Genomic DNA, 55,827 nt, shown 5'->3' with positions numbered 1-55,827 from the left:
GGCCAAGGCGCAGGCCGAGCTGAAGGCCTTCGGCCCGACCCCGACCACGCCCCTGCCCTTCCCCTCGATCGTCGTCGCGAGCCGCGACGATCCATGGATCGACATCGACCGCGCGCACAGTCTGGCCGTGTCCTGGGGCAGCCACTTCGTCGATGCCGGCGAACAGGGCCATCTCAATGCCGCAAGCGGCATCGGCTGGTGGAACGAAGGGCAGGAATTGCTCGAGCGCGTCATCGCGGCCGGCAGCGACCGCAAAGGCAAGCCGCGCGCGCCGGGCGATGCACGGTCGATCCTGGCGATCAACGCGACCGATGCCGCGCAGGAGCATTATCTGGGCCGGTGAGATGCTGCCAGTTTGTCGCGAATGACCAGAGCTGATTGCTGGGCATCGAACATTAATGCTTCGATGCGTTCCAGCTTTGACCAATAGTCATGCCAAAGTTCTTCACCAATCAGGTCGATCAGGCTGACGCGTTCAAGCTGAGCCCATCGTTCAAAACGTTCTAACGCTTCTACTTTCAGCGTAAGATCCGGGATGCCTCGGGTGGCTGGCGATCCCTTGGCGGATCCTAACATCCATGTTCGCCAGTCATGACCGCTCTTGGACTGATTACAGGGTCCACATGCAGGGACCAGATTCCTGGCTTCGTTGAAGTAGCCCGAGGGACGCCTTCTCTGGACAAGAGATTTCAGATGGTCCCAGTCCGTTGCCCTCGATCCGCAATAGACGCAGCGGATGTTCGATTCTTCCATACCGAAGACGGCGAGCGCCTCGCGCCGCATCTCGGACGACGGTTCGATACTCGGAATAATCGCCTGCACGAAGCAATTGGTGACCGACGAAATCCGGCTTGTGATCTTCAGCGGCTTACGAAACTTCAAGCTCGCGCGCCCTCCACGACCGCGCTTGAATTGTGCCGCAATGCTTTCAGCACGGTCTCGACGATCGCATCGGCATCCAGCCCCGCCTCGGCATATTGTTTGTCGGGCTTGTCCTGGTCCTGGAAAATATCCGGCAGGCGCATGGTGCGGATCTTGAGGCCGGTATCAACCAATCCGGTGTCGCTCGCCAGGGTCAGCACATGCGCGCCGAGCCCGCCAACCGCGCCTTCCTCGATCGTCACTGCCACCTCATGCGTGGTCAGCAGCTTGCGGATCAGCGCCTCGTCAAGCGGCTTGGCGAAGCGCAGATCCGCCACCGTCGTGCTCAGCCCCTTCGCATCGAGCGCATCGGCCGCCTTGAGCGCCTCGGCGAGGCGCGTGCCGAGCGAGAGGATCGCGACCTTCTTGCCCTCGCGCACGATGCGGCCCTTGCCGATCTCGAGCAGCTCCGGAACCGCGGGCAGCGCCACGCCGGTGCCGTTGCCGCGCGGATACCGTACCGCGATCGGGCCGCTGTCGTGCATCGCGCAGGTATAGGTCATATGGACCAGTTCGGCCTCGTCCGCTGCCGCCATCACCACGAAATTGGGCAGCGTCGCGAGATAGGTCACGTCGAAGCTGCCGGCATGGGTCGCGCCATCGGCGCCGACCAGCCCGGCGCGGTCAATCGCGAAACGCACCGGCAGATTCTGGATCGCCACGTCATGCACGACCTGGTCATAGGCGCGCTGCAGGAAAGTCGAGTAGATCGCGCAGAACGGCCTCATGCCCTGCGCCGCAAGGCCGGCCGCGAAGGTCACCGCATGCTGTTCGGCGATGCCGACATCGAAGAAGCGTTCGGGATAGGCCTTGGCGAACTTGTCGAGCCCGGTCCCTGACGGCATCGCTGCGGTGATCGCGCAGATCCGGTGGTCCTTCGCGGCCACCGCGACCAGCGCGTCGCCGAAGACATTCTGATAGGCGGGCGGCCCCGGCGGGGCCTTGTCCTGCGTGCCGGTGATCACGTCGAACTTCTGCACGCCATGATATTTGTCCGCCGACGCTTCGGCCGGGGCATAGCCCTTGCCCTTCTTGGTCACGACATGGACCAGGATCGGACCTTCCGCCGCGTCGCGGACATTTTCCAGCACCGGGATAAGATGGTCGAGATTATGGCCGTCGATCGGCCCGACATAGTAAAAGCCGAGTTCCTCGAACAAGGTCCCGCCGGTAGCCATGCCGCGCGCGAATTCCTCTGCCTTTTCCGCCGCCTGATGGACGCGGCGCGACAGTTTGCGGGTCAGCTTCTTGGCGAGGCTGCGCAGGCCGAGATACTCGCTCGACGACACCATCCGCGCGAGATAGGCCGACAGGCCGCCGACCGGCGGCGCGATTGACATGTCATTGTCGTTGAGGATGACGATCAGCCGATTGCCGGCGCGCGCCGCATTGTTCATCGCCTCATAGGCCATGCCCGCCGACATCGCGCCGTCGCCGATCACGGCGATGCCCTTGCCGGGCCTGCCCGACAGCTGATTGGCCACGGCAAAGCCGATCGAAGCGGAAATCGAGGTCGAGCTGTGCGCCGCACCGAACGGGTCGTATTCGCTCTCGCTGCGCTTGGTGAAGCCGGACAGGCCACCGCCCATGCGCAGGGTACGGATACGGTCGCGCCGTCCGGTCAGAATCTTGTGCGGATAGCATTGGTGCCCGACATCCCACACCAGCCGGTCGCCGGGGGTGTCGAAGACATAATGGATCGCGACGGTCAGCTCGACCACGCCGAGTCCGGAGCCGAGATGCCCGCCGGTGGTGCCAACCGCCGAAATGGTCTCCGCGCGCAGCTCATCGGCAAGTTGCCGAAGCTGGGTCATCGGGAGCTTGCGAAGATCCGCTGGGCTATGAACCGTGTCGAGCAACGGCGTTTCTGGAACGTCAGACATGATGCGAGCTTAGACGAGCGGGCAACTCGTGTCGATTGCCGCGGATCAACCTGCACGGCTTCTTGACGCGGCCTGCATGACCCTACGACATAGGGCCATGACCAGCTTTTCCCCCAGCTTTTCCCCCCACTTTTCCCACCGCATCGCCACGCAGGACGACATCCCGGCCATCAAGGCGTTGATGGACCGGGCGATCGACTCGCTGCAAAGCGCCTTTCTTTCGCCCGAAGAAGTTGTCGCGAGCCGGCTGAGCATGGGCCTGGACACGCAATTGATCGCCGACGGCACCTATTTCCTGATCGAGGAGGGAGACCGCCTCGCCGGCTGCGGCGGCTGGAGCCACCGCGCGACTCTCTATGGCGGCAACCACAGCACCGAATTGCGCGACGACCGGCTGCTCGATCCGGCAACCGAGCCGGCGCGGATTCGCGCAATGTATACCGATCCGGATTTCGTGCGCCGCGGCGTCGGCCGGCTGATCCTGTCACTGTCCGAGGCGGCGGCCCGCGCGGCCGGTTTCAACCGCGCCGAGATGATGGCAACGCTGTCGGGCGAACCACTTTACCTGGCGTGCGGATATCGGCCGATCGAGCGGGTGATGAAGATGTCCGCGGCGGGGCCGCCGGTGCCCGGCGTCCGGATGGGGAAGAGCCTTTAAGGGACATAACTTGAGGGACGGAGGTTAAACAGAACCACAACATGCTGTTTAAAAGCCAGATTCTCGATGGCATCAAGGCAGGCAGGATCACGCTCGCCTTTCGGCGCTGGACCAAACCCACGGTGCGCGCCGGCGGCTCGTTGCGAACGGCCGTCGGCGTCCTGGCGATCGAGGATATCAGGGCAATCGAGTTCGCAGAAATTTCGGACGATGAGGCTCGGCGGGCTGGATTCGACTCATGCGAGACGCTGATGACCGATCTCGCCAAGGCGCGGGACGGCACACTCTACCGGATCGAATTCCGTCTGTCCGGTCCAGACCCGCGCGAGGCTCTCCGCCAGGATGATCAACTTGACGATCATGGCGTGGCCGCATTGCAGGCGCGACTTGCCCTGCTCGACCGATCCGGTGCGTGGACGGCACAGGCGCTCCACCTGATCAGCGAGTGTGACGGGCGGACCGCCGGTGAAATCGCCGATCGCCTCGGCATGGAAAAGCTGGCGCTGAAACGGAAGATCAGATTGCTGAAGGAGCTTGGCCTGACGGAAAGCCTGCAAAGCGGCTATCGGCTCTCCGATCGCGGCCGGGTGGTTTATCAGCGACTTTTCCCGATATCGGGAAATGGCGGCGGACAATGACAGGTTTCCTGCTCGACAATCGCTTTTCTCCCGTCACCAACTCCATCGGCTTCCTGAAATGCGATCCGGATCGCGCCGCGCGCGCCTATATGGATTGGCAGGCCGGGATTCAGGCAAAGCGCGGCGTGCGGCTGGCACAGGAACCAGTCAGCGGACCACTGCTCAACGCGCTCAGATCATTGCTCCCGCTGACCAGTGTAGAGACGAGACGCTTCCTGTTTCTGCCGACCCGCTCCCCCTGGACTGCCTTCCTCGACAATGGACATGACGGAACGGATGTTTTCGCGCCGATTTCATTTCTGGCGCAGCAGCTTGGTTGTGAAGGCATTCGGGCGACGGCCACTCCTCATGCGCCGGAAGACAGGCTATTCGGGGCGACCATTTTGGAAATCTACGGGCCGCACAAGACCGAGTTCCTGAACTATATCCGCTCGGTGGCGTCGACCTGTGACGGATATGGATGGAGTTTCAGCGCGGCCGGGACGGTTCAACCGTTTGAGGATCCGGCACGCTATGCGCAGCGCAAGATCCAGAGCCGTTTTACGCTCGAGATGCTGAATGCGTATCTGAATGCGATGGGCATCGATGCGTTCGACATGGATTTTTATCTGCCGGACAATCGGGCCGCGATCCGCATCGAAAAGATCGGTCCCAGCGCGCCAGCCATGCGCGAAGTTCCGACGGGTTTCTGACCGGGCCGGCCTGTTCCGTCAGCACAGGTTAATCCTAACTATCTGATATTAAACAATAATACCTCACAATCCGCCACCAGGCCCGTGGCCTGGGATATACGACATTCGGTGTCCCATATCTCCATCCTCCCGTCGAAACGACGACCCAAAATATAGGACATTCGGTGTCCCATATCTCCATCCCCGCATCGAAATGACGGCTCAAAATATAGGACATTCGGTGTCCCATATCTCCCGCCGGTCATCCCCGCAGCCTTGTCGCCCGCGGCGATTCAAGCACCGCGCAGGATCGGCCATGCCGTCCCCTGCCGGAATGATGCTGGCGCGCTCTTTCTTATTGTCGGAAAAAAAAGGATCGCCATGGCACCAGCAGCGTCGCGCATGACCCCCGTCGATACATGCCAGCCGCTACATCAAGCGTCTGATATAATGCGAAGCTCTAACTTAGTTTGGCGTATCGCACTCGGCGCAGGTGCCACGCACCTCGATCACCGGACGCACCGGCGAAAAACCCGTCGCGGCTGCGGCGGAGCGGACGCCCTTGGTGATATGGTCGTCATCGATATGCACCGTCTGCCCGCAACTGTCACAGACCAGGAAGATGCAGTCGTGCAGGCAATCCGGATGCGCGTTGGCGACATAGGCATTGGCGCTTTCGACCCGGCGCGCCAGGTTCGACGCGACGAACAGGTCGAGGATGCGATAGACGCTGTTGGCGGCAACCCGGCGCCCTTCCGCCTTCGACACCGCCTCGGCGATGTCATAGGCCGATGCCGGCTTGTCGAAACTCGCCAGCGCCTTGAAGATCTGCTCGCGCATCGCGGTCCATTGCTCGCCCGATTTCTCGAGCGTCGCCTGTGCTGCCTTGGCGAGATCGGCGCCTTGCGGTTCGTGATGGTGGTGATGGGCGGCCATGGGGATGAATCTAGGCGCTGTCGCGCCGATCGGCAAGGTCGCGCTCAGTTGACCGCACGGCGGTTGAGATCGTGGCCGAGCGCGAGAATGCCGACACCGACCAGCGTCCAGATCGTTTCACTGCCGCTGCCGTCATGCGGCAAGCTCATGGCGCCCGCCATGATGCCAAGGCCCATCGATCCGACCGCTGCCGGCATCATATAGCCATGCGTGATAATGCCGCGGCCCAGTGCAATGATGCCGAAACCGATCGCGATGGTCAGGCCGACTTCATGGAAGATCGGTGCGAGCAGCACTCCGCCCGCCGTCGACAGCAGCGCGAACAGAATCGCACTGGTCAGGCAATGCACCATGCACAGCCCGGACAGACCAATCGCCAGGCGATCGGCATGCGACTCGATCCAGCCGAGATACCGAGGATAGACTTGTTCCGACATCGTGGAGCCTAAGTGGCACAGAAAGGCAGGAGTTACAATATATCATCGACGATTTTCGTTCCGAAACGGACATTAACGATGCCCCCCGGAACGATGGGCTGCTCGGCAATCGACGCGCGACCGGTTTCGCGCTAGGCGCACCGCATGTTGCAAGCGTCATCGACCCTTTACCCCGCGCGTCCCCGCACCTTGTCGATCTGGCTGTTCGCGGTCGCCGCGCTGATCGTGCTGATGGTGATGGTCGGCGGCATTACCCGACTGACTGAGTCGGGCCTGTCGATCACGCAGTGGAAGCCGATCAGCGGCATCATTCCGCCGCTGACTCAGGAACAATGGCTGGCCGAGTTCGCCAATTATCAGCGCATCCCGGAATATCAGCTGCTCAACAAGGGCATGACGCTCGCCGGGTTCAAGGCGATCTTCTTCTGGGAATATCTCCATCGCCTGCTCGGCCGCGTGATCGGCATGGCCTTCGCGCTGCCGCTGATCTGGTTCGCGGTGCGCAAGCGCATCCCGGCCGGCTATGGCTGGCGCCTGACCGCTTTGCTCGCGCTGGGCGGGTTGCAGGGCGCGATCGGTTGGTGGATGGTCGCCTCGGGCCTGTCGGTGCGCACTGATGTCAGCCATATCCGCCTTGCAGTGCATCTGGTGACCGCCCTGGTGATCCTGTCGGGCATTATCTGGACCGCGATGGATCTCCGCGCCGTCGCCCGGCACCGGCTGAGCACACCGGCGCGTTTCACGCCGATCGCCATGGCAGCGCTGTTGCTGCTGTTCGTCCAGATCATATTCGGTGCGTTCACTGCCGGTCTCGACGCCGGCTATGCCTTTGCGAGTTGGCCATTGATGGGTGACACGCTGTTTCCGGCCAATGTGCCGATGACGACGCCAGCCTGGACCAATGCAGTCGACAATCCGGTCGTGGTGCAGTTCATCCATCGCTGGCTCGCCTTTGTCGCTGCCGCCGGCCTGCTGACGCTGGCGTGGCGCGCTGCGAGTGCCGGGGCACGATGCTCGGCCTATGCCGTCATCGCGCTAGTCATCTTTCAGATCCTGCTGGGCATCTTCACATTGCTCAGCGGCGTGCAGATCGACATCGCCGTCGCGCATCAGGTCAATGCCGCCTTGCTGCTGATCGCCGCCACCTCTGCGACGCATGCCACCGGCAAACGCGCGCTTTGATTTAGTTAAAGACGGTGCCGGCCCGCTCCCCCACCCGACCACCCATCCAGCATGATCCTGTGGGTGGCCGGGTGGGGGAGCGGGCCGGCACCGTCTTTAAAAGCAGCACGGTATCCTGATACCCGTCAGGAAACCCGCAGATTGCTTGACTTTCGCAAGCCCTGCGATCATTAGCCGCCCCAATCGCGCCGTCCACCGTTGGGCGGCGCGTTCCGTTTCAACGATAAAGGTCCTGGCCCCATGAAGGCGCTGATGAAGACCACCAAGTCGGCCAAGCCGCACGAAGTGGAAAAGAAGTGGCATATCGTCGATGCCGACGGCCTGGTGGTCGGTCGCGCAGCGTCGATTATCGCCAATGTCCTGCGCGGCAAGCACAAGCCGAGCTTCACCCCGCACGTCGATTGCGGTGACAATGTCATCGTCATCAACGCCGACAAGATCCGCTTCACGGGCAACAAGCTCAAGGACAAGATCTATTACCGCCACACCGGTTATGCCGGCGGCATCAAGGGCGTCGCCGCGGGCAAGATCCTCGAGGGTCGTTTCCCTGAGCGGATCATCGAAAAGGCCGTTGAGCGCATGATCCCGCGCGGCCCGCTCGGCCGTCAGCAGATGCGCAACCTGCGCGTCTTCGCTGGTGCAGAGCATCCGCACGCAGCACAGAATCCCGAGGTTCTCGACATCGGCTCGATGAACCGCAAGAACAAGGTGGGCAACTGATGTCCGACAATCGCCAGTCACTTTCCGATCTCGCCGGCCTGACCAACCAGCCGGCACCTGTCGCGTCTTCGGCGCCGGTTCTTGCCGGTGACGAGTACGCACCGGCCGCTCCGGTCGTCGTGCGTGAGCCGATGCCGCTGCGCGAGCAGATCCTCGACAAGCAGGGCCGCGCCTATGCGACCGGTCGCCGCAAGGACGCCGTCGCACGCGTTTGGATCAAGCCGGGTTCGGGCAAGATCACCATCAACGGCCGTGACCAGGAAGTGTATTTCGCACGTCCGACCTTGCGTCTCGTGATCAACCAGCCGTTCGGCGTTGCCGAGCGTGACGGTGCCTATGACGTCGTCTGCACCGTCAAGGGCGGTGGCCTGTCGGGCCAGGCCGGCGCAGTCAAGCACGGCATCAGTCAGGCGCTGACCAAGTTCGAGCCGATCCTGCGTGCGCCGGTCAAGGCAGCGGGCTTCCTGACCCGCGACAGCCGCACGGTCGAGCGCAAGAAGTACGGCAAGGCGAAGGCCCGCCGCAGCTTCCAGTTCTCGAAGCGCTAAGCTTTCTCGTCATCAAACGCGAAGGGGCGGTCCGGCAACGGGCCGCCCTTTTTCGTTGCGCGGCAACCACACTGCGCTAGGCGTTCATATCCGGGGGGAACGCAGATGGGCGAGCAACAAAGATCAACGCCTGCACGGATCGGCGTCACGGCGCTGAACCTCATCGGGCCGGGACTTGGCCTCGTGCGGGTCGCGGGGCTCCGCGCTGCTATCTGGCTGATTGCAGGACCGACAGTGATCCTGTTGAGCGTCATCCTGCTCGGCAGGCTCGCGCCCAGGCCCAATTTCACCGCCTTCGTGATCGCCATGACGCTCGTCATCGTCGCCTCGATCGCGCTCTATATCTACGCGATCGTCCGCACATGGCGGGCGAGCCGATCCAAATCCGCATCTTCCTTCTGGTCACGCTGGTATGGCCTGGTTCTGATCGTACTGGTGACGATCGCCGCGGATAACCTGGCTGTCCAAGTCTATCATGGCATCTACCGGCCCTTCTACATCCTCGCCGAATCGATGTTGCCAACGCTCGCGGTCAACGACCGGATCTTCGTCGATATGCGCGGTGGACATGCTCCGGTCAGGGGCGATCTGATCCTGTTCAATGCGCCCGGCGGAGCCATGTATATCAAGCGGGTCGCCGCCCTGGCAGGCGACCGGATCGAAATGCGCGCCGGCGTCCCCATTGTGAACGGAAAACCGCCCTTTCTCAAGAATATGGGCGATACGGCGTATGAAAATGGTCCGGCACATATCCGCCAGGAGCAGTTGGCCGGAGAGACCGGGACGCACCTCATCTGGGACCTGGATGAGACCGCGATCGACTATATGCCCGAGCGTATTGTCCCTGCAGGCCATGTCTTCGTGCTCGGCGACAACCGGGACCGCTCCGCCGACAGTCGTCTCTCACGCACCGAACTCGGGGTCGAAATGCTGCCAGAGAGCGATATTACGGGGACACCCCTGTTCATCTATTGGAGCAACGATCGTGCAAAGATCGGCAAATCGCTCATCGCGCCGAACAAATAGCCCGGCAATGCCGCTTTTTCGGGCAGCCGGATTGGGTTAGGCTGGGGTATGGACAAAGCCGCAACGACCGTCGCCCCCGATACGACCACCGAGCGGATCCTCGCCTTTATCGAAAGCGTCGGCATCCCGATTGCGATCGCCCCGCTCGACGAGGAAACCTTCATGCCGGGCATGGCGATCCGCGATGGCGTACTGATCGTCGATCCCGCCCGGCTGACCTGGCCCGGCGACCTGCTGCACGAGGCCGGGCATATCGCGGTGACCGAGCCCGAAAAGCGGCCGATCCTGCATATGGTCAGCCCCGATCCGGGCGAGGAGATGTCGGCGATGCTGTGGTCCTATGCGGCGGCGCTGGCGATGGACATCGATCCCCGCTTGGTATTCCATGACGGCGGCTATCGCGGCGGCGGCAGTCATCTGGCCAACACCTATGCCGAAGGTAGCTATATCGGCCTGCCGATGCTGCAATATTACGGCCTGGCGTTCGATGCCCGCAAGGCCGCGGAACAGGACACGCTGCCTTTCCCCCATATGCAGCGCTGGCTGCGCTGAGAAAGGGCGCATCATGCCGTCGAATGTCTTGCAGATCACCCCGTTCATGCATGTACCGGATATCGACGCCGCAATCGCCTTCTTCACCGACATACTCGGTTTCACCTGCCCATACCGGATCGCGGATTATGGCTATGTCGAGCTGGAAGGGGCCGGCCTGCGCATGCTGCAGAACCATGGCGAGGACGGCGCACCGCCAGGCAATCGTCGCTGCTCCTATTATATCGACGTTCGCGATGTCGACGCGACCTATTTAGCACTGAAGCCGAAGCTCGATACGCTGCCGGCGGGCGACGTCTTCGGCCCGGTCGATCAGCATTATCACCAACGCGAACTCATGGTGCTCGCACCGGACGGCAATCTGATCGTGTTCGGGCAGGCGATCGCGCCTGGCAAGGACATCGCGCAGTCCGACTGATCTTGGGAAATGGCTGCGCTGTCAGTGAAGCAGCCTTGCTTCAGCGAACGGCCGGGTGGACGTCGCCACACGCTGTACTGGACCGCCAACGATATCGTCCAGCGCTTGCTCGAGGCGCGGGTAACGGAATCGGAAGCCGTGGAAGACCGCCTTAACCGGCAGTATTTTCTGTCCGCCGAGCAGCAGTTCATCGGCGAGATCACCGAGCACAAAACGGAGCGGCGCCGCAGGGAGCGGCAAAATCGCAGGACGATGGAGTGCTTGGGCGAGCAGTTTTACGAAGGCGCGGTTGCTCACCGGATTGGGCGCCGCCGCATTGAGCGCGCCATGGATTTCCTGATCGGCGGCCGCGGTGACGATCAGCCGCACCAGATCGTCGCGGTGGATCCAGCTCATCATCTGACGGCCATTGCCGACCGGGCCGCCCAGTCCTGCCTCGAAGATCGGCAATAGGCCGGCCAGCATCCCGCCGCTATTGCCGAGCACCAGCCCGGTGCGCAGCAGCACGGTGCGCACGCCAAGTGCCTCGGCGCGCCGCGCTGCGGCTTCCCACCGCGCGCAAAGTTGGGCGGCGAAGCCTCTGCCCTGTACCACGCTCTCGTCGATCGCGCCGCTATCGGCGATGCCGTAAAAGCCGATCGCGGAACCGCTGATCAAGACTTCGGGACGGTGTTCGAGCCGCGCCAGCAAAGCCAGCAATGCGCTGGTCACCTCAAGCCTGGAGCCGATCAGCAATTCCCGCCGCTTCACGGTCCAGCGCCCCGCCGCGATCGGCTCCCCGGCCAGGTTGATCGCCACATCGCAGCGGAAGTCGTCGGACAGCGCGCCAAGATCGGTGACAATCCGCACCGGCATCGCCAACCCGAGCGCACGGCGTGCGTCGCGGGTCAGCACGGTAACGTCATGCCCTGCCGCGACCAAAGCCGCGACCAGCCGCCGGCCGACAAAGCCGGTACCGCCGGTGACCAGCACTGCCTTGCGCGCGCCAAACGCCGCTGCCAGTTCGCCCGCCGGTGTTTCATCGAGGCGATGATTGCGCACTGCCGCAAACAGGTCGCGAATGCCGCACGCCATCACCCCGATCGCCGCGACTGTCAGCAGGAGCGAGACGATGCCATGCTCCCGCAAGACAAGCGTGATCGGCTCTCTTGCGCCCGCCAACAGCTCCGGCGCGAGCATCGCCAGCAGCACGCCGTAATTGAGCGTCAGCAAAGTGTGCGTCACGCGCTCGCTGGCGGGCAGCGCGCGGACCCGGTCTTCTTCGACGAAATCCCACAAGGTGATGCCGAGTTCGACCGATAGTGCGCCGATCAGCAGCACCGCCGCGACCCCATGCGGCTCGGTCCAGCCGAGCATCAGGAAGACCAGCGCATAGATCATGTTACGTGCGCCGTGCAGGTGCAACTCGGTCGCCTGGCCCGGCTTCCAGGCGAGACGCTGCGTCAGTTCATGGTGATAGACGGTATCGAACCCGCCCATTGCGACCTGCACCAACAGCAGCGCGACGAAGACGGGATCGTTCATTGTACTTCTCTCGGGCGATATTCGGTGAACTGGCAGGTCTGGCGCACCAGCGCCCCGAACCAGGGATGGTCGAGCGCCAGAGTGAAGGCGAACCAGCCATGATCGCAATCGATATGGCCGATCCGCAACCGCCCCGGCGCGAGCCATTTCGGCAAGCGCAACCGGAGCGGCCCGGCGCGCCAGAAATAGTGGTGGCTGTCGAAATAGAGCACTTCGGCCTCAACCTTGAGCACCAGCGCAATGCCGAACCCCATGCCAAGATACTCCTCGAGCCCGGTCGGCCCCGCGAACCGCTTGGAGCTGTGGATGATCTGCGGGAAACCACTGCGGCGGCAATATTGTCGAGTCCAGAACTGTCCCTTGCCCGCCGCATCCTCGGTCACGCAGACAGCGGCCGCGACGCCGATATCGGTGTTAAGTGGCAAAGGTGCACCCACCAGCCGGCAGAGATTGGCGAGAATGCGTCCGGCCAGATTCATGCGGCACTCGCTGACTTCTCCAACATAGTTGATCGTCTGCGTGGCCAGCGCCTTGCGCCCGAAGCGCGCGCGGACGCTTGGCGGCAGTGATGCCCAGGCGTGATCGCCGAGCATCTGGCGAAACCGCGGGTCGACCACGGTTGTGTTACGTGGCGCCGGATGGCGGAGGAGCGCCACTGCGGGGATGCCGGCCAGACTCGCCATACCTTCCTCCTGTTCCGATATTTCTGTTTTAACAGAAACTACAGATCGAAGAGAGAGTCAAGTGTGGAGCGATGTCAATTGCCATATCGTTTTCATTTGTCCGCAAACTGATTATAAATCGGATCGATTCTCGCCGGGGGCTTTGGCGAGAAGCATGAAGGGGGATTACATGAATAAGGTATTTGTGGCCGTTACGGCTGTGATCGTACTCGGCTGCGCGACATCGCCAGCGATGGCGAAGAAAAAAGACAAGATAAGCGCCGTTCCGGTCGAGGCTCCGTTCGAACCTCTCAAACCAGTACTAGCCTCGTTCCCGACCGGCGTGTCGCCCACCGCTCCGACAATTAGCGCGGACGGAGCATTGCTGCCGACCAATACCGAGATCGTGGTTCGGATGAATTCGGAGCTTAACTCGAAGCAAGCCAAGGAAGGCAGCGCGTTCACCACGACCGTCGCCTATGATGTGATGCTTGGCAACATGGTGGTTATTCCGCGGGGCGCGCCCGCCAGTGGTGTGGTGACCTGGCGAACCGGCAAGGGCGCATTCGGGAAGTCGGCCAAAATGACCTATGAGATTCGCAGCCTCGACCTTGGTGGCCAGCGCGTACCGCTGTCCGGCAAGTTCCGGCAGGAAGGCAAGGGCAATACCGGCGCGGCCGTCGGTGCCGTGGTTGCTGTCGGTGTGTTCGGCGCTTTCGTCACCGGTAAAAGCGCTATCGTCGAACAGGGTCGCGAACTGAAGGTCTACACAACCTCTGCCATTCCCGTCGCATTGCCGCAGGCGGCTCCTGCCATGGTTTCGGCACCCGCGGAGGCTCCGGTGGCTCCCGCCGCGGCACCTATCGCTCCGGCGACTCCCGTTCCCGCGACGACGCCGACGTCAACCCAATAATCGCTGCGAAAGGCGGGCGTCGCTCAAGAGCAAGACCGGCGCCCGTCTAGCAATGCATTAAGCCACCTTCTCCTTCGGCAGCACAGCATCCGGCTCCGGCCCCAGCGTGCGCAGCTTCACGTCGAACCGTCCGCCCTCCACCCGGATCTCGTTGAACGAGGGCGGCGTGTCGCGCAGCCGTTCCGACAGCGTGCCCGCGCCGATCATCCGCACCTTCCGCCCTTCGACCTCATGCGCGATATCAAACGGATCATGGACATGACCGGTGAGCACCGCGGCCACCCCCGCCCGTGCCAGCGCAGCGAACGCCGCTGCCCCGCCGCGCGTCGCTGACGTCGCGCTGGTGCGCGGTTCGATCAGCGGGTGATGGCACGCAACGAACACCAAAGTGCCTGCCTGTGCAGACTCGGCCAGCGCCAGCGCCTCCTGCAGCGACCGGCGGCTGACCAAGCCCTTCGACCAGTTGAGCCGCCACTGAAAGCGCGCGGTGGTTACCATTGGCACGATCATGATCCCGGGCAGGTCGAGCGGCTGCTCGATCATCCGCTCGACCGCTTGATAACGATCATAAGGGCGAAAGAAGCGCGCGATCGGATTGAAATAGGGCAGGTCGTGATTGCCGACCTCGACCGTAGTCGGCACCCCGAGCCCCTGCAGCCAGGCCAGGCCAGCGGCGAATTCCCGGTGCCGGGCACGCATCGTCAGGTCGCCGGTCATGATCACGGCATCGGGCCGTTCCGCATGGACGAGACGCTCGAACCAGGCGATCGCCGCACGGTCCTCCCGCCCGAAATGCACGTCACTGACATGGAACAGCCGGATCATCTGCCAATCATCCTGTAGCCTTTATCGTCTTCAGGAATTGCCGGGCGGTCAGGCCGCCGGTGATCGGAATATCAGGCTCAAGCATCACGGGCTCGCCGTCGAACAAGGCAAGCGCCGGCTTGTGCCCGGCAACCCGGATCACGGTCGCGCGCACCTGAGTGACGGCAGCGGCGGCGACCCAGTCGCCGGTGAGCCATTCCCAGCCAAGCGCGGTGATCGAGCGGAAATCGCGCGCATCGACTGCCGCGACATCGAGATGATCGGCCTCGGGCCGCACGAAGACGGCCTGGGCACGCTCACGCATCCCCCGCACGCCCTCCAGCTTGATCCCCCGCGCGAAGGTGCGTCGCCACGCCATCAGCATCGCCCGGCCAAGCCCGCGAATTCTGCCCGACCGCACCATCTCTCGCGCGCGAACCCAGCTTGCGGCGGGGCCGAGGATCAACCCGACCAGCGCGCGGCGCGCGCCTGCCTCTACGAATGGCAGCGCGACCTTCTCCCCGCCATCATGCGCGGCGTGGATGATCGCCGCGGGATCAGCGGTGCCGTGCAACGCCTTGGCCAGCAAGTTCATCGTTCCGCCGGGCAGGATCAGGATCGCGCCGTCCCACTCGGCCAGCGCGCAGACCGCGGCGTTGATCGTGCCGTCGCCGGCGAACAGCACGACGGTATCGACCTTCGCAGCATCAAGCGATTGCGAGGTCGGTAGTTCCTCGTCGGGAAAGCCGGTGCGCCCGATCAGCCTCAGCCCGCGCTCTTCGAACACGGCTTCGATCGCTTTGCATTTCTCGGGCGTTGCGGAGCCGGAGGACGGATTGGTGATGAACCACAGGTTTTTCATTGCGGCCCCGAACGCATCACCGGCGCTAAAGTCTCGCCGCCGGCCCGAAAACCGCATCCTGAGCTTGTTTCAGCGCTCGAGCTTAGGCTTGCCCCCCGGCCAGCCGAAGAATGCGCCTCCCCCAGCACATTCTCGCTCGAACGCTGAAACAAGCTCAGCGCGACGTCCAAGGCAGCGGATCAGTTCGCCCAGTAGACATACTCCTGCCCCGGCTTCCACGGCGCGTTGATCGGCACGTCGATGCGCACCGGCCCCTCGATCAGTCCCGGCCAGAGCGGCTTCGCCATCCCGGCATTATGCCGCTCGATCAGCGCGCGCATCGCGGCGACGCGTTGCGGTTCGCGCGCGGCGAGATCGACCTTCTCCGTGGGATCCACGGCCAGGTCGAACAACCAGGCCTTGTCCGGCCGCTTCGACACCTGCAGCTTCCAGTCACCCTGCCGCACCGCGCGGTAATCGCCCGATCGCCAGAACAGCGCGTCACGCTTCGGCGCCGGCCCAAGTAGATCGAAGCCGTCCATCGGCCGGTCGCTCGGCACTTTCGCTCCCGCCGCCGCCGCGATCGTCGCGAAGATGTCGAGATGGTCCGCGATCACCGGCGTCGTCGCCGGCGCGATATGGCCGGGCCAGCGCATCATCATCGGGATGCGGATGCCGCCTTCGAAAAAGGTCGCCTTCCAGCCGCGATACGGCGCGTTGAGATCGGGAATGCCGGTATACCATGCCCCGCCATTGTCGCTGGTGAAGATCACCAGCGTATTGTCGCCGAGGTTCAGCGCCTTCAGCTTCGCCATCACATCGCCGATGCGGCGATCCATCTGGCGGATCATTGCGCCATAGACGCGCTGGGTATGATCGCGGATCTGCGGCAGGGCGTCATAATCCTGCTTCAGCGCCTGAAGCGGCGTGTGCGGCGCGTTATAGGCGAGATAGAGGAAGAAGGGCCGGTTGCGGTTCGCCTCAATCGCCTTCAGCGCATTGTCGGTGAAATAATCGGTCGCGTGGCCGACTGGCTTGAAGCGCTGATCGTCGCCCCAATAGACCGCATAGGGCAGATTGGGCCACAGGAAGCGATCGATCGGGTCGAACGGCAGCTTGGCATTGACCACGTTCGGATCGTCGGGCGGCATGTACATGCCGCCACCGGCGCGGAAGCCGAGGCTCTCATCGAACCCTTGTCCCGTCGGTCGCAGCGCCCTGGACTCACCCAGATGCCATTTGCCGATCTGCACGGTGTGATAGCCGCGCGCCTTCAGCACCTCGGCGATGGTGATCTCGCTCGCCGGCACGCCCATCTCGGGATAGTCGAGCAGGTCATGGTCGAGTTCGCGGTGATAGATCACCGGATAGGGCGACGGCCCGCCCGAATGCGCGAGATTGGCGGCGAAGCTCGGCGGCACGGCGGTATATTCGAAGCCGTAGCGCGTCGGATAGCGCCCGGTCATCAGCGCCGCGCGTGACGGCGAGCAGGTCGCGTTGGCGGCATAGGCGGTGGTGAAATTCAGCCCCTGGGTGGCGATCGCATTGATGTTCGGCGTGGGCACCGCACCATTGGCGACGCCGCGTCCGTACAGGCTGATATCGTTCATGCCGAGATCGTCGGCGAGGATCAGGATGATGTTGGGCGGCCGCTTGCCCGCCGGCGCCGTCGCCGGCCCCTGCGCCCATACTACCGGGTGATTGGCGAGGATCGGTTCACGCCACTGGCCGATGATCCCGGGCAGGTAGATCCTGTAGTGCTGGAACAGGGCATAGCCGCCCGCCACGACCAGCGCGGCGATGGCAAGCATCGTGGCACTGCGTTTCGCGCGCCGGCTTGCGGCTGGCATCATCGTCCCTCCCCTTCTATGATGCTCATTGCCACCAATCTATTGGCGCGTATAGTGCCATTTTATCAACCGGCCCGGAGTTCAATCTTACGCATGGCACCGCCCACGGCATCCGGCCCGAAATCACGATCGCCCGACGGACGCCGCGAGCGAAGCGTGTCGAGCCGGGCGAAGATCGTCGCGGCGATGCTCGACCTGGTCGGCAATGGCGATGTCCAGCCAAGCGCGGCACGGGTCGCGGAGGCCGCAGGCGTCGGGCTGCGCACCGTATTCCGGCATTTCGACGACATGGATTCGCTCTACCGCGAAATGTCCGAGGCGATCGAGGCACGCGTGCTGCCGGTCATGCTGCGGCCGTTCAAGACCAGTACCTGGCGCGAGCAGATGCGCGAGCTCGCCGTACGGCGCTGCGAGGTCTATGAAACGATCCTGCCCTATCGCATCACCGCCAGCCTGAAGCGGTTTCAGTCGGCTTTCCTGATGCAGGATTATCGCCGCATGCTGCGTATCGAACGCGGCTCGATCGAGGCACTCCTGCCGGCGGCGCTGATCGCCGATCCGGTGCAGAGCAACGTGCTGCATCTGTCGCTCAGCTTCCAGTGCTGGCGCGTGCTGCGCCACGATCAGGAGCTTGGCGTGGCGGAGGCGCGTGCGGTGTTCCTGCGGCTGGTCGATGCCGTTCTCGAACAAAGCGACGGTTGACCCCAAATCCCCGGGGAAAATGATACGATGGACATCCGAGTGACAATCGCGCCCGCGTTCCGGCTGATCGTGGCGCTGGCGGTCCTGTCGCTCCCCGCATGCGGCCGAGCGCCCGATACTGCCGCTCTCGCCCGCTGCGCCGACCCCGCCCCATCAATGCGCTGGATCCCCGGCGGCCATTTCACGATGGGAGAAGATCCTTATTATCCCGAGGAAGGCCCGGCCCGGACGGTCGCCGTCAAGGGCTTCTGGATCGACACGCATGAGTTGACCAATGCCGAGTTCGCGGCCTTTGTGAAGGCGACCGGATACCGCACGCTTGCCGAACGCAACCCGCCCGTGCTGCCCGGCGCGCCGCCGGAGATGCGCGTGCCGGGATCGGCAGTGTTCACCGTGCCGTCGCAGGACGATCCGCGCTGGTGGCGCTGGGCGGTCGGGGCGCAGTGGCGGCATCCGTCCGGGCCGAAAGAGTCGATCGCCGGCCATGGCGCCGACCCCGTGGTGCAGATCGCCTATGACGATGCCCTGGCCTATGCGCGCTGGGCGGGGAAGGAATTGCCGACCGAGGAGCAATGGGAATATGCCGCGCGCGGGGGGCAAAGCACGCGGCCCGAACCGGTCGCCGCCGATGGCAAGCCCGCCGCCAATTACTATCAGGGCGTCTTCCCGCAGCGCGATCTTGGCACTGATGGCTATAAGGGTCGCGCGCCGGTCGGCTGCTTCCCGGCCAATGGCTATGGCCTGCACGACATGATCGGCAATGTCTGGGAATGGACCAGCAACGCCGCCGGCCCGGTGCCCGACATGCATGTGATCAAGGGCGGCTCCTATCTCTGCGCGAGCAATTATTGCGCGCGCTACCGCCCCGCCGCGCGGCAATTTCAGGAGCGCGGGCTCGGCACCGATCATATCGGTTTCCGCCTCGTCGATAACCGCAAGCCGCCACCGGCGCGTTGACGCCTCTTCAAACATACGGCATCTATAGTGCCAATAGATTGAGGAGAGCGATATGCTGGTATTGAGAACGCCCGACGAGCGCTTCGCCGATCTGCCGGGCTATTCCTTCGCCCCGCAGTATCGGACCGTCGTCGATGCCGACGGCACCGCGCTGCGCCTGCATTATGTCGATGAAGGCTCCGCCGACGCCGCCCCTGTCCTGCTGATGCATGGCGAGCCAAGCTGGTCCTATCTCTACCGCAAATTCGTCCCCGCGCTCTCCGCTAGGGGCCACCGCGTCATCGCCCCCGACCTGATCGGCTTCGGCAAGTCCGACAAGCCGGTCGCACTCGGCGATTATAGCTATGAACGCCATGTCGCCTGGATGAGTGCCTGGCTCCAGGCGCTCGACCTGACCGATATCACCCTGTTCTGCCAGGACTGGGGCGGGCTGATCGGGCTCAGGCTGGTCGCCGCCTTCCCCGATCGCTTCGCGCGCGTGATCGTCGGCAATACCGGCTTGCCCACCGGATCGGGCTTTTCCGACGCGTTCGAGGCGTGGCGCCAGTTCAGCCAGAAGGTCGATCCCTTTCCCACCGGCGCCATCGTCAATGGCGGCGTGGTGCGCGACCTGAGCGCTGCGGAAATGGCCGCCTATGACGCGCCCTATCCGGACGAGAGCTACAAGGCCGGCGCGCGCATTTTCCCGACGCTGGTGCCGGTCCAGCCCGACCAGGCATCGGTCGCGGAGAACCTCGCCGCGTGGACGGTGCTGGAACAGTTCGACAAGCCAGTCCTCACTTGTTTCAGCGACAAGGATCCGGTCACGGCGGGCGGCGCCAGACCGTTCCTGCAGCGCGTGCCCGGGACCAGGGGCCAGCCGCATGTGACGATCGAGAATGCCGGCCATTTCCTGCAGGAAGATGCGCCCGAGCAATTGTGCGCGATCATCGATTCCTTTGTTCGCGCCGATGGTCAGGCCATGAGCCCTGATGCCGGGCAACCCTATCTCAAGAGGCAAGGCGTAGCGCTGTGAGGCTCAGCTACGATCTCTTCTGGTCGTTCCGCTCGCCTTATTCCTATCTGGTCACATCGCGACTGGTCGAACTGGAGCGCGACTACGACGTCGCCTGCATCGTCCGCCCGGTCTATCCGATCGCGGTCCGCCAGCCGGACTTCTTCGCCAATTCGGATCCCCTGTGGTTCAGCTATTTCATGCTCGACATGCGGCGCAGTGCGGAATTCGCCGGCTTGCCGATCCGCTGGCCGGTGCCTGACCCGGTGCTGATGGACCCGGCGACGCGTACCTATCCCAAGCAGCAGCCATATATCCACCGCCTCACCCGGCTCGGCCAGGCGGCGACCGAACGCGGCCACGGCCTGCGCTTCATCGATCAGGTCAGCCGGATCATCTGGGACGGCACGACCGACAATTGGCACCGGGGCGACCACCTCGCCCGCGCCGCCGACCGTGCCGGGCTCGACCTGGCCGAGCTGGATGCCGCGATCGCCGCCGACCCGGATCGCTTCGACCGCATGATCGAAGCATCGCAGGACGCGCAGCGCGCCGGCGGCCATTACGGCGTGCCGCTGATGCTGTTCGACGGCGAGCCGTTCTTCGGCCAGGACCGCTTCGACCAATTGACCTGGCGCATGGCGCAGAAAGGCCTGGTGCGACGGTAAATCGCGCGCCGTTATCGGCGCCTCATTTTTCCGGAACTGAGAAAGAGCGGAACGAAACCCAGGTTAAGGTTCCATCGCTCTTCACACTGCCGCAAACTCGATCGCGGTTGAATCGCTTCCGGTGCGGCTAGAATTGCTCACCCTCGGGGTCGAAGGCCTGGTTGCGCAGCCAGCGTCCGCCCAGCCGGGCGCCGGAGCATGGGCCATGCGGGGTTAGCACCACGGCATCGACGGTGAACGCGGCTTCGAGGCGGCAGGCTTCTTTCCCCTCGCCCATCAGCGGGAAGGCCATAGTCGTCTGGCCGGCCGCCACCGGCACCGGCTTGCCCTCTTCGGTAAAGACCTGCACCGCATTGGGATCGGCCTGGGCAAGGCCCAGTTCCAGCCCGCCCGGGCGGGCTGTGATCCTGAGCATGTCCTTGCCGCGATAGTACATACCGCTCAGCCGGAAGCCGGGGTTTTTGAGGATTGCGATCCGATCGGTATAGAGGCCGCGCAGGCAGGTCAGGCGCTCCGCATCATCCTCGCAATAGACTCCGCCCATTCCGGTCCCGGCAGGCAGCAGAGTGCGTTCGCCCATCCAGCCGCGCTGGGTGAGCTTCACATAGGCGGCGATCCGGCCGTCCCAGAGCTTGAGCGCCTCGCGGTACGCAGCCGCCAGGCTGTCATCGAGACGCGACAGTTGCGGGTCGGAACAGACCAATTTCTCGACCCTGGTCGAGGCCTTGGCGCAATCGAAACTGGCCGCACCGGCCGGCACGGTACCGGCGAGCAGCATCAGACCCAAGAACATGGCGACATAGCGAAGCATGGCTGACCCCCTTCACTTGAGCGCCTCGTTTACCGCGAAACGCCCGTGCTCGCAATTGAACGCGCCGCTAGGCGAGCTCGCTCAGCACCGCCCCGACCGCGGTGTCGAAATGCGCCTCCATCGCGGCGGCGGCGGCGTCCGGATCGCGGTCGGCGATCGCGACGGCGATCGCGCGGTGGCGCTCGATCATCAGTCCGCGATGCTCGATCGAGACGCGGGTACGCCACGCGGCCGGCACGGCGACCTGCATCAGCGGGGCGAAGGACTGGACGATCTGCACGAACAGCGCATTGCGCCCGGCGCGGGCGATACGGTCATGGAATTCGATGTCGTGGCGCGTGACCTGCGCCATATCGGCATTGTCGGCGGCCATCGCCTCGGCCAGTGCGAGGATATGCGCGGCATCCTCCGCACTGCGATTGACGGCGGCGAGTGCCGCGGTGCGCACCTCAAGCGTGCGGCGCACGTCCCAGATCTCCGGCACGGTTACCTGGTCGGTGCTGATCGCATGGCTGAGCGAGGTCGCCATGACCGAGCCGTCGATCGCCCCGACGCGCGCGCGGCGGCCATTGCCGACATCGAGCAGCTTGAGCGCGGCAAGCGCCCCGAACGCCTCACGCATCACCGCGCGGCTGACGCCGAGCTGCTCGGCGAAATGCCCCTCGCCCGGCAAGGTATCGCCAACGCGCAGCTTGCGATCGAGGATATGGGCATTGACCGCATCCATCGCGCGGCGGACCAGCGATCCGCCGCCATCGGTCATCGTGTCGGACATGGTGCCGCCAGGCCTCCTTCAGCAAGCCCCCTCAGGCAGCGAGCGTGCGGCCGCGATACTCGCTCGGCGACACGCCGAAGCGGCGGCCAAAGGCGCGGGCGAAGCTGGCATTGTTGAGATAGCCGCTTTCATAGCCGATCTTCGACACCGGCAGGTCGGTCGACAGCAGCCGGCGGCTCGCCTCGGCAAGGCGACGTTCGGCCAGCGCCTCGGCAACGGTGCAGTGATAGAGTTCGCGAAAACCGCGGGTGAGCTTGGCGCGGTTGATCCCGCAGGCGCGCGCCAGTCCGTCAAGTGTCAGCTTCTCCGACCAGCGTTCGTCGATGATGCGCCGGGCATCGACCAGCCTTCGGCTGTCGGCGAGCGACAGCACGCCGTCGGCGGCGACCGGGATCAACTCGCCCGCGGCGAGCAGGCGGCCGGTTTCGCACAGCAGCTCGATGCTCTTGCCGGTGCGATAGGCCTCGCAGAAGGTCCCCGCCGGATAATCGCGCAGCGCAAGGCCAATGGCGCGCTGGTCCGAGGTCAGATGATAACGCCGGCCATGCTCGGGTGCCGAGTCCCAGCCAAACAGGCGGCCAAGCACTTCATGCGTGACGACGAAGGAGATGCTCGCCGCCCCCTCCGGCGCCTCGCCGAGCGGCTCGACATGGGCGTCATGGGCAATGCGCAATGTGGCCGGGGCGCCGACGCCACCGAAGCTGTAGACGAGCAGTGCTGACTCAGCGGGAAGCGCCACGCCGTCCATGTCGCCAATGCCGATCAGCGTGGTCATTTCGGGCGCCACGACGACTGCCTGGATCGGTGTCTGCTTCGGCAAGGCTTCCATGGCGCTCTCCTTTCGACTCTGCTGGCCGTCAACGGGCCATAATCGTTCCCGGCATGATTGCAATCCTATCGGATAGGTCGGTCCGGAACGGCCGAAAGTCAGTCCTTCGGCCTGAGGAAGTGCGCGAGCGCCGCGCGGCTGTCGCGCCGCGCCGCGCCGCCGATGCGCGTGTCGGGCAGGATGTCGAAGCCGTGAAAGCCGCCGGGATAGACATGCAATTCGGTCGGCACGCCCGCGCGCATCAGGCGGCGGGCATAGTCGATATCCTCTTCAAGGAAGAGGTCGAGCCCGCCAGTGCTGATAAAGGTTGGCGGCAATCCCGTCAGATCATCGGCGCGGGCAGCGGCGGCGTAAGGCGACACCCCCTCTCCACCCGGCTCCTGGCCGAGCAGCGATGCCCAGCCGAAGCGGTTGTTGTGGGCGTGCCAGATAAATTCACCGGTGACCGGATGCGGGTCGGGCGACACGCAAGTGCGGTCATCGAGCATGGGATAGATCAGGTGCTGAAAGGCGAGCGCATAGTCGCCACGATCCCGTGCAAGCAGTGCCAGCGCCGCCGCCAGACCACCGCCCGCGCTTTCACCCATCACGCCGATCCGGGCCGTGTCGATGCCGAGCCGCGCGGCGTTGGCGAAGGTCCAGGCAAGCCCGGCATAGCAATCCTCGATCGCGCCCGGGAACACTGTCTCGGGTGCGAGGCGATACTCGACCGAGACGATGGCGCAGCCAAGATCCGCGACCATCATGCGGTGGACCGGCTCCATCGACTTGGCCGAGCCGCCGATATAGCCGCCGCCATGGATATGGTAGATGCACGGCAAGGGCGCGGCAGCCGCGACCGGCGTGTAGATATGCAGCTCGATCGCCGGCGCACCGGCCGGGCCGGGCACGCTCAACCGCTCGAGCGTCGAGCCGCTGGTGTCGATCTCCGGCAGCGGCAATTGACGCGCGCGCATATCGGCAAGGTTGTCGGCGGTGACTGTCATGGTCGGCCAGACGGCGAGCAACGGGCGGAGTTCCGGATCGACGAGGTGCAGTGTATCCATATCAGGCTCTCCATTGGTCGTTGATGCGCGCCGACGCCCGCGCCGCGCTCCCTGTTAATTGACGATAACAGGGAGAATAACAGGGAGCGGCATGTTTTTTGGCCCGATCAGGGCGATTTTGTTGGAGATAATATCTCCATTTATCAACATCTTGATGGCCATTCTCCCTGTTATTCGGAAACAGGGAGATGAGTGATCCCGAACAGGGAGATGCCGCGACATGAACAGGGAGCGCCCCGACTCTAAACAGGGAGGATCGATTCAACCGAGTCGCAAAATCTGTTTTGAGGGAGTGATCGTTCATCATTGACGGAGCACTGCCATGACCAGCTTTCATCTTGAATCATTCATCATCGATTTGTGCGCCGGAGTGGCGCGATGAACCGCGAAGAGACCGGGCGGTGGGATGCCGCGGAGCAGGACGGCGAAGGCTATGCGGTGGGGAATTGCCGGCCGCCGGTCGAGCATCGTTTCCCAAAAGGGCAATCGGGCAACCCGGCAGGACGCCCGCGCGCGACCGGCGCGCCGGGCGACCGCCTGCGCGGATCCGATGAGCCGACCCGGGGGATGATCCTGGACGAGGCGTATCGCATGGTGCCGGTGGATGTCGACGGCAAGATCGTCGAGATGCGGATGGGCCAGGCCGTGATGCGATCGCTGGCAACCGCCGCCCTGAACGGCAATCCCACCGCGATGCGCCGCTGGACCGAACTGGTGCGACAGGCGGAGGCCGACCAGAAAATGGCGCAGGTGGCGATCTACAGCGTGTTCGAGCGGGACGCCCAGCAAAAAGAAATCAGTGCGCGTAAGGGTGAGAGGGGGGACATCACGGAATTCTACGCGGACGATATCCTGTTCGATCCCAAGACGGGCAGGGTCGTGGTGCGGGGCGAGGATGGGTGACTGGGCGGGTCGGCCGAGTAGCTTCCCGGCCCGTCGTATATCCATGGAAAATGGAAGGATATTCTTGCAAGCCATCAGCGTCAGCGGCACGATGACCTGATGGATGTATCAGCTCTCGTCACCCGCATTCGTGACCATTATGTCGAGCAATTCCAATCGTTTGCTGATGAACAGCAGAGTAGATATCGGCAGGGCGCGTCTGAGGTTAAAATGCAACTCAGCGAGGAGAGTCCTGTATTCGCGCGGCTGTATTGTGCTGATTTCGTCGGCAACGATACTCAAAGCCGTGTCATCGAGCTTTCCCCGGACACCTTCCTTTCATTCGATCGAATCACGGGAAGCTATGGCGAATCCACTCTGATCATCCAGCATTTGCAATGGGACGATATCCTGCTGCACCATGACGTCGAAGCGATATCCGAAGCAGACTTGCACGCCTGGTTTCAGCGCTGGTTTGATCCCGACGATGCCCGCCGTGAGGCAGACGCAGAAATCTCTTGTGTCATCCACTCATTGCTCGTCGCACCTCATCTGCTGAGCGTCGATTTCGGCACGGCTGAACCCGAGGCTTTATGGGAAATGCTGGATCTGCTTGAAAATTCGGGCGCCTCCACAATTACCATCAGCAGCTCAAGGGCCGAAGCTGAAGAAGCTGAAACCGACCAATGAACGCGTGATCATCCTAACGCTGCGCCATCTGCACATCGCCCTCCCCCGACCAGCGCTTGCGCTCGAGCCGGGTCCAGGCCTTGTGCATGCGCGCATGGCCTGAGCCGAGGCCGAGATCGGCGGTGGCCTGTTCCCAGCGGTTCGCCGCCGCCACGACCTTCACCATCGCTGGCCCGGGCGGCAGATCCTCGGCCCAGCCGGTGAGGGTATGCGCGTTGAACAATGCGAGAAACGCGGTGGTGAGAATAACGATCGTCGCGGTCCAGCGCAGCGTGCCTGCGCCACCATTATCGGCATCATCAGGGAGATCGGTCGGGAATTCGTAGCTATTCATTGAGGCGACCCCTTCAAAAACGGAAATAGATGAAGGGGGCGACCCCTTCGTAGCGCATCGCGTCGACCACCAGCATCAGCACCGCCAGCCCGGCCGCGACCAAAGGCGCGGGCAGCGCGCGGATACGCTGTGCCGCGCGAGTCATCGCGTCCCAGGAGAGCGCGTGGATCGCCAGGCCGAACGCGATCAGCAGCAGCACCAATGGCGTGACGGTGGTCAGGCCGTCCTGTGCCGGGGCGATGATGCCGCCAAGATAGGCCAGCGCATCGCCGAAGCTTGCCGCGCGAAAGAAGATCCAGCCAAGCACCACGACATGGAAGGTAAGCGCAATGCGCGCCCAGCGCGGCAGCACCACATCCCTGGTCAGGCGCGCGCGCGACCAGGCCCGTTCGACCACCAGCGCAGCGCCGTGCAGCCCGCCCCAGATGACGAAGGTCCAGCTCGCGCCATGCCATAGCCCGCCAAGCAGCATGGTGATCATCAGGTTGCGATAGACCCGGAACCGGCCACCTTTGTTGCCGCCAAGCGCGTCGATATAGAGATAGTCGCGAAGCCAGCGCGACAGGCTGATATGCCAGCGGCGCCAGAATTCCTGCAGCGATTCCGCGCGATAGGGGCGGTCGAAATTGCGCGGGAAGCGGTAACCGAGCAGCGCGGCGATACCGATCGCCATGTCCGAATAGGCCGAGAAATCGCAGTAGATCTGCACCGCATAGCCATAGGCCGCGAGGATCAGGTCAAGCGACGAGTGAAGCTGCGGCGCGGTGAAGACCGGATCGACGAACTGTGTCGCGATCTCCGATGCAATCACCGCTTTCTTGAACAGGCCCCAGACGATCAGCAGCAAGCCCATCGACACCATGCCGCGATTGATCCGCGGTACCTGCTGAAATTGCGGCACCAGATCCGCAGCGCGCACGATCGGCCCGGCGACGAGATGCGGGAAGAAGGACATCAGGAGCAGGATGTCGAGCAGCCGCGCCGGCGGCACGCGGCCCTTCGACACATCGACGACATAGGAAATGCCCTGGAAGGTGAAGAAGGAAATGCCGACCGGCAGGATCACCTGCATTAGCGCGGGGTCCTGCGCGATGCCGGTCAGCGCGAGCAATCCGCCAGCCTGTTCGGCGAAGAAGTCGAAATATTTGAAGAAGCCAAGCATCGCCAGATTGACGGCCACGCCAGCGATCAACAGCGCCTTGCGGCGGCGCGGGTCATCGCTGTGTGCGATCAGCGCGGCGGTACCCCAGTTGATCACCGCCGAGACGATGAGCAGCGGCACGAAGCGCCAGTCCCATGCGCCGTAGAATACCCAGCTGGCGACCAGCAACAGCAATTTGCGCCAGTCGTTGGAGCGGAACGACCACACACCGGCAAAGACGATCAGGAAGAACAGCCCGAAGCTGAGGGTGGGGAAAAGCATCTCACTGATCCTGCATCGCGTGGTCGAGATCGTCCTGCAGCAGGCGCGCGAGCGTCGCCCCGCCGGGGGTCCGGAAATGGACATGGTCGGGTCGCATCAACGGCGGCACCGCAGCAACCCAGCGCGCCGCCGTGCACGGGCCGCCCATGCGCGCCTGCCAGTCCCAGAAGGCGATACCGAGATCGCCGGCGACCTTGCGCTGGATGGCGCGAACACGATCAAGCGCGGGCGGTGCGAACAGCGTGCCGCCGCAGCCAATCCCCATGCCCGGCGCATTGCTGCGCAGCGCCGGATTGCGGCTGAGCGCATTGGGCACGCCGAGCAGCAGGATCGGGACGGCGCCCGACAGCGTACGGAGCCGGTCGATCTGCGCGCGCAGGCTCGCCTCATAGGCATCGCCGTCGAAGCGCGGCGCGAAGCCTTCATTGGTGCCGAACGCCAGCACGATCAGATCGGGCGTATAGGCCTTCAGTTCCTCGGCAAGCAGTGCATCGTCAGTCCGGCCGAAATGCACGAGCTGCGCCCCGACCACGCCGAGATTGGACAAGGCGACGCCGCCATCGTCATGGAAGGTCGCCCAGGAGGTGATGGTGACCGGGCGATCGAGCGCGGTGACTGACAGAGTGGATTGCTGTGTGGCGGTGCGGATCGTCTGGCAGCGCGGCATGATCGCATCGGCGGCGAAGTCGAGGCGTTGTTCATTGCCGGCGCCGACCTGCACCGCCAGCGTTCCCGCGGCCGGGCCGGCGATCGCGCACAGGGTGACGCGGTCGAACAGCATTGCCGGATCGGCGGCGAGACCCATCGTCGCGCCGGGGCGGAGCGAGGTCAGGCTGTAGCTGGTCAGGCCGAGCGGCGGGCGAGGCTCGGATGATGCCTTGCCGAAGGTCGCGGCGATGCTCCAGCCGGGCGACATGGCCGCGGTGACGCCGCGGGTGAGATAGCCGTCATAAGGGCGGCCGGGCGGCAACACGCCCCTGCCCCCGCCGCCCCAGCGCGCCTGCAGCAACTCTCGCCAGGCACCGGTCAGCGCATCGCCGGCGGTGTGGCTGTCGCCGATCTGGACGATATGCACCGGCGGCATGCCGCGCGCATCGCCAATCGCCGCCAGCCTGGCGAAATAGGGTGCGAGCGTGTCGAAATTGCACACCGGCCCGGTGCAGGGCGCGGCCTGTGCCACGGCCGGCATTGCGAGCAGTGCGAGTGCGGGGAAGATCGCTTTCACTGGCCACCCATCGCGACCGGGGCTGCCCCGGCAGTCTCGATCTTCTTCGTCGCCTCGACATAGCCGCGAATGCGTTCGCTGAGCCCGTGAGTGATCCATTTATAGCCGGTCATCGACATATGGATGCCGTCGCCTTCTCGCACCAGGGTGCGTTTCCCGGTCGCGGGATCGTCGAGATAGGCGGCATATTGCCCCTTGGCGTCCGACGCGACCGGCCGCGTATCGATGAACGGCACGCCGAGCGCAGCCATGCGACGGGCATAGAAATCGTTGATTGCGCCGACATCGCCATCAAGCCCGGCCTCGCGCATGCGCGGCAGGCCGACCCAATAAACCATCGCATGATGCCGGCGCAGCAGGGCGACGAAACGGTCAAGCCGGATGCCGATCTGGTCCTGCCATTTGGGCCCCATCAGCGCCGCATAGTCGCCCTTGTCGGTGATGATCCCCTGCGCATCGTTCGCGCCGAACGAGATGACCGCGATATCGATCGGCGCCCCGCCGAGCTGCTCGCCGGCGCGGGTTTCGAGATTGAGCCTTTTGTAGCGGGTGAAGCCGGTTGCGGGCTGGCTGTATTTGAGGACGTCATAGCCGGCCTTGCGGGTCAGTTGCTGCTGCAGGCCGAATGCGACGCCGTCGCCGAAGCTGTCGCCGAACACTGCGATCCGCACCGGCCCGCCCTTTTTCAAGGTGCCGAGCAATTGGCGCTGGGCCGGCGCCGCACATTGCAACGCCGCCGCGACCTCGGGCGCCCGGTCGACGCCGACCGGCTTAGCCGTCGCGCAGGCCGGTGGCGCGATTACTGTCGATTGAGCGGAATCCGAGTGCCCGATAAAGGAAAACCCGATTGCGGCACCGGCGCATACGCCGACCAGCAGGACCGCGGAACGGTCCAGTACCATTTTTTTAAGCGACATGTTGAACCCGTCTGTTGGAGACGGACGATCTTTTACGTGACAGATCGAAAACAGTCCAGATCGATTTTCAATCTATTGTTAGATTTTACTCAACAGTACAAGTATATATACCTCAATTTTGTTGAAAATACCCTTCATTTTACGAGGCTATATAGACCACACTTGCAAAAATATGGAGTTATCCTTGGCTGGCTCGATAGAAATCGCGGATAATATACGACATCTATACTATAGATGCTGATTTTCCGGAATGCCGATAGCGCATGATCGTGTCTCATCAAAGAGGCCGGCAACCCGTTTTTCGGCCGCGTTGATCTGTGTTCGATTCAACAATGGAATTGTATATCATTCGCGGTGAACCGTGGCGTTCTGTCGTTGAACCGTTTCGCCTCTTCTTTGAAACGTGCGGCGCGGGGCAAGCGCACCACCCATATTTGCGAGTCGCGCTCGCCAGCCCCGGCCAATGCTGGTAGCGGGCGCGGGTGCGCAAGATGATCATCGCGGCTTTTCTGATGTTTTCGGCAGCGATCGGCGCGCCGGGCCGGGGGCAAACGCCGCCGACCGCCGCAGTCACACCCCCGTCCCAAGACCCCGCTCCTGCCGGGCCGGTTCTCACCCAACCCGCGCCCGCCAAGCCACTTCCCGCCAAACCGGTTTCCCAGCGCCCCCCGCCGATCGTCGAAACGCTGGCCGAGGCGCGGGCGCGTGACGGCGTTGAATATGCCCGCCAGTTCGGTGTGCCGATCGACGAAGCGATCCATCGGCTCGCCGCACAGGAGGAAAGCGTCGCCGCGACCGACCGGATCGCCGAAACCTATCGCGACCGGCTCGCCGGCATCGCGATCGAGCATCGGCCGGCCTATCGTATCATCGTCTATCTGACCGGCGACACCCCCGTCCCGACGATGGGCGTATGGGCCGGCGGGATGACCGTGCCGATCGTCTTCCGCACTGGCGCGCGGGTGTCGCGCGAGCGGGTGATCTGGGCGATGACCTGGTACCAGAGCGCCATCCGCGCAGCGCTGCGCCGCCCGCCAGGCATGGGACTCGACCCGCGCACCGGTGAACTGACCATCACGATCGGCACGGCCGACGGCGCGGCGGGGGCGGATACGATCAAGGCGCGGATCGAAGCGATCGCCGGGGTACCGGTGCAGGTACGGATCACCGACCGGATCGACAAGAATCTCGACATTGCCGGCGGGGCGCGGGTCGAAGGGGTCAGCCCGGACGACGGCAAGCGCTATGTCTGCACCACTGGCTTCACGGTCAGCGACGGGGTGCGCTACGGTGTGACCACCGCCGCGCATTGCCTTGACGCGATGTCCTACCACGATCGGGAGCAAGGCCAATTGCCGCTCGATTTCATCGCGCAATGGGGGTGGGGCTATCGCGACGTTCAGATCAACGGCAGCAGCGAAATGCCGAAGCCGCTCTTCTATGCCGACACCGGCAAGACGCGGTTGCGGCCGGTGACCGGGCAGCGCGGCCGCGCCGCGACCCGGGCGGGCGATTTCGTGTGCCATCGCGGCGAGCGCACCGGCTATAGCTGCGCCCTGGTCGAGCTGACCGATTTCGCGCCTGCCGGCGATCTGTGCGGCGGCGCGTGCCTGCCGACCTGGGTCACGGTGTCGGGGCCGACCTGCAAGGGCGGGGACAGCGGATCACCGGTGTTCAGCGGCACGACCGCGTTCGGCATATTGAAGGGCGGCAGCTATCGCCGCGACGGCTCCTGCGCCTTTTATTTCTATATGTCGGTCGATTACCTGCCGCTGGACTGGTCATTGCTGCGCACCGGTCCGGGCGGCGTGACCGCAGGCATCACGGCACCCGGCGGTCGCTAGCCCGGAAGGATCAGGCCCATTCGCGCAGTTCGCGCGCGCGGGTCGCAAGCTTGATTGCTTCGTCGATCAGTTCGGCCGCGTCGCTGGTCGATCGGCTGCCAATGGCAATGGTGAGGCAATTGCTCGCTTCCTTCGACAATCGATAGGCTCGGGTCAGCTGCTTGCTGGGGGCATCTGGGCTTTTCATCGGCGATATAAGCGCCAGCGGGTCAATTGGTTGCGTGGGATTTCGATGATATCGATCGGCCCGTCGCAAGTGCCGGCGGGCGCGGGACAAAGCGGGAGTCGCATGGGGCGAATGACCGTCCGCCGGCGCATTTCTCTTATTCGCCAGCTTCACATTGACCGATACCGTCCAGCTGTGGCAATCGGCGCGCGTCGCGGGTGTAGCTCAATGGCAGAGCAGAAGCTTCCCAAGCTTACGACGAGGGTTCGATTCCCTTCACCCGCTCCAGCCTGACCATCGTCTGATCTCCCAGCGGTTCGCCAATATCCGGCATGGCCATCTGCGCCATCTCTGCCTCGATATACTGGATATAGCTCGCAAGCTTGACGAAAACGGGCGCGGGATTGTCCAGCCAGCGGATGATTCCGCGGCTGATCCCGTCAGCGAGATTGCGGGCAAAGGCAGCCAGAAAATCGCTGAGCCCCTGTTGCAGAACCGGCGCCAGCCCGCCCGCGCTGTAGCGCGATGCCAGTTGCACCGCGGTGAACATCCAGATCTGTTCCCGCGCCAGATCGTCCTTGATGCAGCGCTCGGCCATGTCCCAGAGCCTGAGCTCCATCTCGGCAGCCGGATTGCAAAATACTGCTTTGGGCATTGGGTTCGCTCTTCCGTACCTCGCGATACGAAGATTCATAGCATTCGACCGACCGTCGGTCAATGAGAATGCGTCGCAATAGAGGAAGCGCCAAGCCCCTCGCGATCGTCGGATTCGCTAGCGAGGAAGGGCCAGCATGCGGTTGAAGATTGCCACGAGCTGATCAGTCGCGGTCGCCGCGTCGTGGAGGCCGGATGCAATCACATCGTCCACCACCCCGTGCATCGCGTAGAAGAGTATGACCGCGGTCAGCCGCGGATTGTCGACACTCCAGGCGTTTGCGGCACGCCCCGCGGAAATGACCGTTTCGATCTGGTCGAACACGGCGTTCAGCTCGGCATTGCCGCGCCCATGCCCCGCATCGCCGTGATAGAGGATGTCGTGAAGCTGGTATTCGCTCAGATAGCCATTCACGGTCGACCGGGTCCAGGCCGCTATCTTGCCGGACCAGTCGTCCTGATCGACAGCGTCGACCGCGGCCTGTGCCCGTTCGCGGAAATCCCGCGAGAAGCGTTCGCGGATCGCCACCACGATATCGGGCTTGGCTTTGAAATAATGGTAGAATGTGCCTTTCGAGGCCCCTGCTCTACCCACGATGTCGTCGACGATTGTCCCGGCAATACCCTTTTCGAGAAATAGGGCCTGAGCAGCGTCCATGAGCTCGTCGCGCCGCACGTCGGCGGGCTTGGTGCGCGGCGAGGCCGGAGGCTGTTGCGACGTCATTCGATTTTTTCGCTCCGCTGAGATCGATGCCCTTTCGACCAGCCTTATCGCGATAGGCCGGGCATTGCGAGGCAGACCTCTCGCCCTGGCCAGTTGACGGAACAGGTCGGGCGGATCATCGACATTGCGGTCAGAATGGAAAGATCGCCAATGGATCGTCGTTCGCTCTTGGCTTCGGTCGCGGCCCTTGCCGCCGGTGCGACGTTACCGGCCAGCGGCACGCGGGCGTGGGGATCGCCGCCCCGCCCCGGCACAACGCGCAACGTCCTGTTGCTGATCGCCGACGATCAGGGCCTCGATGCGGGATGCTATGGCACCGGCGTGCGCACGCCGCATATCGATGCACTGGCACGGGCCGGCACACGCTTCGCCAACGCCTATGCCGCGGTCTCGTCATGCAGCCCGAGCCGCTCGGTCATTTATACCGGCCTCTATACGCATCAGAACGGCATGTACGGCCTGGCGCATGATTTCCATAACCAGTCGCTGCTCGACGGGGTCGAGACCATTCCGGCGCTGCTGAAGAAAGCGGGCTACGCGACCGCGCTGGTGGGCAAGAAGCATGTCCGGCCCGATGCTGCCTTTCCCTATGATGCCGAACTGCTGCCTGAGCGAAGCGGCGTGCGCGATGTCGCCGCAATGGCCGGAGCGACGCTCGACTTCATCCGGTCGGCGGGCGAGCAGCCCTTCTTCGTGACGATCGGCTATAGCGACCCGCACCGCGCGCCAGGTGGTTACGGCAATGGCGACTGGCCGCGCATCGCGCCGGTCCATTACGATCCGGCGACGGTGACGCTTCCGTCGCATTTGCCCGACCTGCCCGCGGTACGGGCGGACCTGGCGGCCTATTATGAATCGGTGAGCCGGCTCGACAGCGGTATCGGCTTGTTGCTCGACGGGCTCAAGGCAGCGGGACATGCCGACGATACGCTGATCCTCTATCTCAGCGACAATGGCCGGCCCTTTCCCGGCGCCAAGACCAACCTTTATGCGCCGGGGCTGCATCTGCCGCTGATCGTTCATGCACCCGGCCATGACGGCGGCGCAGTCAATCAGGCGATGGTGAGCTTCATCGATATGGTCCCGACGATCCTCGACTGGACGGGCGCCGCCGGCCCGCGTCAGCCCTTGCCGGGAAAATCACTGCTGCCGCTGCTCGGCAAGACCGATGCGCCGGGTCATGACGCCGTCTTTGCGAGCCATGAATTTCACGAGATCAACCAATATTACCCGATGCGCGCGATCCGCACCCGGACGCACAGCTATATCGTCAATCTCGCCCATCCGCTCGATTATCCGATCGCGGGCGATGTCGCCGGGTCGCCAAGCTGGCAGGCAATCATCGCCGATCCGTCGGTGCGGCTCGGGCGCCGGCCTCAGGCCGCCTATCTGCGGCGCCCGGCGGAAGAATTGTACGACCTACGCAGCGATCCGGATGAGCTGGTGAATCTGGTCGATAGGCCGGACGCGGCGACGGTGCTTGAGCGACTTCGCCGGCAATTGGCCGACTGGCGGCGCACGACGCGCGATCCCTGGCTGGGAGAGGCGTCACCCTACGCGCACGCCGGCGGTTAGAAAGGCGCGCCCAAAAGGGAAATCGAGGCTGCCGAACCCGGCAGCCTCGATCCATGGAGCCATCAGGCCTGAGCGATGATCTCGTCCAGGCGACGCAGTTCGTCGGCGGTGAGCTCGGGCCGCCCCTGGGCGATCGAGCGGGCCTCGATCGCACGAGCCGAGCGCGAGACCTGAGTCGGCGAGCGATAGCCGCGCACCGCCAGCGGGGTGGTCGTGCGCGATCCGACATAGCTCATATCGTTGAGCGTATCGTAATTGGTGCCGGCCGATTTGAGGCTGCCACCGGTGATCGTCAGCGTCGCCACCGGCGTGCCGGTGCTGGCGGCGTTGTAATAGAGGATCTCGTTACCGCGAGCGAACAGGATGCGGTTATTGTCGATATATTGCGCCGCCCAGTAATAGCCCGGCGCCCCGCCCGTGAAGCTGTTGATCGTGGTAAAGCTGGCAAAGGCGGTGGTCGTCTGGAGCAGCAGGCCGCGCATGGTGAAGCCGCTGTCATAAGCGCCCATCAGGACATAGGCGGTGGTGCCGTTGAAGCTGATGTCGCGCACTTCATACGGGTAGGTGGCGCTGTAGCCGAACACCGTGGTCACCGCCGCGGTGGTCAGGTTGGCGGCACCGAACGCGATCTTCTGAAGTGCCGAGCTGGTATTGGGCGTGCCGCCGACCTGCGCGCCGCCGATGCAGGCAACGTAGAGGTCGCTGCCCTGGTTCGCCATGGCGAACGCGTTCTTACCGAAGCTGTTGTTATAATCGTTGGCCGCGACGGTGATCGAGCTGCCGCCGGTAATGGTGAAGCGCACCAGCACGCTGTTCGCATAGCTGGTGAAGCTGCTGTTGGCGATCGAGAACAGGCCGTAAAGCGTGCCGCCGATGTTGATCAGACCCTGACCGTGCGGGACATTGCCGGCGGGAAAGAAGCTACTCGACAGGGTATAGGTCACGCCGGTCTGGTTGTAGGTCGCCGGGTTGATCTCGACCACGCGGGCATTGTCATAGTCGATCGCGTAGAGATAGCTGCCGACCAGCACGAGGCCGTAGAGATTGTCGACGCTGGACCAGCTGTGCGGCGCGCCGATGATCGCGCCGTTCAGGGCGTTGCGGATTTCAACGGTCTCACCAGTGCCGCCGACATAAGGAGCGACGGCGATGCGCAGGTTGCCGCTCGGGTCGGCAAAGCCCTCGAGTTGCGGATCGCCGGCGCCGGGCGTACCGGAATAGGTCTTCATATTGGGGAGCGGCGTGATGGTTGTGCCATTGTCGGTGATGCGACCCGCCATGCCGATCACCGGACTGACATTGTAGCTGTACAGGCTGTAGGCGGTATAAGAGGTCGTCGGCATTGATAGTCTCCAGTCAGGCTTGTGGAACACAGGGTTGGCCACCCACGGGGCGTGCGTCAGAAGCGATATCCGACGGTCAGGCGAAGCGATCCGATCTCGTATTTGGGCTGGCTGCGTCTGATCCCGGTGGGTGAGCAGCGCGTAGTGCCCGCTGTGCCGCAGCGGTTGAATCCGTTGTAGATCGGCGGATTGCCGGCAGCGCTGGCCACGATCGTATAGTCGCCGTCGCGAAGGCCTGTGTGGAGATACTCCACGCCCAGCGTGACGCCGCCGATGACGCGCCGCTCGATCCCGGCGCCATATTGATAGCCCCAGCGATAACGGCCGGGATCGCGTTCGGCGAAGGCGTTCACGCTATTGGTGGTGGCGAAAGCGTGATCCACATCGCCGCGTGCGACCCCGACCGTCGCATAGCCGAGCGTACCGGCAAGCGAGAGCCCGGCACGACCGCGCAGCGAGGCGATCGACTTGAGGCGGCGAGTAAGGGCGTAGCTAGCCGGTGCCTCGGGAACCTTGACGCCATTCTGATTCTCGTGCGCGAGCGTACCATAGCCTGAGACGGCGTCGGTAAGGTCGTAGGCGCTCCATTCGGCAACCGCGCCGATCACCCAGGCGCCGATCTGGCGATCATAGCCGCCGCGAAAGCCGTAATTGACGCCGCGGTTGCGATCGCGGCGAAGCGGCGTGCCGGGAACACTGCCCAGCGCCACACCGCGACCGTCGAAACCGGAGTGAAAGGCGTTGTTGGTCAGCTCATCGCCATTGCTGTCCCTGACACTCGCCCCCTCGACAGTGTCGCCGTAATTGCCGTCGCCATTGGTGTCGAAGACGAGCAGCTCACCCGCGTGGCGCGGTTGCCATCCACGGCCGGCAACCATGCCGGCATGAAAGCCGGTCCATGACCGGTCGGGACGATCACTCCGATTGCGTGACGCGCCCTTGCCCGGCACCGATGCGCCAAAGCTTTTGGCGATCGTGAAATAGAAGGTTCGCCCTTGCTGCGGGTACAGGACATTGTGGCGATCAGGGAAGGTCTCGGTGACCGCGTTGACCTCGTTCTCGAAGCAGGAAAAGTCACTGGTCAGATCGGCCAATACCGGATCACATTTATAATATTTGTTGAGTCGCGGTCCGCCCCCCTTCAGTTCCTGCTTCGGCCCCTGGTCGAACACGTCGTTCACACCAGCCGACAGCTTCACGCCATTGGCGAAGCGGTAATGGGCACCGAGGTCGATCGTGGTCAGCGGCGCTTCGTAGATGAGAGTCTTCGCACCGAGCGGGTTCACATCCTGATAGACATAACGCTTGCCGGTGTACTTCCCTTCGACGAACGTGGTCAGCGCACCACCCAGGAAGTGCAGATTGAGCCGGGCGCTGGCGGTCTGCCGCGGCGCCTGCAGCGTATAGAGCCGGTTGTTGCCGACACGCTCCAGCGCGCTCATGCCGCCGAAGAGGTAATAGCTCCCCTTGACGTAATGCCCGCTCTGCACGGTCGCGGCGACTTGCAGGTCGGCACGCTTACCCCAGACGAGATTGCCCTCGAACTCGCCGCCATTGGTCAGTGTGTCGCCCGAGTTGATATATTTGGCGCCGATCGGCGTCGAATAAAGCGTGATCGTGTCGAGCGTCTTGCGACGGAAATAGGTGGTGCGGAAACTGGCGGTGAGATCGCCGGCAAGCGTGCCGTTCCAGCCGAATCCGGCATCGGTATTGCGGCCATGTTCGCGCAGCAAAGGCTGCAGACTGCGCAGGAAGCTCGACCCGGCCTGGACGAACAGGCCGTCGCCATAGATTTCGTAGAAATTGGGATAGCGATTATAGGTGCCGGTATTGGCGAAGATCAGCCAGCCCTTGCCGATCTTCTTCTTCGCACTGACCCCGAAGGTCGGTTTCCAACCATAATCGCCCGAGGAAGGCCCGAACAGATTGTTCACCGGGCCAAGCGTCGGGCCGAACAAGCGCTCGATGCGATAAATCGGCGTGACCTGCAGGTCACCGAGCGGGCGGATCGTGATCGTGTCCTGCGCCTGGACATTGACCAGTGTGCGACGGAAATGACGGTACAGGTCGATCTGCCCCGGCGGCGCATTGGAGCCGGCGACGTCATTGGCATCGGCGTTCATCGTCTCGCGGCTCGCCTGCAGGTGCAGTTCGAGCAGGTGCGTCAACGGCCCGGTGGCTAATGCATAGCCGGCATCGAATTGCGCGCCGTAGCGCAACGTATTGTAGTCCGAGAAAAGCGTCCCCACGCCGCCGGTGCTGCCGCGGTCGAGATTATCGTAGCGTTTGTCCTGGCGCATCAGGTTCAGAGTGACGCCCAGGTCGAGCTTGCCGAAGCTCTGGCGCCAGCCCAGCGCGATATCGAATTGCTTTTGCGTCTGGACGCGGCGCGGGTTGAGATTGGCGGGACTGGGTACCGGCGGCAGCGGATAGCTGTATTCGGGCAGATCGATCTGCGGACCGCCGACGATCGCCGGCATCATCCGGTGCAGATAGGTATAGGATGCCTTGGCGCTGAAATGGTCGTCATGCCATTTCACCAGCAGATTGTCCTTCTGGAAGCCGTTGTTCATCCGCCGATGCACCACCGGCAAGGCGGCGTCGGGCAACGTCACCCGTGCGCCGAGGCCGCTGCCGTCGCCGATCAACGAGTAGTAGTTATAGGGAGAGTTGGGTTTGCCATCGCCGCTATAGGCCGCATCGCCATAGACAATGCCCAGCGACGTTTCCTGAATCAGATTGCGATAGGAGAAATTGCCGTCGCTATGGTCGGTGTCGAACCCGAACAGCAGGCTGCCGCCAAATAGCGGCATGTTGATATTGGCAGCACTTTGCCAGCCGCCGAACGATCGCCCGCCCGCCGAGATGCTGCCGCTGAGTCTGGTGGCGCGCTTGGTGACGATGTTGATCGCCCCGCCGAGCGGTGCACCGGAGAAACGTGCCGGCGTCGTGCCGCGATAAACCTCGATGCGTTCGACATTGCCGATCGGGATGGTCGAAATGTCCGCCGCGACCTCGCTCGAGGTGTTGAACGGTACGCCGTCGATATAGATGTTGACCTCGCTCGGCGCGCTGCCGCGAATGCTGGTCGTGGTATATTGGCCGGTGCCGGAAACGCGGCGCACATAGACGCCGGGGATCTGATCGAGCAGTTCGGGGAGCGACTTGTGCTCGCCCCTGGTATCGTCGGGATAGACCACCGACACGACGCCAGGCGACAGGATGTCGAGCAGTTCCTGGCGGCTGTTGGCGGTGACGACGATGTCGGTTCGCGCTGCCGGAGAGGTGTCGGTGTCGGTCTGCCCGGCTGCGGCGCGTTCCTGTGCGACGGCCGCCGCGGATCCCGCGCAGTACAGTGAAGCTGCCATCGCGGTCCGCGACAAGAATATGAGCTTCAACCATGTTCCCCCGGCGCCTGACGACCGGGCGGGGATGTGCCGTACCGAACGGTCGGCGCGCACCGACGGGCCGGCGCGACAGGCGCCCGTCATGCGAACCGATGCGACCCCCGCCGCACGTTCGTCGCTCAGACGGAACCATCCGTGCCCCGGCCATCCCCTGGACCAAAGCAAGAGCGACCAGACGCCGGCAGGTCTCCTGGCTCACGGGTCATCGCGCGACACACAGCCTTCCCGGACGTGACGCCGTGGCGTCTGATCCAGTGGCCGGCGGCCCGGGAAACTTCCCGTCCGCCTGGTGCATCGCGCTCACCGCTTACAGTTGCAGGGACAGCCGCGGCATTGGACGGCGAACCGTCCGCACCGCATTCCCATTTTAAGCCCCTTGCGGGGCACCGGCGCGATCTCACGGCCGGCCCCGAAAAGGCCGACCGCGGCGCAGGGTTAGAATGAGGTTCAGCCGAGCGCAAGGGCGGCACCGTCCGATGCTGGCGACGTCCAGCTTTTTCTGTCAACTTCCCGGCATGAGCCGGATTGTCATTCTTTATGCGCTGGCGCTCGCCATCGCGGCGGCCGCGCTGCAATGGCTGGAATATCGCTATCTGATGCGTGCCTTCTCGACCGATATCTATGTCGTGCTGCTGGCGGGGGGATTCGTCAGCCTGGGGCTTTGGGCGGGACAAAAGCTGACGCCGCGACCGGCCGGGGGGCCGTTCGTGCGCAACGATGCGGCGATCCGCTCGCTCGGGCTGACCGCGCGGGAATGCGAAATAATGGCGCTGCTCGCATCGGGGCGATCCAACAAGGAAATGGCACGGGTGCTGAACATCTCGCCGAACACGGTGAAGACACATGTTGCGCGATTATATGAAAAGCTCGGCGTGCAACGGCGCATCCAGGCGGTCGAGAAGGCACGGTTTCTGGCGCTGATCGAATAGGCAATGCGGGTGATTTCGCCGGAATCACCCGTTCGGGCGATAGCTTTCGTCGCTGCCGTCGCGTCTCATCCCGCTCTCGTCACAGGAAGAGGGAGTTCGTCGTCATGCACCCGATCATGAGATACGCCACCACCTATGGGCTGTTGGCCGGCGCGGTGATCACCGCCACGATCATCACCGGCATCGTGCTTGCGAACCGGATGAAGTTCTTCAGTTCGGAATTGTTCGGTTATCTCGTCATGCTCGTCGCGCTGACCTTCATCTTCGTCGGGATAAAGCGGTATCGCGACGTGGAACGTGGCGGCATCGTCAAGTTCGGCGCGGCGTTCGGCGTCGGCTTCGCCATCGCTGTGGTCGCGGCGCTGACTTATATCGCAGTGTGGGAAATCTATCTGGCCGCGACCAACTACGCCTTTATCGACCAGTATATCGCCGGAATCGTCCGCGCTCGACAGGCGGCCGGGGTGACAGGCCCCGAGTTGGCACGCGAGGTGGAGAAGCTGGAGGCGATGCGGGTCCAATATGCCAATCCGCTGTTCCGGATACCGATCACCTTTGCTGAGATATTTCCGGTTGGGCTGGCCGTGTCGCTGGTGTCGGCGCTGTTGCTACGCATGCCGAAGTTTCTGCCGGCGCGGAGGTGATTGCTTCCTTCCGTCAGCGTCCCCGGCAAAGGCCGGGGAAGCGCACTCCGTCTAGGGTCGAGCCGATTTCGGCACGCCGCTGACATGAAAGATGCCGCCGCGCTGCAGCTCGATCACATATTGCGCGCCCTGTTCGCATTCGACCGCCCAGACCAGCTTGCCCTCGATCCGGCCGCGCGGCACGACATTGACGATGCGCTGGCAGGTGTAATCGGCATCGTTGATCGCGCGGAAGAAAGTCACTTCGCGCAGCGGCTCGGACAAGGCGGCGATCTTGGCTTCCATCGGGTCGGGTGCCGCATCCGCCGCCACGGTGGCGGCGTTGCCGGCCGGCGCAGTGGGCCCGTCACACCCCGCGAGCGCGACGCAAGCCAGCAAGATGATCATGGTTCGGACTGTCATGAGATCACTCCTCCCGGGTCAGATGCCATCGGCGACGACAGTACGCCCGTCCGCCTCAAGCCGTTCCGTCAAATCGGCCATGCAGGCGTCGAGCAATGCCGCGTCGGTCGCCCGCACGACGAAGTTCGCCCCGACCCGGCCGTCGCGGAAGAAGGGATAGCTGCCGATCGCGACGCCTTCATGGGCCTTTTCCACTGCGCCCAGGAGTTCAGCGACCTCGCTCTCCGGGATCCAGCCGCCAACCGTGCGCGAAAGGACCGGCAGCCCGCCCTCCAGCGTACCGGTCAGCGCATCGAGCATCCGGGCGGTGATGTGCGGCACACCGGCCATGATGAAGACATTGCCGATCCGGATGCCGGGCGCGCCCGACATGCGGTTCTCGATCAGGTCGGCGCCGTCAGGCACGCGTGCCATACGCTTGCGCGCATCGGTCAGCCCGCCACGCGTGGCGTAATAGCCCTCCAGGACGGCGACCGCCTTGGGATGGAAAACCACCCCAACGCCCAGTGCCTCGGCAATCGCATCGACGGTGATGTCGTCGTGCGTTGGACCGATTCCGCCGGTGGTGAAGAGATAATCGTTGCGCGCGCGCAGGATATTGACCGCCTCGACGATCGCGTCCGTCTTGTCGGGTACGATGCGCACCTCGGCCAGGCGGATGCCCTGGACATTGAGCCAGGCGGCGACCTGCGCGACATTCATGTCCTGCGTGCGGCCTGACAGGATCTCGTCGCCGATCACCGCCAGCGCGGCTGTCCAGATGCGTGTCGTCATGGGTTTGCGCATAGACCCTCAAACCGCCCTCGCAAAGCCCGACGCGGCTCGCTATATCGCGTTTATGACTGACTATGTAACCGTCACCGCCGACGCCCCGCTGGGCCGGACCGGCGCCATCAAGCTGCACGGGCGCGACGCGTTCGACGGCATGCACAAGGCCGGCCGACTGGCCGCCGAGACGCTCGACATGATTGTGCCGCACGTCGTGCCCGGCGTGTCGACCGGCGAGCTCGACGACCTGATCCGCAATTTTATCGCCGATCGCGGCGGCGTCCCGGCGACGCTTGGCTATCGCGGCTATACGCATGCCAGCTGCATCTCGATCAATCATGTCGTGTGCCACGGCATCCCCGGCATCAAGACGCTGAAAAGCGGCGATATCGTCAATATCGACGTCACGCCGATCGTCGATGGGTGGCACGGCGATTCGAGCCGCATGTATCTGGTCGGCGATGTGCCGATCAAGGCGAAGCGCCTGGTCGATGTGACGTATGAATGCCTGATGCTCGGCATCGAGCATGCGAAGCCCGGCAACACGATGGGCGATGTCGCGCACGCGATCCAGAGCCATGCCGAAAAGCACCGCTTCGGCGTGGTGCGCGATTTCTGCGGCCATGGACTTGGCCGGCTGTTCCATGACGCACCCGAAGTGGTCCATGTCGGCCGCCCCGGCACTGGTCCGGAACTGCGCCCCGGCATGATCTTCACGATCGAACCGATGATCAATATCGGCCGGCCCGATGTGAAGCTGCTTGACGATGGCTGGACCGCGGTGACTCGCGACCGCTCGCTGTCGGCGCAGTTCGAGCATTCGATCGGCATCACCGAAGACGGCAATGAGATCTTCACGGTCAGCCCGGGCGGGTTCCACCAGCCGCCTTATTGAGCGGCGTTGCCCCCAATGGCCGACGACAAGGCAATCTCCAAGACGCTATCCTTTTGGCTGCGTCACAAACCGGAAGCAGCGAGCCTGACGCTCGATGGCGCGGGCTGGACCGATGTCGATGCGGTGCTGGCAGCACTGGCCGCACAACGGATCGATTGCGACTGGGAGCGGCTGCTGTCGGTGGTCGAGACCAACGACAAGAAGCGCTATGAACTGAGCGCGGACGGTGCCCGCATTCGGGCAAGGCAAGGGCATTCGATTGAGGTCGAGCTCGACTGGCCGCAACGCGAGCCGCCCGAATTGCTGTATCACGGTACGGTCGAACGCTTTCTCGATCCTATTCGCGCCGAGGGCCTGCGGCCGATGCGGCGGCACCATGTTCATTTGTCGTCCGATATCGCCACCGCGACGATCGTCGGCAACCGGCGCGGCAAGGCCGTGATCCTGACGGTGCGCGCCGGTGATCTGGCACGATCGGGCCAGGCATTCTTCCTGACCGGCAATGGCGTCTGGCTGACCGATCATGTGCCGCCCGATTTTCTCGGCACCGCCTGACTGCCTCAAAAGCGGGCACAATGCACCATCTGCACGGGCGTTAGGCATTGAAGAACCAGCCCCGCCCAGCCTGCGCCACGGCGCGGCGCCTCTCGCGCGACTGGCACGCTTGTTGTAAGACGCGCGGTAGGTAGAGGCGCTTTCGCCGGCATCAGGGGCAAGTACGCGTGAAAAAGATCGAAGCGATCATCAAGCCATTCAAGCTGGACGAGGTGAAGGAAGCGCTGCACGAAGTTGGGGTTTCAGGCATCACCGTGACCGAGGCCAAGGGGTTCGGCCGCCAGAAGGGTCATACCGAACTGTATCGCGGCGCCGAATATGTCGTCGACTTCCTGCCCAAGGTGAAGCTTGAGGTGGTGGTCGAGGACAGCCTGGCCGAACGCGTGGTCGAGGCGATCGCTGCAGCGGCGCAGACCGGGCGGATCGGCGACGGCAAGATTTTCGTCATTCCGGTCGAGACCGCGCTGCGCATCCGCACCGGCGAGCGCAACGACGACGCCATCTGAGGGGGCTATCCAGAAACACGATCCAACGAGAGATATTTGACGCACCGCAACATTGTGTGACAGCAGGCGCGGCGCACGTAACATGATTCTCCGGGAGACCGGAGCGACGACAAGAAACGAAAGGGCATGGGGTTTATGGCGAATTCTGCGAGCGACGTCCTGAAGATGATCAAGGACCAGGAGATCGAGTGGGTCGATCTGCGGTTCACCGATCCCAAGGGCAAGTGGCAGCATCTGACGATGGTTGCGAGCGTCGTCGGTGACGACGAACTGACTGACGGCTTCATGTTCGACGGCTCGTCGATCGCGGGCTGGAAGGTGATCAACGAATCCGACATGATCCTGAAGCCGGATCTGGATGCGGTTTATGTCGATCCGTTCTCGGCGACGCCGATGCTGATCCTGATCTGCGATATTGTCGAGCCGGCGACCGGCGAGCTTTATGCCCGCGATCCGCGCTCGACCGCGAAGCGCGCTGAGGCTTACCTGAAGACGACCGGCATCGGCGACACCGTCTATGTCGGCCCTGAGGCCGAGTTCTTCATGTTCGACGATGTGAAGTTCGAGAACAGCTACAGCACCAGCTATTACAAGATCGACGATATCGAGCTGCCGACCAACACCGGCACCACCTATGAAGGCGGCAATATGGGCCACCGCCCGCGCGCCAAGGGCGGTTATTTCCCGGTCGCACCGGTCGACAGCGCCGTCGACATCCGTGGCGAGATGGTCTCGACCATGCTCGAAATGGGCCTGCCGTGCGACAAGCACCACCATGAGGTTGCCGCGGCACAACATGAGCTCGGCCTGACCTTCGGCACGCTGACCACCACTGCCGATCGCATGCAGATCTACAAGTACGTCGTGCATCAGGTCGCCCATGCCTACGGCAAGACCGCGACCTTCATGCCCAAGCCGATCAAGGAAGATAACGGCTCGGGCATGCACACCCATTTGTCGATCTGGGAAGGCGGCAAGCCGCTGTTCGCCGGCAATGGCTATGCCGGCCTGTCCGACACCTGCCTCTATTTCATCGGCGGCATCATCAAGCATGCCAAGTCGGTCAACGCCTTCACCAACCCGACCACCAACAGCTACAAGCGCTTGGTACCGGGTTATGAAGCGCCGGTGCTGCTCGCTTATTCGGCGCGCAACCGGTCGGCATCGTGCCGCATTCCGTACGGCACCGGGCCCAAGGCGAAGCGCGTCGAAGTGCGCTTCCCCGACGCGATGGCCAACCCGTATCTTTGCTATGCGGCGTTGTTCATGGCCGGTCTGGACGGCATCCAGAACAAGATCCACCCGGGCGAGGCCATGGACAAGAACCTGTACGACCTGCCGCCGGCAGAGCTCGCTCAGGTCCCGACCGTCTGCGGCTCGCTGCGTGAGGCGCTGGAAAGCCTGGCCGCCGATCACGACTATCTGCTCAAGGGCGACGTCTTCTCCAAGGAGCAGATCGAATCCTATATCGAACTGAAATATGAGGACGTGGCGCGCTGGGAAATGACCCCGAGCCCGGTCGAATTCGACATGTACTACAGCTACTGATCCACGATCAGCCGCACATCAGGGCGTCCGGAGCGATCCGGGCGCCCTTTTTTTGTTTCGGGCAGCGCAGGACGAGATGACGGGCGGGATCGATTCAACCCCGTCACCGACCATGCCAGTGTGGCGGTGGGCGGAACACCAGCTGGCGCTCCGCCCCGCTCTTTGACATGACTGGAAAATGACAAGCGTTTGCGACCGCTGTTCGGCAAGAACAGCGGTCGGCTCACCCCTGTTAATGCGTGTTCTCACCCCTGTTATCGATAACAGGGGTGAGCACATTCAAGACATTGAAAAATGGGAGAAAATCCGTCCTCCCAATCCAACTTAACAGGGGTGGCTTTTTTTATTGGAAAGAACAGCGGAAAATTGCGGTGCGACAATGCTGCGGCACGCACCGCGGCGGCCGTCGGGCAAGTCCGGATTGGACCTGGAATAAAATTTTTCGACCGGAACGGATGCCTCGGCCGGCTGTTCGGTGTTGCGGTATGGTGATCACCGAAAGGGTCGCAATGAAGAATCCCGTGTTGCTGATTGTCCTTGGACTCGTATTGCTAGCCGCTGGCGCTGCGCTCAACCTCACCGGCGGACCGCCAAAGGCAGATGCCGCAATCGCAGCCCAGTGCAAGGAGCGCATGCGGGGTCAGCCCGACATGGTCGCGAAATGCGACGAAGCGGCGTTTGCCGCTGCCATGACCGCCACCGATGCGGACTCCGCGGCGCGCGCGATCAGCGCAGCCAATAACAGCGAAATCGGCGGGAACACTCTGGCAATGTTCCTGCTTGGTCTCGGCGCAGTGGTGACGGCTGCGGGCATTTTCACCCGCTGGAAAAAGCCGTCAGTCGTGAGGTGACCGCGATGCGCTCAATCCTCGCCCTCGCCAACGCAGTGATGGAGACCTTCAAAAGGCTGCCGGGCATGGCCTGACCGCGCTCCGGCTTCTGCGGAAACGAGCCCTCAATCGTCAGAGTCTCGCCTTCCGCGCCTCCTTCAACAAAGCAGGCATTAGGGAAGCAACACCGTCGCTCCCTTCGTCTCGCCCGCTTCGAGCGCACGATGTGCCTCGGCGACATTCTCGAGTGCGAAGGTCTGGCCGATCTCCGCACTGATCGCACCCTTGGCGAGCATCTCGAACACACGGTCGATACCACGTTTCCGCTCCTCCGCGGTGACGTAATAGTCAAACATGGTCGGGCGCGAGACGAACAGCGAGCCATTGCGCGCGAGGATGCCGAGATTGACGCCATCGACCGGGCCACCGGCATTGCCGTAACTGACGATCAGGCCGCGCCGCGCGGTTGAGGCGAGTGAGATATCCCAGGTCGCCTTGCCGATGCCGTCGAACACCACCGATACGCCCTTGCCGTCGGTGATCGCTCTCACCTCCTTGGCGACATCGACCTGCTTGTGGAGCAGGACATGGTCGGCACCCGCGGCACGTGCCTGCGCCGCCTTCTCCTCGCTGCCAACTGTGCCGATCACCGTCGCACCGACCGCCTTCAGCCAGCCGACGAGCAGATGGCCGACGCCGCCCGCTGCCGCATGGACGAGTACCGTCTGGCCGCGCTCGACCTTGGCGCAGCGTTCGACGAGGAACTCGGTCGTGCCGCCTTTCAGCAGCAGCGCCGCCGCCGTCCGATCGTCGACGCTATCCGGCAACTTGATCAACTGATCGGCCGGGACGTTTCGTTCAGTCGAATAAGCGCCGCGTGCCGGGCCGAAGGTTCCCACCCGGTCCCCGACGGCGAGGCCAGTCACGCCCTCGCCCAGCGCCTCGACTACGCCGACCGCTTCGCCGCCAAGGCGGCCGGGCATCTCGATCGGATAAAGGCCGCTACGATGATAGGTATCGATGAAGTTGAGCCCCACCGCGGTGTTGCGCATCCGCGCCTCGCCCGGACCGGGCGGCGGCACGTCGATATCGACCCATTCGATGACGTCCGGACCGCCGGTGCGGGTGATTTGAGCGATACGGGCCATCGGTCGATCTCCTGTCGAGACGAAGCGAAAATAGGTGCTGCGTTTCAGGTTGCAACGGATCGCCGCGCACGCCATCTAGGCGCGTGAAGCATACCGCAAGTTCAAAAATCGGAGAGCGAGATGAAGAGCTACCTGAAGCAGTATATCGATGGTGCGTGGGTCGATAGCGAGGGTGGCAAGCGCCACGAGGTGATCGATCCGTCGACCGAACAGCCAGTGAGCGAAATCACGCTCGGCAGCCAGGCCGATGTCGACAAGGCGGTCGCTGCTGCGAAAAAAGCATTCGACAGCTATTCGCAGACCAGCGTCGCGGACCGCATCGCACTGCTCGAGCGCGTGATCGAGGAATATAAGGCGCGCATGCCCGACCTGGCGGCGGCGACCAGTGAGGAAATGGGCGCGCCGATCGGCTTCGCGACCATGGCGCAGGCGCCGGCTGGGCTTGGCTATTTCATCGGCACGCTGAAGGCACTGCAGGAATTCAGCTTCTCCGAACAGGTCGGCAAGAACCGCGTGGTGCATGAGCCGCTCGGCGTCGTCGCGATGATCACGCCGTGGAACTGGCCGCTCAACCAGATCTGCGCCAAAGTCGCGCCCGCGCTTGCCGCCGGCAACACCATGGTCCTGAAGCCATCGGAGGAAGCACCGGGCTGCGCGATGATCCTGGCCGAGATCCTCGACAAGGCCGGCGTGCCGGCGGGCGTGTTCAACCTGGTCAATGGCGATGGTCCAGGCGTCGGCGCGGCGCTATCGACCCACAAGCATGTCGACATGGTGAGCTTCACCGGATCGACCCGCGCGGGTATCGCAGTGGCGCAGGCGGCCGCAGCGACGGTCAAGCGCGTGCATCAGGAACTGGGCGGCAAGGCGCCAAACGTGGTGCTCGAGGGTGCCAATCTCGCCGAAGTTCTGCCACCGACGGTACAGGGCGTGCTGGCCAATTCTGGACAAAGCTGCATCGCCCCCACCCGCTTGCTGGTGCACAAGAGCCAGGCGGCCGAGGCAACGCAGGTGGTGAAGTCGATCATGGAAGCGGTCACCGTCGATGCGGCGAGCGTGATGGGCGCGCATATCGGCCCGGTGGTCAACAAGGCGCAGTATGAGAAGATCCAGGGCCTGATCCAATCGGCAATCGACGAGGGCGCGACCCTGGTCACCGGCGGCACCGGACGGCCCGACGGGCGCAACGCCGGCTTCTTCATCAAGCCGACTCTGTTCACCGACGTCACGCCGGAAATGCGCATCTACCGCGAGGAAACGTTCGGCCCGGTCGCGACGATTACCACCTATGAAAGCGGCGCCCAGGCGATCGAGATGGCCAACGACACCGATTACGGCTTGTCGGCGACGATCTCGGGCGATCCGGCGGAAGCGGCCAAGGTGGCGCCCAAACTGCGCGCCGGGCTGGTCACGATCAACGCCTGGGCCGGCGGTGGCGGCACGCCGTTCGGCGGTTACAAGCAGTCCGGCAATGGCCGTGAAGGCGGCAAATACGGCCTGGCCGATTTCATGGAGCTGAAGACGATCGTCGGCGAGCCCGCGTAACCAGGCATGGCGCTGAACATTGATGTATTGATGCCGGCGGCAGACAGCGAATATGGCGCCGCCGCCGAGGCGATACTGAACGATTACCGCGCGGCATTCGCCGAGCGCGGCATGACGTTTCGCCCCCGGCCCTGGGATCTCGGGCCGGGCGACGGCGACGCGACGCTGGCGCTGTTCGCCTGGGGCTATCATCTCGACGTGGCGCGGTGGGAGGCGATGCTGGCGGCGTGGCCGGCGGACTGGCCCTTGTTCAACGCGCCGGCATTGCTCGCCGCCAATACACGCAAGACCTATCTCGCCGAGCTTGAAGCCGACGGCATCCCGATCGTCCCGAGCTGGTTCGGGCGCGCCGATACGGCGAGCGTCGCGGCCGCCTTTGACCATTTCGGCAGCGAGCAGCTGGTGATCAAACCGCAAGTGTCGGGCGGCAGCTATCGTACCGTGCGCATCGGGCGCGGCGATCCGGTCAGGCAGCTGGACGATGCGATCATCCAGCCCTTCGTGCCGGCCGTGTCGGACGAAGGCGAGCTGTCCTTTCTCTATATCGAGGAGCGGTTCAGCCATGCCGTGCGCAAGGTCGCGGCCGACGGCGATTTCCGCATTCAGCCGCAATTTGGCGGCATCTTCACGCGCTTCGATCCGGATGTCGAGCAGCGCGCCCTTTCCGACCGCGTTATCGCGGCGCTGCCCGAACCGGCGCTCTATACCCGGGTCGACCTGTTACGGCTGGCCGATGGCAGCCTGGCACTGATGGAACTGGAAGCGATCGAGCCCGATCTCTATCCGCATCTCGAGCCCGAACTGCCGGCGCGATTGGCCGATGCGCTGCTCAATGCACTGGCCAGGTCCACATGAGCAACGGTACGCCAACCAGCAGCACCATCAGGGAGAGCGGCGCGCCGAGCCGGGCATAGTCGCCGAACTTGTACCCGCCCGGCCCCATCACCAGCGTGTTGCACTGGTGGCCGATCGGGGTGAGGAAGTCGCACCCCGCACCAACCGCCGTCGCCATCAGAAATGCCTCCGGCCGGTAACCAAGGTCTCCCGCGAAGGTGGCGGCGATAGGCGCCATCACCAGCACAGTTGCAGCATTGTTGAGGAACGGCGTCACGGCCATCGCCGCCGCCAGGATCAACGCGACCGCTCCCCAAGGCGGCAGGGTCGCGGCAGTCGAAGACAGCCAGGTCGCGATAACATCCGATGCGCCGGTTGTGCGAAGGGAGTCGCTGACCGGGATCAACGCGCCGAGCATGATCAGGATCGGCCATTCGACATGATCATAGGCTTCGCGCACCGGCAGCGCGCCACTTGCCATGACCAGGCCGGCTGCTGCGAAGAAAGCGACCGCGACGGGGACGTAACCGGTCGCGGTCGCGACCATCGCGACGGCAAGGATTGCGAGCGGCAGCCAGCCGCGCCGCGAACTGCCAAGCCGCAGCGTACGTTCCGCGAGCGGCAGACAGCCGAGATCGCGCAGGCGTTCGGGCAACAGCGTCAGCGGCCCCTGCAAGACGACAACATCGCCGGCCTCAAGCGTGATGTCGCCGAGCCGCTTCACCAGCCTTGTCCCCTGTCGCGACACGGCGATCAGGTTGATGCCGTATTGCTGTTGCAGGCGCATCCGGCCGGCTGTCTGACCGACCAGCGACGAGTCCGCGCCGACTACCGCCTCGATCACACCAACTTCTTCGCCCTCGCTCCCTTCCGGCGCATCCCGCTCCTGACCTTCAAGCATGAGCTTGTCCTTGGCGATGACGCGTTCGAGCGCTTCCGGATCCCCGCCGATGATCAGGATGTCCCCCTCACGCAACACGGTATCGTGCAAGGGTGCGCTGCGCATACCGGCGCGCAGGATAGCGGTGATGGTCACGTCGCGATCATGACGGTCGAGGAATTCCGAGACCTTCTCGTCGATCGCGGAAGATCCTTCCGCAATCGCTGCCTCGGTGACATAGCCCTTGATATCGAGCGCCTCACCCATGGTCGGGGCGGCGCGACGGTCGCGCGGCAGCAGGCGATAACCGAACCGCAGGAAGATCAGCCCCATCACCGTGAGACCGAGCCCGACCGGGGCATAGTCGAACATCCCGAACGGTTGCCCGGTCATCTGCTCGCGCACCCGGCTGACGATAATGTTGGGCGACGTGCCGACCAGCGTGATCAGGCCGCCGAGCAGCGATGCGAACGCCATCGGCATGAGGAATACCGAGGGGCTGGTGTCCGATTTTCTGGCCATCTGAAACGCAGCGGGCATCAGCATCGCCAGCGCGCCGATATTCTTGACGAAGCCAGAGGCAAATCCGACCGAGGCGGTCAACACGAGCAATTGCGTGCGCACACGCGTCACGCGCTTCGATACCAACGACAGGCCGATCTCGATTACCCCCGAGCGTTGCACCGCCGCCGAGATGACCAGAGCCGAGCCGACGATAATGATGATATCGTCGGAAAAGCCCCTGAATGCGTCCTTGGGCGCGACAATGCCGAGAGCGAGCGCCGCGAGCAAAGCAAGGATCGCGACCACATCGTAACGAAACTTGCCCCAGATGAAGAGCGCCATCATGCCGATGAGCGTGGCGATCGACAGGAGCTGGGGTAAAGTCATTCTGCCTCGCGAACGGGATCGATGTGACAGTAAACACACGACACCGTAACAATGTCCGTTCAGGGGCTGGCGCCAGCGAATTATCGCAGGCAACGCACCTGCATGGCGATCGAAACCCTTCTCGCACGTTACGGCCTTGCCGCCGTATTCCTCGGCGCCGGCATTGAGGGCGAGACCATGGTCGTGACCGGCGGCCTGCTCGCGCATGATGGACTATTGCCATTTTTCGGCGTGGCGATCGCCGCCGCTGCGGGGTCGTTCGTTGCCGATCAGCTATTCTTCGCGCTGGGGCGACGGTTTCGCGATCATCCGCGCGTCCAGCGGATCGAGGCAAAACCCGCTTTCGCACGAGCGTTGGCGCTGTTCGAACGGCACCCTACTGCGTTCGTGTTCGGGTTCCGCTTTCTCTACGGGCTCAGAACGGTCAGCCCGATCGCGATCGGCACCTCGGCGATCAGGACGCACATATTCGCGGCGATCAATGCTGCCGCCGCTGCCGTCTGGGCGTTCCTGTTCACCGGCATCGGCTATGTGTTCGCAGACGGGATCGAGCGATTCTTCGGCAAGATGAAGTCGATCGAGCATTTCGTGATCGGCGTGCTCATCGTGGCGGCTGTCATCGGTGGCGGGATTCAATTGGTGCGCCGGCTCAGGGCAAAGCGCCTTTCCGCCGCTCAATAATCCTTCGACACGCGGACATTGGCGCTTTGCCGACCAAGCGTCGAGATGCTCGACAGCAGCGACAGCCAGCGCGTGACCTGGAACTCGACCTGTGTTGCCGAATAGCCTGCCCCATCGGTGATGATCTCCGCGAACAGTTTGCGCGTGATGTATTTGCCCGCCGCGACAGAGGTCCCCTGCCCAGTTTGCGGATCAGCCGGCAGGATGCGCAACCGGTCCAGCCCGGCCGCGCGGCGCACCGCATTGATCGGGTTGAGACCGCCCTTGCCGTCCTGCAAGGCCGCCACTGCCGCTGCCAATTGCAGCGCCTCGGGAGCCGACAGGTTGGTGATCGAGGTGCCGAACAACAGGCGCGACAGAAGTTCGTCCTCCGGCAAAGCAGGAACGCTGGCGAAGCTGATATCGGGCTTCAACGCATTGCCGGTGACGCGGATCGTCGCGCGCAGGCCGGTCGAATCCGCATTGGCGGCGATGTCGAGCGACGGGTTCGCAGGCACCTCACCCGCGAACAGGATGATGCCGCGTTCCAACTCGAATTCACGCCCGGCGAATTCATAATCGCCGCGGATCAGGTCGGCGCGGCCGGTGATCGCGGGGTTGTCCGGCACGCCGCCAATCTTCAGGTCCGCCGACCATTCGCTGGCAAGGCCGAGGCCATTGACCCTGAGCTGGTTCGGCGCGCGCGCACGGACGTCGAGACGCCACGGCTTGGTCGGCACGACATCGCCATCGTCGTCGCCGCCCGGTATGTTGATCTCGCGGATGTTGAGGCGCGGCACCGCGCTGGCGACGGTTGCCTGACCGAGCCGATAGCGGCTCTTGTCGAGCACGACATCACCGGCGATGACGCCCCCCGAGCCGTCCGATTTAAAGCTGAGCGGGCCCGTGACGGTCGCGGCGATATCGTCGCGATTGATCAACTGCGCATTCTCGGCGCGCACGGAAAGGTCAATCCCGAAGCCACGTGCAGCCGCGAGATCGAAGACTCCGGTGCCCGAAACCCGCCCGCCCTTGCCGGCGTCGGCATTGAAGCGGTCGATGACCAGCTTCGATCCGCCGAAACGGCCGGTCGCCTGAACATTGGTCAACAGCGTACCGGTGACGCCGCTTTCGATCTTTGCACCATTGGCCTGAAGCACGCCGCGGATGCTCGGGTCGTTGATCGTACCGCCAAGATCGGCACCAATCGCGACCGGGCCGGTAAGATCGAACAGCTCGATATTGGCCAGCCGCCACAGCGTATCGGCCGGGCCGTTATAGCGCAGCTGCGCGAAGAGAGGCGCGTGGGTAAGCCGTGTTGCGAGGTCGCCCGAACCGAGCGGGGTCAACTGCGCTTGCGCGCGCCCCACGGTCTTGCCGCCGCTGGACATGATGGCACGCGCCGCTGCCTTGTTGGGCTGCAGCACGGCCGCGATGCCGACATCGATCGGTTGCGACGACAGCACCAGGCCGGACCGGGTCAGGCCGCGCACCGTCATATCCATTCGACCGGTCGGCGCCTGTCCCTCCCCTTGCGAGAAAGCGAGCTTGCCCGAGGCACTGCCGCCCAGCCCGAGGCCGGGGAAGCCGATGTCGAGGATCGCCAGCGGCATGCGCGTCATGCTCGCATCGATCGCGCTGGAGCGGCCGGTAAAGCGCCCGCCAATCTGGGCATCGCCGCCGGCGAAGCTCAATTTCGTCGGTGCGAGCCGCCAGCCATCTCCGTCACGAGTGAAGACGGCTGGAGTGATCAGCTTCAACGGGCGGCGGTCAAGCGTTCCCTGAGCCGAGACGCTATAGCTGTCCGCCGTCACCTGAGTTACCGACTGAATGTCGAAGGCGCGGCCTCGCGAGCCGGAAATCGCCATCTTGATCTGACCGACGCCGCCGCGCAGCGTCGCATTGCCGGCAAAGCGACCGATCGTCAGCGAGCCGCGTTTAAGGCCGTTGCCGGTCACGGTCGCCTCGATCGACGTGCCCGCCGGATCGAGTAAGGCGATGAGATCGAGATGGCCGCGCCGCAGCGTTACCATCTCTGCGAGCTTGGCCGAGCTGGCATCGAGATGTGCCTCGATCCGCTGCACATCGCCGACCGGCCGCAGCAGCAATTCGCCCGAAATGCCGCCACCGGCCACCGCCAGTCGCCCGTTGAAGCCGCCATCGACCACGTCCAAGGCACCGTTCAGGCGCGTGCCGCTGACATCGAGCTGGGCAATCGACACAGTTGCGTTGCCGCCGCGCGGCAACAGGATCGCGCCATTGCCGGTAAAGGGTCCAAGCCGCGACCCGCCGCGCGCGGTGAAGGCAAAGCCCTCCGCCGTCGGATCGAGATGCGCGATGACGTTGGTCAGTCCCATCGTCTCATTGGGCCGTTCGAACACCAGATCGAGCGTCGGCTTCTCGATCCGGCCATCGAGCTTGATGGTGAACGGACCATAGGTCGCCTGACGCCCGCTTCCTTCGAAGAAGAAAGTGCCGTCGCGGCGGCGGAAACCATTGCCGGTGATGCGGATTTCCGGCGCGGTCAGCACCAGACCCTTGAGATGAAGAATGCCGTCGGGAGTCCGTTCCAGCCCGGTGACGATGCGCGGCAGCCCCCCGGCAAGCGAGCGGAAGAACGCATTGTCGAGCCGAACCATCTGCGCGGTGCCGCTGCCGACGATGCGCAGGCCCTTGCCGTTCGGGCCGGGCACCGCCTGTAGTTTCGAGGTCACATCGACGATGCCGAGCCCGGGGATCAGATAGCGGCCGAGTGCACCATTGATGCCCACCTCATAATGCCCGGTCTTGAGGTCGAGGATCAGGTTGATCCGCCCGGTCAGCTTGTCGGAGCGCAGGCGCAGATTGTCGCCGGTGATGAATTTGCTGGTCACGCGCAGCACGCCGTCAAGCGTCAGGTTGTGCAAGATGCCGCCGGCGACGTCGCCGACGCCGGTGACGCGCACTGCGCTGAACTTGACCGGCACCGACACGGGCGATTTCGAAAGCCGCCCCTTGCCCCCCGCCCGCGCCACTTCGAAGCCGTTCTGATCGAAGGCGAAGCGATCGGCGGTAAGACGATAATCGAACGCGGCGGTGGCGAACGCGCCGTCGAGGATCGCGCGCAACTGGATATTACGGCCGCTCATATTCGGGAACAATGCCGGCGGACGAAGCAAGCGCGCGGCGACGCGAACATTGCGATAGCTGTTCTCGGCCAAATCGATCACGCCGGTCGCATCGACGGTCAAAGCGGCCGATCGCAGGCCGAGCGTGCCATCGAGGCGCCGGTTCTGGAGCGTGGCCGCACCATTCACCGCGATGCGCGGGCTGGTCAGGCGCATCAGCTTGCCCTTGGTGAAGGGCGCCGGCGTCAGGGTCCCGGTGAGCGAATAGCTGCCCGCCTTGTTGCCAAGCGCCAAGTCGATCGCGCGGACATCACCAATGTCGCCCTGCGCCTTGCCCCGCCAGGCCTTCCATGTGCCGTCCCCCGTCACATCCAGCGAGATCGGGCGGGCGATGCCGATCAGCTTTGCCAGCACGCCGCTCGCGCTGCCGCGGGCCCGGACATTCACGTCGAACCTGTCGCGGTCGGGCTCCGCATCGAGCTTCACGACCAGCGTATCGCTGCCCGCGACACATTGCTCGCGGCGCTCGCCCAGC

General features: G+C 63.8%; 56 protein-coding genes, 1 tRNA gene and 1 riboswitch (1 of these 58 only partly in view). Of the genes, 30 read left to right on the top strand and 27 right to left on the bottom strand.

The features are described from left to right. Positions 1-343, top strand: partial view of an RBBP9/YdeN family alpha/beta hydrolase gene (locus ACRECS_RS17000; RefSeq protein ID WP_431584134.1) — the 3' portion only. 329 nt of this gene lie to the left of the window's left edge; only the last 343 of its 672 coding nucleotides appear in the window; the start codon falls outside the window, past its left edge; its stop codon occupies positions 341-343. Here ACRECS_RS17000 and ACRECS_RS16995 read toward each other — a convergent pair. Together ACRECS_RS16995 and dxs are read right to left on the bottom strand one after the other, a co-directional pair. After that, positions 328-882, bottom strand: coding sequence for an HNH endonuclease (locus tag ACRECS_RS16995; RefSeq protein WP_431584133.1), 555 nt, complete (start codon positions 880-882; stop codon positions 328-330). The genes ACRECS_RS17000 and ACRECS_RS16995 overlap by 16 nt on opposite strands. After that, on the bottom strand, positions 879-2,804 hold the full coding sequence (gene dxs, locus ACRECS_RS16990; protein ID WP_431584132.1) for a 1-deoxy-D-xylulose-5-phosphate synthase: 1,926 nt from the start codon (positions 2,802-2,804) through the stop codon (positions 879-881). The genes ACRECS_RS16995 and dxs overlap by 4 nt, the downstream gene beginning before the upstream one ends. Positions 2,805-2,901: 97 nt before the next feature. On the opposite strand from dxs, the gene ACRECS_RS16985 reads away from it, so the two are divergent. The 3 genes from ACRECS_RS16985 to ACRECS_RS16975 are packed head-to-tail and all read left to right on the top strand — an operon-like array spanning position 2,902 to position 4,792. Continuing rightward, positions 2,902-3,462 carry a GNAT family N-acetyltransferase gene (locus tag ACRECS_RS16985; RefSeq protein ID WP_431584131.1) on the top strand — a complete coding sequence of 187 codons (561 nt, stop codon included), beginning with the start codon at positions 2,902-2,904 and terminating at the stop codon, positions 3,460-3,462. Between the two features lie 41 nt (positions 3,463-3,503). Then, the gene (locus ACRECS_RS16980; protein ID WP_431584130.1) at positions 3,504-4,100 is read left to right on the top strand and encodes a hypothetical protein; all 597 of its coding nucleotides are present in this window, start codon (positions 3,504-3,506) and stop codon (positions 4,098-4,100) included. Further along, positions 4,097-4,792: a hypothetical protein gene (locus ACRECS_RS16975; protein WP_431584129.1), complete on the top strand. Its 696-nt coding sequence runs from the start codon at positions 4,097-4,099 to the stop codon at positions 4,790-4,792. The genes ACRECS_RS16980 and ACRECS_RS16975 overlap by 4 nt, the downstream gene beginning before the upstream one ends. A gap of 444 nt (positions 4,793-5,236) precedes the next feature. Here ACRECS_RS16975 and ACRECS_RS16970 read toward each other — a convergent pair whose 3' ends face one another. Further along, a complete protein-coding gene (locus ACRECS_RS16970) occupies positions 5,237-5,707 on the bottom strand; it encodes a Fur family transcriptional regulator (RefSeq protein ID WP_187764283.1) in 471 nt (156 codons plus the stop codon). 44 nt (positions 5,708-5,751) lie between these two features. Continuing rightward, positions 5,752-6,144 (bottom strand): MerC domain-containing protein, encoded by a 393-nt coding sequence (locus tag ACRECS_RS16965; RefSeq protein WP_431584128.1) that lies wholly within the window; start codon positions 6,142-6,144, stop codon positions 5,752-5,754. 144 nt (positions 6,145-6,288) lie between these two features. Here ACRECS_RS16965 and ACRECS_RS16960 point away from each other — a divergent pair, with 144 nt between their 5' ends. The 6 genes from ACRECS_RS16960 (at position 6,289) to ACRECS_RS16935 (ending at position 10,590) form a co-directional block, all read left to right on the top strand. Next, on the top strand, positions 6,289-7,326 hold the full coding sequence (locus ACRECS_RS16960) for a COX15/CtaA family protein (protein ID WP_431584127.1): 1,038 nt from the start codon (positions 6,289-6,291) through the stop codon (positions 7,324-7,326). 240 nt (positions 7,327-7,566) lie between these two features. Next, positions 7,567-8,046 (top strand): 50S ribosomal protein L13, encoded by a 480-nt coding sequence (rplM, locus tag ACRECS_RS16955; protein WP_034158053.1) that lies wholly within the window; start codon positions 7,567-7,569, stop codon positions 8,044-8,046. Beyond that, on the top strand, positions 8,046-8,594 hold the full coding sequence (gene rpsI, locus ACRECS_RS16950) for a 30S ribosomal protein S9 (protein ID WP_183112301.1): 549 nt from the start codon (positions 8,046-8,048) through the stop codon (positions 8,592-8,594). Before rplM ends, rpsI begins: the two co-directional genes overlap by 1 nt. A 105-nt stretch (positions 8,595-8,699) precedes the next feature. Beyond that, positions 8,700-9,620 (top strand): signal peptidase I, encoded by a 921-nt coding sequence (gene lepB, locus ACRECS_RS16945; RefSeq protein WP_431584126.1) that lies wholly within the window; start codon positions 8,700-8,702, stop codon positions 9,618-9,620. A gap of 48 nt (positions 9,621-9,668) precedes the next feature. Beyond that, the gene (locus ACRECS_RS16940) at positions 9,669-10,172 is read left to right on the top strand and encodes a hypothetical protein (protein ID WP_431584125.1); all 504 of its coding nucleotides are present in this window, start codon (positions 9,669-9,671) and stop codon (positions 10,170-10,172) included. A 13-nt stretch (positions 10,173-10,185) separates the two neighbouring features. Continuing rightward, entirely contained in the window at positions 10,186-10,590 is a 405-nt protein-coding gene (locus ACRECS_RS16935; RefSeq protein WP_431584124.1) for a bleomycin resistance protein, read from the top strand. A gap of 21 nt (positions 10,591-10,611) precedes the next feature. Here the strand turns inward: ACRECS_RS16935 and ACRECS_RS16930 are convergent, their stop codons facing one another. Further along, the gene (locus ACRECS_RS16930) at positions 10,612-12,114 is read right to left on the bottom strand and encodes a TIGR01777 family oxidoreductase (protein WP_431584123.1); all 1,503 of its coding nucleotides are present in this window, start codon (positions 12,112-12,114) and stop codon (positions 10,612-10,614) included. Further along, on the bottom strand, positions 12,111-12,797 hold the full coding sequence (locus ACRECS_RS16925; protein ID WP_431584122.1) for a DUF4166 domain-containing protein: 687 nt from the start codon (positions 12,795-12,797) through the stop codon (positions 12,111-12,113). Before ACRECS_RS16925 ends, ACRECS_RS16930 begins: the two co-directional genes overlap by 4 nt. A gap of 154 nt (positions 12,798-12,951) precedes the next feature. Here ACRECS_RS16925 and ACRECS_RS16920 point away from each other — a divergent pair, with 154 nt between their 5' ends. Beyond that, positions 12,952-13,689, top strand: a complete 738-nt coding sequence (locus ACRECS_RS16920; protein WP_431584121.1) for a hypothetical protein — start codon at positions 12,952-12,954, stop codon at positions 13,687-13,689. A 57-nt stretch (positions 13,690-13,746) separates the two neighbouring features. On the opposite strand, the gene ACRECS_RS16915 is transcribed toward ACRECS_RS16920, so the two are convergent. The 3 genes from ACRECS_RS16915 to ACRECS_RS16905 form a co-directional block, all read right to left on the bottom strand. Further along, positions 13,747-14,514 carry a metallophosphoesterase family protein gene (locus tag ACRECS_RS16915; RefSeq protein ID WP_431584120.1) on the bottom strand — a complete coding sequence of 256 codons (768 nt, stop codon included), beginning with the start codon at positions 14,512-14,514 and terminating at the stop codon, positions 13,747-13,749. Between the two features lie 7 nt (positions 14,515-14,521). Next, positions 14,522-15,355, bottom strand: a complete 834-nt coding sequence (locus ACRECS_RS16910) for a diacylglycerol/lipid kinase family protein (protein ID WP_431584119.1) — start codon at positions 15,353-15,355, stop codon at positions 14,522-14,524. Between the two features lie 179 nt (positions 15,356-15,534). Beyond that, positions 15,535-17,187 carry a sulfatase-like hydrolase/transferase gene (locus ACRECS_RS16905; RefSeq protein ID WP_431584118.1) on the bottom strand — a complete coding sequence of 551 codons (1,653 nt, stop codon included), beginning with the start codon at positions 17,185-17,187 and terminating at the stop codon, positions 15,535-15,537. 153 nt (positions 17,188-17,340) lie between these two features. Here ACRECS_RS16905 and ACRECS_RS16900 point away from each other — a divergent pair, with 153 nt between their 5' ends. From ACRECS_RS16900 to ACRECS_RS16885, 4 genes are read left to right on the top strand one after another with little or no spacing between them, the layout of a single operon-like run. Next, positions 17,341-17,886, top strand: coding sequence for a TetR/AcrR family transcriptional regulator (locus ACRECS_RS16900; RefSeq protein ID WP_431584117.1), 546 nt, complete (start codon positions 17,341-17,343; stop codon positions 17,884-17,886). Between the two features lie 27 nt (positions 17,887-17,913). Then, complete coding sequence (locus tag ACRECS_RS16895; protein ID WP_431584116.1) at positions 17,914-18,843, top strand: formylglycine-generating enzyme family protein; 930 nt, start codon at positions 17,914-17,916, stop codon at positions 18,841-18,843. A gap of 52 nt (positions 18,844-18,895) precedes the next feature. After that, entirely contained in the window at positions 18,896-19,858 is a 963-nt protein-coding gene (locus tag ACRECS_RS16890) for a haloalkane dehalogenase (protein WP_431584115.1), read from the top strand. After that, positions 19,855-20,505, top strand: coding sequence for a 2-hydroxychromene-2-carboxylate isomerase (locus ACRECS_RS16885; protein WP_431584114.1), 651 nt, complete (start codon positions 19,855-19,857; stop codon positions 20,503-20,505). The genes ACRECS_RS16890 and ACRECS_RS16885 overlap by 4 nt, the downstream gene beginning before the upstream one ends. A 127-nt stretch (positions 20,506-20,632) precedes the next feature. Here ACRECS_RS16885 and ACRECS_RS16880 read toward each other — a convergent pair whose 3' ends face one another. From ACRECS_RS16880 to ACRECS_RS16865, 4 genes are all read right to left on the bottom strand, one after another. Next, complete coding sequence (locus ACRECS_RS16880; RefSeq protein WP_431584113.1) at positions 20,633-21,316, bottom strand: lysozyme inhibitor LprI family protein; 684 nt, start codon at positions 21,314-21,316, stop codon at positions 20,633-20,635. Positions 21,317-21,383: 67 nt separating this feature from the next. Then, entirely contained in the window at positions 21,384-22,091 is a 708-nt protein-coding gene (locus ACRECS_RS16875; protein WP_431584112.1) for a FadR/GntR family transcriptional regulator, read from the bottom strand. Positions 22,092-22,122: 31 nt separating this feature from the next. Next, positions 22,123-22,920: a helix-turn-helix transcriptional regulator gene (locus tag ACRECS_RS16870; RefSeq protein ID WP_431584111.1), complete on the bottom strand. Its 798-nt coding sequence runs from the start codon at positions 22,918-22,920 to the stop codon at positions 22,123-22,125. Positions 22,921-23,018: 98 nt separating this feature from the next. Continuing rightward, a complete protein-coding gene (locus tag ACRECS_RS16865) occupies positions 23,019-23,966 on the bottom strand; it encodes an alpha/beta hydrolase (RefSeq protein ID WP_431584110.1) in 948 nt (315 codons plus the stop codon). A gap of 378 nt (positions 23,967-24,344) precedes the next feature. On the opposite strand from ACRECS_RS16865, the gene ACRECS_RS16860 reads away from it, so the two are divergent. Next, the gene (locus tag ACRECS_RS16860) at positions 24,345-24,869 is read left to right on the top strand and encodes a DUF5681 domain-containing protein (protein WP_431584109.1); all 525 of its coding nucleotides are present in this window, start codon (positions 24,345-24,347) and stop codon (positions 24,867-24,869) included. 99 nt (positions 24,870-24,968) lie between these two features. Then, positions 24,969-25,538: a hypothetical protein gene (locus ACRECS_RS16855; RefSeq protein WP_431584108.1), complete on the top strand. Its 570-nt coding sequence runs from the start codon at positions 24,969-24,971 to the stop codon at positions 25,536-25,538. A 13-nt stretch (positions 25,539-25,551) separates the two neighbouring features. On the opposite strand, the gene ACRECS_RS16850 is transcribed toward ACRECS_RS16855, so the two are convergent. Genes ACRECS_RS16850 through ACRECS_RS16835 form a run of 4 tightly spaced genes read right to left on the bottom strand, consistent with a single transcriptional unit; the run spans position 25,552 to position 29,437 of the window. Continuing rightward, positions 25,552-25,872, bottom strand: coding sequence for a hypothetical protein (locus tag ACRECS_RS16850; protein WP_431584107.1), 321 nt, complete (start codon positions 25,870-25,872; stop codon positions 25,552-25,554). Between the two features lie 13 nt (positions 25,873-25,885). After that, entirely contained in the window at positions 25,886-27,295 is a 1,410-nt protein-coding gene (locus tag ACRECS_RS16845) for an MBOAT family O-acyltransferase (RefSeq protein ID WP_431584106.1), read from the bottom strand. Between the two features lies 1 nt (position 27,296). After that, a complete protein-coding gene (locus ACRECS_RS16840) occupies positions 27,297-28,520 on the bottom strand; it encodes a GDSL-type esterase/lipase family protein (protein WP_431584105.1) in 1,224 nt (407 codons plus the stop codon). Beyond that, on the bottom strand, positions 28,517-29,437 hold the full coding sequence (locus ACRECS_RS16835) for an SGNH/GDSL hydrolase family protein (RefSeq protein WP_431584104.1): 921 nt from the start codon (positions 29,435-29,437) through the stop codon (positions 28,517-28,519). The genes ACRECS_RS16840 and ACRECS_RS16835 overlap by 4 nt, the downstream gene beginning before the upstream one ends. A gap of 491 nt (positions 29,438-29,928) precedes the next feature. Between ACRECS_RS16835 and ACRECS_RS16830 the strand changes: the two genes are divergently transcribed. Beyond that, positions 29,929-31,281: a hypothetical protein gene (locus tag ACRECS_RS16830; RefSeq protein ID WP_431584147.1), complete on the top strand. Its 1,353-nt coding sequence runs from the start codon at positions 29,929-29,931 to the stop codon at positions 31,279-31,281. Between the two features lie 10 nt (positions 31,282-31,291). On the opposite strand, the gene ACRECS_RS16825 is transcribed toward ACRECS_RS16830, so the two are convergent. Beyond that, positions 31,292-31,468 carry a hypothetical protein gene (locus ACRECS_RS16825; protein WP_431584103.1) on the bottom strand — a complete coding sequence of 59 codons (177 nt, stop codon included), beginning with the start codon at positions 31,466-31,468 and terminating at the stop codon, positions 31,292-31,294. Between the two features lie 193 nt (positions 31,469-31,661). Here ACRECS_RS16825 and ACRECS_RS16820 point away from each other — a divergent pair. Next, positions 31,662-31,735, top strand: a tRNA-Gly gene (locus ACRECS_RS16820). Here ACRECS_RS16820 and ACRECS_RS16815 read toward each other — a convergent pair. Next, the gene (locus ACRECS_RS16815; protein ID WP_431584102.1) at positions 31,701-32,141 is read right to left on the bottom strand and encodes a hypothetical protein; all 441 of its coding nucleotides are present in this window, start codon (positions 32,139-32,141) and stop codon (positions 31,701-31,703) included. The genes ACRECS_RS16820 and ACRECS_RS16815 overlap by 35 nt on opposite strands. Positions 32,142-32,219: 78 nt before the next feature. Next, positions 32,220-32,825, bottom strand: coding sequence for a TetR/AcrR family transcriptional regulator (locus ACRECS_RS16810; RefSeq protein WP_431584101.1), 606 nt, complete (start codon positions 32,823-32,825; stop codon positions 32,220-32,222). Positions 32,826-32,975: 150 nt separating this feature from the next. Here ACRECS_RS16810 and ACRECS_RS16805 point away from each other — a divergent pair, with 150 nt between their 5' ends. Next, complete coding sequence (locus tag ACRECS_RS16805) at positions 32,976-34,400, top strand: sulfatase family protein (protein ID WP_431584100.1); 1,425 nt, start codon at positions 32,976-32,978, stop codon at positions 34,398-34,400. Positions 34,401-34,462: 62 nt separating this feature from the next. Here ACRECS_RS16805 and ACRECS_RS16800 read toward each other — a convergent pair whose 3' ends face one another. Together ACRECS_RS16800 and ACRECS_RS16795 are read right to left on the bottom strand one after the other, a co-directional pair. Further along, positions 34,463-35,743: a hypothetical protein gene (locus ACRECS_RS16800; protein WP_431584099.1), complete on the bottom strand. Its 1,281-nt coding sequence runs from the start codon at positions 35,741-35,743 to the stop codon at positions 34,463-34,465. Positions 35,744-35,799: 56 nt separating this feature from the next. Then, positions 35,800-39,141: a TonB-dependent receptor domain-containing protein gene (locus ACRECS_RS16795; RefSeq protein WP_431584098.1), complete on the bottom strand. Its 3,342-nt coding sequence runs from the start codon at positions 39,139-39,141 to the stop codon at positions 35,800-35,802. Positions 39,142-39,313: 172 nt separating this feature from the next. After that, positions 39,314-39,556: riboswitch (cobalamin riboswitch) on the bottom strand. 109 nt (positions 39,557-39,665) lie between these two features. Here ACRECS_RS16795 and ACRECS_RS16790 point away from each other — a divergent pair. Then, the gene (locus ACRECS_RS16790; protein WP_431584097.1) at positions 39,666-40,079 is read left to right on the top strand and encodes a response regulator transcription factor; all 414 of its coding nucleotides are present in this window, start codon (positions 39,666-39,668) and stop codon (positions 40,077-40,079) included. A gap of 104 nt (positions 40,080-40,183) precedes the next feature. After that, a complete protein-coding gene (locus ACRECS_RS16785) occupies positions 40,184-40,723 on the top strand; it encodes a DUF4199 domain-containing protein (RefSeq protein WP_431584096.1) in 540 nt (179 codons plus the stop codon). A gap of 51 nt (positions 40,724-40,774) precedes the next feature. Here ACRECS_RS16785 and ACRECS_RS16780 read toward each other — a convergent pair whose 3' ends face one another. Together ACRECS_RS16780 and ACRECS_RS16775 are read right to left on the bottom strand one after the other, a co-directional pair. Further along, the gene (locus ACRECS_RS16780) at positions 40,775-41,125 is read right to left on the bottom strand and encodes a hypothetical protein (RefSeq protein WP_431584095.1); all 351 of its coding nucleotides are present in this window, start codon (positions 41,123-41,125) and stop codon (positions 40,775-40,777) included. Between the two features lie 18 nt (positions 41,126-41,143). Beyond that, on the bottom strand, positions 41,144-41,899 hold the full coding sequence (locus ACRECS_RS16775; RefSeq protein ID WP_431584094.1) for a competence/damage-inducible protein A: 756 nt from the start codon (positions 41,897-41,899) through the stop codon (positions 41,144-41,146). A gap of 64 nt (positions 41,900-41,963) precedes the next feature. Here ACRECS_RS16775 and map point away from each other — a divergent pair, with 64 nt between their 5' ends. The 5 genes from map to ACRECS_RS16750 all read left to right on the top strand — a co-directional run bounded on the left by map (position 41,964) and on the right by ACRECS_RS16750 (position 46,248). After that, on the top strand, positions 41,964-42,788 hold the full coding sequence (gene map / locus ACRECS_RS16770) for a type I methionyl aminopeptidase (RefSeq protein ID WP_431584093.1): 825 nt from the start codon (positions 41,964-41,966) through the stop codon (positions 42,786-42,788). Between the two features lie 15 nt (positions 42,789-42,803). Next, positions 42,804-43,343: an RNA 2'-phosphotransferase gene (locus ACRECS_RS16765; RefSeq protein ID WP_431584092.1), complete on the top strand. Its 540-nt coding sequence runs from the start codon at positions 42,804-42,806 to the stop codon at positions 43,341-43,343. 167 nt (positions 43,344-43,510) lie between these two features. Then, the gene (locus tag ACRECS_RS16760; protein WP_183112272.1) at positions 43,511-43,849 is read left to right on the top strand and encodes a P-II family nitrogen regulator; all 339 of its coding nucleotides are present in this window, start codon (positions 43,511-43,513) and stop codon (positions 43,847-43,849) included. Between the two features lie 135 nt (positions 43,850-43,984). After that, positions 43,985-45,397: a type I glutamate--ammonia ligase gene (gene glnA, locus ACRECS_RS16755; protein WP_431584091.1), complete on the top strand. Its 1,413-nt coding sequence runs from the start codon at positions 43,985-43,987 to the stop codon at positions 45,395-45,397. Between the two features lie 509 nt (positions 45,398-45,906). Further along, positions 45,907-46,248 carry a hypothetical protein gene (locus ACRECS_RS16750; RefSeq protein WP_431584090.1) on the top strand — a complete coding sequence of 114 codons (342 nt, stop codon included), beginning with the start codon at positions 45,907-45,909 and terminating at the stop codon, positions 46,246-46,248. Positions 46,249-46,400: 152 nt separating this feature from the next. Here ACRECS_RS16750 and ACRECS_RS16745 read toward each other — a convergent pair whose 3' ends face one another. Further along, a complete protein-coding gene (locus ACRECS_RS16745) occupies positions 46,401-47,375 on the bottom strand; it encodes a quinone oxidoreductase family protein (protein WP_431584089.1) in 975 nt (324 codons plus the stop codon). 120 nt (positions 47,376-47,495) lie between these two features. Here ACRECS_RS16745 and ACRECS_RS16740 point away from each other — a divergent pair, with 120 nt between their 5' ends. After that, positions 47,496-48,920, top strand: a complete 1,425-nt coding sequence (locus ACRECS_RS16740) for an aldehyde dehydrogenase family protein (RefSeq protein WP_431584088.1) — start codon at positions 47,496-47,498, stop codon at positions 48,918-48,920. Positions 48,921-48,950: 30 nt separating this feature from the next. Then, positions 48,951-49,775 (top strand): ATP-grasp domain-containing protein, encoded by an 825-nt coding sequence (locus ACRECS_RS16735; RefSeq protein WP_431584087.1) that lies wholly within the window; start codon positions 48,951-48,953, stop codon positions 49,773-49,775. Here the strand turns inward: ACRECS_RS16735 and ACRECS_RS16730 are convergent. After that, on the bottom strand, positions 49,750-51,525 hold the full coding sequence (locus ACRECS_RS16730) for an SLC13 family permease (RefSeq protein ID WP_431584086.1): 1,776 nt from the start codon (positions 51,523-51,525) through the stop codon (positions 49,750-49,752). The genes ACRECS_RS16735 and ACRECS_RS16730 overlap by 26 nt on opposite strands. A 102-nt stretch (positions 51,526-51,627) precedes the next feature. Here ACRECS_RS16730 and ACRECS_RS16725 point away from each other — a divergent pair, with 102 nt between their 5' ends. Continuing rightward, positions 51,628-52,206 carry a DedA family protein gene (locus tag ACRECS_RS16725; protein WP_431584085.1) on the top strand — a complete coding sequence of 193 codons (579 nt, stop codon included), beginning with the start codon at positions 51,628-51,630 and terminating at the stop codon, positions 52,204-52,206. On the opposite strand, the gene ACRECS_RS16720 is transcribed toward ACRECS_RS16725, so the two are convergent. Continuing rightward, positions 52,200-55,827 (bottom strand): translocation/assembly module TamB domain-containing protein (locus ACRECS_RS16720; protein ID WP_431584084.1); only part of this gene is annotated, 3,628 nt, incomplete at its 5' end. The genes ACRECS_RS16725 and ACRECS_RS16720 overlap by 7 nt on opposite strands.

Origin of the sequence: Sphingomonas sp., assembly GCF_050725575.1 — a bacterium.
Taxonomy (GTDB): Bacteria; Pseudomonadota; Alphaproteobacteria; order Sphingomonadales; family Sphingomonadaceae; genus Sphingomonas.
This window is presented reverse-complemented; position numbering and strand designations above follow the sequence as displayed.

Coding starts and splice junctions, on each gene's coding strand:
- ACRECS_RS16735 (WP_431584087.1), top strand. CDS start 48,951: ATGCCGGCGGCAGACAGCGAATATGGCGCCGCCGCCGAGGCGATACTG.
- map (WP_431584093.1), top strand. CDS start 41,964: ATGACTGACTATGTAACCGTCACCGCCGACGCCCCGCTGGGCCGGACC.
- ACRECS_RS16870 (WP_431584111.1), bottom strand. CDS start 22,920: ATGGAAGCCTTGCCGAAGCAGACACCGATCCAGGCAGTCGTCGTGGCG.
- ACRECS_RS16935 (WP_431584124.1), top strand. CDS start 10,186: ATGCCGTCGAATGTCTTGCAGATCACCCCGTTCATGCATGTACCGGAT.
- ACRECS_RS16890 (WP_431584115.1), top strand. CDS start 18,896: ATGCTGGTATTGAGAACGCCCGACGAGCGCTTCGCCGATCTGCCGGGC.
- ACRECS_RS16750 (WP_431584090.1), top strand. CDS start 45,907: ATGAAGAATCCCGTGTTGCTGATTGTCCTTGGACTCGTATTGCTAGCC.
- dxs (WP_431584132.1), bottom strand. CDS start 2,804: ATGTCTGACGTTCCAGAAACGCCGTTGCTCGACACGGTTCATAGCCCA.
- ACRECS_RS16965 (WP_431584128.1), bottom strand. CDS start 6,144: ATGTCGGAACAAGTCTATCCTCGGTATCTCGGCTGGATCGAGTCGCAT.
- glnA (WP_431584091.1), top strand. CDS start 43,985: ATGGCGAATTCTGCGAGCGACGTCCTGAAGATGATCAAGGACCAGGAG.
- ACRECS_RS16800 (WP_431584099.1), bottom strand. CDS start 35,743: ATGCCGACGACCTCTTATACCGCCTACAGCCTGTACAGCTACAATGTC.
- ACRECS_RS16790 (WP_431584097.1), top strand. CDS start 39,666: ATGAGCCGGATTGTCATTCTTTATGCGCTGGCGCTCGCCATCGCGGCG.
- ACRECS_RS16855 (WP_431584108.1), top strand. CDS start 24,969: ATGGATGTATCAGCTCTCGTCACCCGCATTCGTGACCATTATGTCGAG.
- ACRECS_RS16925 (WP_431584122.1), bottom strand. CDS start 12,797: ATGGCGAGTCTGGCCGGCATCCCCGCAGTGGCGCTCCTCCGCCATCCG.
- ACRECS_RS16880 (WP_431584113.1), bottom strand. CDS start 21,316: ATGCTTCGCTATGTCGCCATGTTCTTGGGTCTGATGCTGCTCGCCGGT.
- ACRECS_RS16985 (WP_431584131.1), top strand. CDS start 2,902: ATGACCAGCTTTTCCCCCAGCTTTTCCCCCCACTTTTCCCACCGCATC.
- ACRECS_RS16810 (WP_431584101.1), bottom strand. CDS start 32,825: ATGACGTCGCAACAGCCTCCGGCCTCGCCGCGCACCAAGCCCGCCGAC.
- ACRECS_RS16930 (WP_431584123.1), bottom strand. CDS start 12,114: ATGAACGATCCCGTCTTCGTCGCGCTGCTGTTGGTGCAGGTCGCAATG.
- ACRECS_RS16865 (WP_431584110.1), bottom strand. CDS start 23,966: ATGGATACACTGCACCTCGTCGATCCGGAACTCCGCCCGTTGCTCGCC.
- ACRECS_RS16765 (WP_431584092.1), top strand. CDS start 42,804: ATGGCCGACGACAAGGCAATCTCCAAGACGCTATCCTTTTGGCTGCGT.
- ACRECS_RS16960 (WP_431584127.1), top strand. CDS start 6,289: ATGTTGCAAGCGTCATCGACCCTTTACCCCGCGCGTCCCCGCACCTTG.
- ACRECS_RS16825 (WP_431584103.1), bottom strand. CDS start 31,468: ATGAAAAGCCCAGATGCCCCCAGCAAGCAGCTGACCCGAGCCTATCGA.
- ACRECS_RS16775 (WP_431584094.1), bottom strand. CDS start 41,899: ATGACGACACGCATCTGGACAGCCGCGCTGGCGGTGATCGGCGACGAG.
- lepB (WP_431584126.1), top strand. CDS start 8,700: ATGGGCGAGCAACAAAGATCAACGCCTGCACGGATCGGCGTCACGGCG.
- ACRECS_RS16920 (WP_431584121.1), top strand. CDS start 12,952: ATGAAGGGGGATTACATGAATAAGGTATTTGTGGCCGTTACGGCTGTG.
- ACRECS_RS16915 (WP_431584120.1), bottom strand. CDS start 14,514: ATGATCCGGCTGTTCCATGTCAGTGACGTGCATTTCGGGCGGGAGGAC.
- ACRECS_RS16940 (WP_431584125.1), top strand. CDS start 9,669: ATGGACAAAGCCGCAACGACCGTCGCCCCCGATACGACCACCGAGCGG.
- ACRECS_RS16850 (WP_431584107.1), bottom strand. CDS start 25,872: ATGAATAGCTACGAATTCCCGACCGATCTCCCTGATGATGCCGATAAT.
- ACRECS_RS16805 (WP_431584100.1), top strand. CDS start 32,976: ATGGATCGTCGTTCGCTCTTGGCTTCGGTCGCGGCCCTTGCCGCCGGT.
- rpsI (WP_183112301.1), top strand. CDS start 8,046: ATGTCCGACAATCGCCAGTCACTTTCCGATCTCGCCGGCCTGACCAAC.
- ACRECS_RS16780 (WP_431584095.1), bottom strand. CDS start 41,125: ATGACAGTCCGAACCATGATCATCTTGCTGGCTTGCGTCGCGCTCGCG.
- ACRECS_RS16845 (WP_431584106.1), bottom strand. CDS start 27,295: ATGCTTTTCCCCACCCTCAGCTTCGGGCTGTTCTTCCTGATCGTCTTT.
- ACRECS_RS16905 (WP_431584118.1), bottom strand. CDS start 17,187: ATGATGCCAGCCGCAAGCCGGCGCGCGAAACGCAGTGCCACGATGCTT.
- ACRECS_RS16830 (WP_431584147.1), top strand. CDS start 29,929: ATGATCATCGCGGCTTTTCTGATGTTTTCGGCAGCGATCGGCGCGCCG.
- ACRECS_RS16875 (WP_431584112.1), bottom strand. CDS start 22,091: ATGTCCGACACGATGACCGATGGCGGCGGATCGCTGGTCCGCCGCGCG.
- ACRECS_RS16975 (WP_431584129.1), top strand. CDS start 4,097: ATGACAGGTTTCCTGCTCGACAATCGCTTTTCTCCCGTCACCAACTCC.
- ACRECS_RS16785 (WP_431584096.1), top strand. CDS start 40,184: ATGCACCCGATCATGAGATACGCCACCACCTATGGGCTGTTGGCCGGC.
- ACRECS_RS16815 (WP_431584102.1), bottom strand. CDS start 32,141: ATGAATCTTCGTATCGCGAGGTACGGAAGAGCGAACCCAATGCCCAAA.
- ACRECS_RS16745 (WP_431584089.1), bottom strand. CDS start 47,375: ATGGCCCGTATCGCTCAAATCACCCGCACCGGCGGTCCGGACGTCATC.
- ACRECS_RS16835 (WP_431584104.1), bottom strand. CDS start 29,437: ATGTCGCTTAAAAAAATGGTACTGGACCGTTCCGCGGTCCTGCTGGTC.
- ACRECS_RS16725 (WP_431584085.1), top strand. CDS start 51,628: ATGGCGATCGAAACCCTTCTCGCACGTTACGGCCTTGCCGCCGTATTC.
- ACRECS_RS16860 (WP_431584109.1), top strand. CDS start 24,345: ATGAACCGCGAAGAGACCGGGCGGTGGGATGCCGCGGAGCAGGACGGC.
- rplM (WP_034158053.1), top strand. CDS start 7,567: ATGAAGGCGCTGATGAAGACCACCAAGTCGGCCAAGCCGCACGAAGTG.
- ACRECS_RS16730 (WP_431584086.1), bottom strand. CDS start 51,525: ATGACTTTACCCCAGCTCCTGTCGATCGCCACGCTCATCGGCATGATG.
- ACRECS_RS16895 (WP_431584116.1), top strand. CDS start 17,914: ATGGACATCCGAGTGACAATCGCGCCCGCGTTCCGGCTGATCGTGGCG.
- ACRECS_RS16910 (WP_431584119.1), bottom strand. CDS start 15,355: ATGAAAAACCTGTGGTTCATCACCAATCCGTCCTCCGGCTCCGCAACG.
- ACRECS_RS16740 (WP_431584088.1), top strand. CDS start 47,496: ATGAAGAGCTACCTGAAGCAGTATATCGATGGTGCGTGGGTCGATAGC.
- ACRECS_RS16970 (WP_187764283.1), bottom strand. CDS start 5,707: ATGGCCGCCCATCACCACCATCACGAACCGCAAGGCGCCGATCTCGCC.
- ACRECS_RS16980 (WP_431584130.1), top strand. CDS start 3,504: ATGCTGTTTAAAAGCCAGATTCTCGATGGCATCAAGGCAGGCAGGATC.